The organism is Streptomyces sp. SAI-127, from assembly GCF_029894425.1.
GTDB lineage: Bacteria > Actinomycetota > Actinomycetes > Streptomycetales > Streptomycetaceae > Streptomyces.
The window spans coordinates 5,256,744-5,314,414 of sequence record NZ_JARXYJ010000001.1 but is presented as its reverse complement, the minus strand read 5'-3'; the positions used below and the strand labels follow the sequence as shown (position 1 = coordinate 5,314,414).

The window sequence follows — 57,671 nt, the reverse complement described above, 5'->3', positions numbered from 1 at the left end:
GCGCAGCCAGTAGTCCTGGAGGGCGTCCACGTCGGAGACGAGCCGTGAGAGCAGATCACCCCGGCGGACCGTGCGCAGACCGGCAGGCGCCAGTCGCTCCAGGCGCCGGTACACGGCGACCCGGGTGTCGGCGAGCATCCGCAACACGGCGTCGTGCGACACCAGGCGCTCCGCGTACCGGAACACGGCCCGGCCGATCCCGAAGGCCCTGGTCGCCGTCACGGCCACCATCAGATACAGCACGGGCGGCTGCTGCGAGGCCCGCGAGATCAGCCACCCGGAGGTGGCCATCAGCCCCACGGCACTGCCGAGCGCGAGGCTTCCGAGCAGCAGCGCGAGCGCGAGTCGGCCTCGTCGGGGGCCGGACATGGCGCGGATTCGGGAGAGAACGCTGCGTCCCTCTGCCGGCGGCTCGATCGTCCCGGGCTCGGCCGAAGCAGGGCTGCCGTCCTCGACCGTACGTGCCGCGGACGGCCTGGCCATGGCCTCCACCGGAGCCTGTGCCGCCGGCTCCGCCAGCCGCACCACCCGGTCCGCCACCCCCAGCAGCGCCGGCCGGTGCACCACCAGCAGCACCGTGCGCCCGGCCGCGAGTCGCCGTACCGCCGCCACGACCTCCGCCTCGGTGGCTCCGTCGAGCGCCGCCGTCGGCTCGTCGAGGAGCAGTACCGGCCGATCCGCGAGGAACGCCCGGGCCAGCGCGAGCCGTTGCCGCTGCCCGGCGGACAGTCCGGCCCCGTCCTCACCGAGCACGGTGTCAGCACCCAGGGGCAGCGCGTCGATGAACTCCAGCGCCCCCGCGTCCCCCAACGCCCTTCGTACGGCGGCCTCGTCGGCGTCGGACCGGGCCAGCCGTACGTTCTCGGCGATCGTCCCGGCGAACAACTGCGGCCGCTGAGGCACCCACGCGATGCGCGACCGCCACTCCTCCAGGTCGACCTCGGCGAGATCGGCTCCCCCGATCCGCACGCGCCCCTCGGCCGGCCGCACGAACCCCAGCAGGACGTTCAGCAGCGTCGACTTGCCCGCGCCGCTGGGCCCGACCAACGCGACCGTCTCCCCGGGCGCGACCTCGAAGGACACGTCCGCGACGGCGTCATCCGAACGCCCTGGATACGTGACCGTGACCTGCTCGAAGGCCAGCGCACCGGCGGGAACCGCAGCGGTACCCGACCTCGGCACCGGCGTCTCCAGCACCGAGAAGATCTCCTCGGCTGCGGCCACCCCCTCCGCCGCCGCGTGATACTGCGCGCCGACCTGCCGAAGGGGCAGATATGCCTCGGGGGCCAGGATGAGGATGACCAAGCCGTCGTACAGGTGCATCTCGCCGTGGACGAGCCGCATCCCGATCGTCACGGCGACCAGCGCCACCGAGAGCGTCGACAGCAGTTCCAGGGCGAAGGAGGAGATGAAGGCGATCCGCAGCGTCCGCATGGTCGCCTGCCGGTATTCGCCGGTGATGCGTCGAATCGACTCGGCCTGTGCCTTCGCCCGGCCGAACACCTTCAGCGTGGGAAGGCCCGCGACGACGTCCAGGAAGTGCCCCGACAACCGGGACAACAGCTGCCACTGACGGTCCATCCGGGACTGAGTGGCCCAGCCGATCAGGACCATGAAGACGGGGATGAGGGGCAGGGTCCCGACGATGATGGCCGCCGAGACCCAGTCCTCGGTAACGATCCGCGCCAGCACCGCCACCGGCACGACCACCGCCAGTCCCAGTTGCGGGAGGTAGCGCGAGAAGTAGTCGTCGAGGGCGTCGACTCCCCTGGTGGCGAGGGCGACCAGCGACCCGGTCCGCTGCCCGCTCAGCCACCCGGGCCCGAGCGTCGTGGCCCGCTCCAGCAGCCGCCCCCGCAGTTCCGACTTCACTGCGGCACTCGCGCGGTGCGCCGCGAGTTCGGTGAGCCAGGAGACGAGCCCGCGACCGACAGCGACGGCCGCCAACAGCAGCAGGGGAGTGCGGAGTTCTGCGACCGCCAGACCATGCTGGAAGGCGCCGACCACGACTTCGGCGACGAGCATCGCCTGGGCGATGACCAGCAGGGCACCGAGGCCACCCAGGCCGACCACGGCCACCAGGAAGAGGCGGGTGGCCCGGGCGTATCGGAGTAGACGCGGGTCGATCGGTTTCACGTGAAACACACCCTCTTCTCAAGGGGCATGTTTCACGTGAAACATGCCCACCTCGGGCTCAGTGCGCGGCTTCGGCGATGTGCTGCGTGCCGATCCGCTTGCGGAACACCCAGTACGTCCAGCCCTGGTAGAGCATCACCATCGGCGTGGCGATGCCCGCGCACCAGGTCATGATCTTCAGGGTGTACGGGCTCGACGAGGCGTTGGTGACCGTCAGACTCCAGTCCGCGTTGAGCGACGACGGCATGACGTTCGGGAAGAGCGTCAGGAAGAGCATGGCCACGGCGGCCACGATGGTGACGCCCGACAGGGCGAACGACCAGCCCTCACGCCCGGCCTGGTTGGCCACCAGTGCGGCAACCAGGGCGGCCACGGCGACCACCAGCGCGACCAGGCTCTTGGCGTCGCCGCTGTCGACCTGCGTCCAGAGCAGGAAGATCAGCGCCAGCGCGGCCGAGACGAGGCCGACCCTGGTCGCCAGCTTCCGCGCCCGTTCCCGGATCTCCCCGACGGTCTTCAGGGCCGTGAAGACCGTTCCGTGGAAGGTGAACAGCGTCAGCGTCACCAGTCCGCCAAGTAGGGCATACGGGTTGAACAGGTCCCAGAGGGTGCCGACGTACTCGAAGTGCTGGTCGATCTTCACCCCGTGCACGATGTTGCCGAAGGCCACGCCCCACAGGAACGCCGGGATGAGCGAGGTCCAGAAGATCGCGGTCTCCCAGTTGCGCTGCCACTTCTCCTCGGGCCGCTTGGCCCGGTACTCGAAGGCGACCCCGCGGACGATCAGGCAGACCAGGATGACCAGCAGCGGCAGATAGAAGCCGGAGAAAAGCGTGGCGTACCAGTCGGGGAAGGCGGCGAAGGTCGCACCACCCGCCGTCAGCAGCCACACCTCGTTGCCGTCCCAGACGGGACCGATGGTGTTGATCAGGACACGCTTCTCGGCCCGGTCGCGGGCGAGCAGCTTGGTGAGGACACCGACCCCGAAGTCGAAGCCCTCCAGGAAGAAGTAGCCGGTCCACAGGACGGCGATGAGCACGAACCAGACGTCGTGAAGTTCCATGACTCGATCTCCCTCGGCCTAGTACGAGAAGGCCATCGGCTTGTCGGCGTCACGAGTGTCGCCGCCGATCTTCGTGGGCGGGTTGAGGTCGGCCTCGGTGAGTTCGGGCGGCCCGGCCTTCACGTACTTCACGAGCAGCTTGACCTCGACGACGGCGAGGATCGCGTACAGGGTCGTGAAGACGAGCATCGAGATGAGCACCTCGGCCTGGGAGACGCTGGGCGAGACCGCGTGCCGGGTCTGCAGGACGCCGTAGACGACCCACGGCTGGCGGCCCATTTCGGTGAAGATCCAGCCCCAGGAGTTGGCGATCAGCGGGAAGCCAAGGGTCCAGATCGCCACGAGCCAGTAGAGCCTGCCGAGCTTGGGGCTGAGGGCCTTGTTCTTGAAGAGGACCAGATGCGGAACCTCGTCCTCGCCGACGCGCAGGTGCTGCGGGAGCATGAACTTCTTGCGGGTCAGCCAGAGTCCGGCGAGGCCGATGGCGAAGGACGTCATGCCGAAGCCGATCATCCAGCGGAACGCCCAGAAGGTGACCGGGATGTTGGGCCGGTAGTCGCCCGGTCCGTACTTCTGCTGCTCGGCCTTGTTGACGTCGTTGATGCCGGGGACGAACGAGGTGAAGTCGTCGTCGGCGAGGAAGGACAGCAGGCCGGGGATCTCGATGGCCACGGTGTTGTGGCCCTTCTCCACGTCGCCGTAGGCGAAGATCGAGAAGGGTGCCGAGTCCTGGCCGTCCCACAGGGCCTCGGCGGCCGCCATCTTCATCGGTTGCTGCTTGAACATGACCTTGCCGAGGGTGTCACCGCTGATCGCGGTGAGCATGCCGGCGATGACCACGGTGACCAGGCCGAGGCGCAGCGAGGTCTTCATCACGGCGATGTGCTTCTTGCGGAACAGATGGAAGGCCGCGATGCCCACCATGAAGGCGCCGCCGGTCAGGAAGGTGGCCGACATCGTGTGGAAGACCTGGGTGAGCGCGGTGTTCTGGGTCAGCACCGCCCAGAAGTCGGTGAGTTCGGCGCGGCCCTTCTCCTTGTTGATCCGGTAGCCGACGGGGTGCTGCATCCACGAGTTGGCCGCGAGGATGAAGTACGCCGACAGGATCGTGCCGATCGAGACCATCCAGATGCAGGCCAGGTGGATCTTCTTGGGCAGTTTGTCCCAGCCGAAGATCCACAGGCCGATGAAGGTGGACTCGAAGAAGAAGGCGATCAGGGCCTCGAAGGCGAGCGGGGCGCCGAAGACATCGCCGACGAAGCGCGAGTAGTCGGACCAGTTCATGCCGAACTGGAACTCCTGCACGATGCCGGTGACCACACCCATCGCGATGTTGATCAGGAAGAGCTTGCCCCAGAACTTGGTGGCCCTGAGGTACTTCTCATTCTCCGTACGCACCCAAGCGGTCTGGAGGCCGGCCGTGAGGGCGGCCAGGGAGATCGTCAGGGGGACGAACAGGAAGTGGTAGACGGTGGTGATGCCGAACTGCCAGCGCGCCAGGGTCTCCGGCGCCAGAGCCAGGTCCACGTCGCCGCTCCTTACCTCACAGGCTTGTGGAACATATGCGTGCAAAATGAGCGCTTGTGAAAGCGTTCACATTCACAAGCAAGTATGACGCATGGCAGTTCGACACGGGACGGGCGGGGGGTCCCTGGGAGGGTCCGATAGGTCACATCTGGGAGGGACCGGTCGGCCCTGGCACACGGGGCGTCGGGGTTTCACGTGAAACCCCGACGCCCCGTAGACACGCACCGTCCCGTCACAGCTCCTTGCGGAAGCCCTCCGCCACCTTCAGGAAGATGTCGTTCGCCTCGGTCTCCCCGACCGTCACCCGCACGCCCTCTCCCGGGAACGGCCGTACGACCACGCCGTGCTGCTCGCACGCCGCCGCGAAGTCGGCCGTGCGCTCCCCCAGCCGCAGCCACACGAAGTTGGCCTGGGTCTCGGGCACCGTCCAGCCCTGGGCTCGCAGTCCCTCCACCACGCGGTTGCGCTCACAGACCAGCGAGCCGACCCGGCCCAGGAGTTCGTCCTCGGCCCGCAGCGAGGCGATCGCCGCCTCCTGTGCGACCTGGCTCACCCCGAAGGGCACCGCGGTCTTGCGCAGCGCCGCGGCCACCGGCTCGTGGGCGATCGCGAAGCCGACCCTGAGGCCCGCGAGGCCGTACGCCTTGGAGAAGGTACGCAGCACACAGACGTTCGGCCGCGTGCGGTACAGCTCCACGCCGTCCGGCACCTCGGGGTCACGGATGAACTCGCGGTAGGCCTCGTCGAGCACCACCAGCACGTCACTCGGCACCCGGTCGAGGAACCGTTCCAGCTCGGCCCGCTTCACGACCGTGCCCGTCGGGTTGTTCGGGTTGCAGACGAAGATCAGCCGGGTCCGCTCGGTGATCGCTTCGGCCATCGCGTCCAGGTCGTGCACGTCGCCCGCCGTCAGCGGCACCTGCACCGAGGTGGCACCGCTGATCTGCGTGATGATCGGGTACGCCTCGAAGGACCGCCAGGCGTAGATCACCTCATCGCCCGGTCCCGAGGTCGCCTGGATGAGCTGCTGGGCGACGCCGACGGAGCCGGTGCCGGTGGCCAGATGGGAGAGCGGGACGCCGAAACGCTCGGACAGCTCGTTCATCAGACCTGTGCAGGCCATGTCCGGGTAGCGGTTGAAGGAGGAGACGGCGGCCGTCACGGTCTCCAGCACGCCCGGCAGCGGCGGATAGGGGTTCTCGTTGGAGGACAGTTTGTAGGCCACCGGACCGCCGGCAGCGGCGGGCTTGCCCGGCTTGTACGTGGGAATACCCTCCAGCTCGGCGCGCAGCTTGGGGCTCGTCTCGCTCACCGCAGTCCTCCTCATGACCACCGCCTCATGGCGTCCGACTCCGGCAGTCGGCATCCAATACTGCTCACCCTATGAGGATTGGGCGCCGCTGCGTACAGGTCAGAGCGAACCTCATCAGCCCCACAGGCATCAGGGGCATCACCGTACGAAGGCAGACGAATCAGGGGGCGCGGTCACATATATCTATGCGCCGGTGGCTCGCGCCGTGGCGCGCGTCACCCGTGAAGGTGAGTTGAGACCTCTTCGAAACATCGGGGACTTGGCAGGCCCATGCGTGCCGACAAGTTACGTAGTGCCATTGGATCGTTTAACTGGCTCTGTTTCAAAGGTAGTTGACGCCAGATGACCTTGCAGAAACGTGCCTGTCAACGCGTGCATATGCGTCCGCCCTACCCCACCGCATGAGCCCTACTATCGGCTCGCCATGACAGCAGCAGGGAAGCACCAGGTGAGCCGCGCGGAAACCTCCCGTCGAGGCAGCCGGCCGGGCCGGGCGGGCATCAGAGACGTGGCCGCCGCCGCCGGAGTCTCCATCACGACCGTCTCCGACGCCCTGAACGGCAAGGGCAGGCTCCCGGACGCCACCCGCCGCCATGTCAGGGAGGTCGCAGACCGGCTGGGCTACCGGCCCTCAGCCGCGGCCAGAACCCTCCGTACGGGCAAGTCGGGACTCATCGGCCTGACCGTGACTACGTACGGGGATGAACCTTTCACCTTCACCGAGTTCGCGTACTTCGCCGAGATGGCGCGGGCGGCCACCTCCGCCGCGCTCGCCCGCGGCTACGCCCTCGTCATCCTGCCCGCGACCTCGCGCCACGACGTGTGGTCGAACGTCGCCCTGGACGGCACCGTGGTCATCGACCCGTCCGACCAGGACCCGGTCGTCAGCGAGTTGGTCCGGCAGGGGCTACCGGTGGTCTCCGACGGCCGCCCGGCCGGCACGCTCCCGGTCACCGCCTGGGTCGACAACGACCACGAGGCCGCCGTCCTCGGCATCCTCGACCATCTGGCCGACGCCGGCGCCCGCCGCATCGGGCTGCTGACGGGGACGACGACGGACACGTACACCCATCTGTCGACCACCGCGTATCTGCGTTGGTGCGAGCGGGTCGGGCAGGACCCGGTGTACGAGGCCTATCCCGCGCACGATCCGTGTGCGGGCGCCGTCGCAGCCGACCGGCTGCTCGCCCGCCCGGACCGGCCGGACGCCGTCTACGGCCTGTTCGACCCGAACGGCACCGACCTGCTGGCCGCCGCCCGCCGCTACGGTCTGCGCGTCCCCGACGATCTGCTGATCGTCTGCTGCAGCGAGTCCACCGTGTACGCCAGCACCGAGCCGCCCGTCACCACGCTCTCCCTCAAGCCGCGCCGCATCGGCACAGCCGTGGTCCAGCTCCTCATCGACGCCATCGAGGGGGTCGAATCGGACCAACCGGTCGAGCAGGTGATACCGACCGAACTGATCGTGCGTACCTCCTCCCAGCGGCGTGCCCCGCGCACGACGGTCAGCTCGCCGCGGTCGCCCGAGGAGAAGTAGCAGGAAGCGGCCGGGCGAGGGTCCAAGCCCGGCCCAATCGGGGCGAATGCCGCGGTGAACAGGAGTCTTGCTCCGATTCACTACCCCTGGGTCATCACATGGCGCGATCCGCATTCCTATGATGGGCCCACGACACCGCGGGCCGCTGCGACCAGGCAGTCCGAAGCGGTGCAGATGCGGCGCGATGGTGGAGGGGTCTGATGACTCAGGGGGCCGGTCAGGGACCCGAGGTGGAGCGCACGGCGGTGCTGCGCGACTTCCGGGTGCCCGCGTACGTCAACGAGACCGGTCCGTACGGCCACAGCACGCACCCCGGTGACGTCGTCCCGGCCGACGAGGAGGCCTACCCGGAGGGGTACACCCCCACCGAGCAGGACCTGCCCGTCATCAGCCACGGTGACGAGCTCCAGGCGGCCACCGACCCCGCGGCACAGGCGGTGGACGGTCCCGGTCCGCTGTTCGTCGTCGGCGACGTCCATGGCTACCTCGACGAACTGATGTCCGCGCTCCAGGAGAAGGGCCTCGTCGACACGGCGGGCAACTGGTGCGCGGGCACCGCCCGGCTGTGGTTCCTCGGCGACTTCACCGACCGTGGGCCCGACGGCATCGGCGTCATCGATCTCGTGATGCGGCTGTCCGCGGAGGCCGCCGCGGCCGGCGGCTACTGCAAGGCCCTCATGGGCAACCACGAACTGCTGCTGCTCGGCGCCAAGCGGTTCGGCGACACGCCCGTCAACTCCGGCGCCGGCACCGCCACCTTCCAGGCGGCCTGGCTACTCAACGGCGGACAGAAGACCGACATGGACCGCCTCCAGGACCACCATCTGCAGTGGATGGCACGGCTGGACGCCGTCGAGGAGGTCGACGGACATCTGCTCGTCCACTCCGACACCACCGCCTATCTCGACTACGGCGACTCGATCGAGGCGGTCAACGACACCATCCGCGAGACCCTCACGCGCAACGACGCGGACGAGGTGTGGGATCTGTTCCGCAAGTTGACCAAGCGCTTCTCCTTCCGCGACGAGGGCGGCGCCGGCCATGTGCGCTCGCTGCTCGATACGTACGGCGGCACCCGCATCGTTCACGGCCACAGCCCGATCCCCTATCTGCTCGGCGAAGTGGGTTCCGAGGACGATGAGGACGAATCCGGTCCGGTGGTCGAGGGACCGCACGTCTACGCCGACGGACTGGCCATCGCGATGGACGGCGGGGTGACCATGGCCGGAAAACTGCTGGTCCAGCAACTGCCCCTGGATATCTGAACGTTCGCGGGGCAGTAGTTCCCGCAGGACGGACTGACCGTCGACCGCGCAGGCCAGAGGCCAATTTCTGGAAACCCCCTGTCACCCTGTGCCGTGACAGCTCTACCATCTGCTTATCCGTAGCAGGCTCCCCTCCGTTTCTGCCCGACGGCTCGTTGGCATGCGAGCCCCAAGCCCTACGGAGCATCGGGGGATGCACATGAACAGCGTTCCGCAGCACCTGCACAGCGAGGACCGCCAGGAGTACGAGCGGATCCTCGATGAGGCGCTGCGCTCCGCACCACACCGTCCCGAACTGGCCGCTGTCGGACAGCGGTTGAATCCCGAACAGCTGCGCACCATGGCGCTCAACGCCACCGCACTCGTCACGGCGGCCGCGGCGACCGAGTACCAGCACTACGTGAAGGTCCGCGAGGAACAGCGCCGCCCGGCGGCGCCGTCCACCCTGTCGTCCGTGCACGAACCCGGCCCCGCCGAGTCGGGCACGGGTGCGATGGGGCTCGCCACCACCATGGGAGAGGTCGCCGAGACCGCCGGTGCGGGCGCCGTCGCCGTCGCCGCGGTCCTGACGCCCGTCCTCGCCGGAATCGCCGCGGCGATCTTCCTGCTCGTGGGTTACATCCTGCAGATGCTCGACCCCGAGCCGGCGTTCGCCCACACCATGATCACCATCGGATGGGTGTTCGGCGCCATGACCGCGGCCGCGATCCTGGTCGCCGCCGTCGGGCTGCTGCTCACCGCCCTGCGCAACCGGCCCTCGCCGGACGCGGGGTACGGCGAGCTGAGCGAGGAGGTGGCACGGGCCAGGGACGCCTGGCGCGAGGCCCTGCTGGAACGCGGCATCCTCCCCTTCCTCAGGGAGGCTCTGGCCGACCCCGGCACCGCCGCACTGCACCACACGGCTCCGCCCGCACCGACCAGCCGGATGCCCAGCCTCGGCTACGGCCGCCCGGGCTTCAGCAGCCCGGACGACGGAGCGTCCGGTGCCCGCCCGAGCTTCACCAGCCCGGACTACACCAGCCCGGACTTCGGGGGGCCGGAACACCAGCCGGAGTAGCACCCGGCACAGCCCCTCGGCTTGCGCCCCCACCACGGGGAGCGCAAGCCGAAGATCCGGCCGCGGGCCGGCCTCTCCGTCGGCGCGCAACAACGGCCTCGGGGTCCGGTCCGGGTGTTCGTGGGGGACATCCCGGATGGCACCACGGGGCAACGTCGGCAGCATGACGGACCATGACTTCTCTCTCCCGACGTTCCCTGATGGGTGGTTGTGCGGCCGGTGCCATGCTGGCTGTCACCGGAAGCGCCAGTGCCGGCGCGTCAGCCAAGACCACCGCGGACACCAGTGCCCTGCAAGCTGCGATCAGCGATCTGTCCCATCCGCCGGCCACCTCCGCGCAACTGCGCGTCGAGGGCCGGGGAACCCACTGGTACGGCACCGCAGGAGTGTCAGACATAAGGAGCGGCCGTGCCCTGTACGGGGACGACCGGTTCCGAGCAGGCAGCGTCACCAAGGCATTCGTGGCGGCTGTCGTGCTGCAGCTGTGGGCGCGACACCGGGTGGACCTCGATGCCCCCATCGGCAGGTACCTTCGGGGCCTTCTTCCCTCCTCCTTCGCACGCATCACCGTGACGCAGTTGCTGAACCACACGAGCGGACTGCCCGACCATCGAGGACTGCCGGACCTCAGTACCCCGGAAGCCGTCCTACGGCACCGAGGAGACCGATGGACACCCCGGGAAATGGTGCGGACCGTGACCCACAGCCCGCTCAAGTTCCCTCCCGGCACCAAACAGGAGTACCGCGGCATCAACTATGTGCTGCTCGCCCTGCTCATCGAGGAGCTGACCGGCCGGCACTACGGCGAGGCGATCAAGTCCCGCATCCTGCGTCCCCTGAACCTGACGCGGACCCTGTTGCCTGGTGACGACCCGCACCTGCACGGCCCGCATGTGCACGGCTACCTCCGCATGACCGACAAGTCGCTCCAGGACATCACGACGTACGAACAGTCGAGCTCCTGGGGCGAGGGAGAACTGGTCTCATCCGCCGACGACCTCTTCCGCTTCCAGGAAGCCCTGTTCTCCGGCGTGTTACTGCCGCCCGAGGCCATGAGCCACCTCTTCGCTCTGCCGCCGCAGTCCGTTCACATGGTGGACGGCAGTCCGGCCCGCTACAGCATGGGGCTGCAGACGGCCACAGTGAACGGCGTGACGTTCTGGGGCAAGACAGGTGACACGTACGGGTACCGCACCCGTATGTTCGCCACCCGGGATCTGCGGCTCCGCTTCGTGTTGTCGTACACACCGACGCCTCTGGCCGCGAGTGAGGACATGATCAACCGGGTCGTCACCTTGCTCACCGCCTGAGCGTCTTCGGCTGTCGACGGACTCATGGGTCCGCGCCACCGCCCGGACTCGGGTGGTTCGGCGGCGCGGGCCCATTCACCTGTCGGGCTCAGTCCGCGAGCGGCAGATACACCCGGTTCCCGCTCGCCGCGAACTCCTTCGACTTCTGGGCCATGCCCTCCTCGATCTCCGTCTGGCTGTCGCCGTGGCGACGGCGGATGTCCTGGGAGATCTTCATCGAGCAGAACTTCGGCCCGCACATGGAGCAGAAGTGAGCCGTCTTGGCCGGTTCGGCCGGGAGGGTCTCGTCGTGGAACTCCCGGGCCGTGTCGGGGTCGAGGGCCAGGTTGAACTGGTCCTCCCAGCGGAACTCGAAGCGGGCGTCGGAGAGGGCGTCGTCCCAGTCCTGGGCGCCGGGGTGTCCCTTGGCGAGGTCGGCCGCATGGGCGGCGATCTTGTAGGTGATGACACCGGTCTTGACGTCGTCCCGGTTGGGCAGGCCCAGGTGCTCCTTGGGCGTGACGTAGCAGAGCATCGCGGTGCCCCACCAGGCGATCATCGCGGCGCCGATGCCGGAGGTGATGTGGTCGTAGGCCGGCGCGACGTCGGTGGTCAGCGGGCCGAGCGTATAGAACGGAGCTTCATCGCAGATCTCCTGCTGAAGGTCGATGTTCTCCTTGATCTTGTGCATCGGAACGTGCCCCGGGCCCTCGATCATGGTCTGTACGTTGAAACGCTTCGCGATCCGGTTGAGTTCCCCGAGCGTGCGCAACTCCGCGAACTGCGCCTCGTCGTTGGCGTCCGCGATCGAACCGGGCCTGAGGCCGTCGCCCAGCGAGTACGTGACGTCGTAGGCGGCGAGGATCTCGCACAGTTCCTCGAAGTTCTCGTACAGGAACGACTCCTTGTGGTGCGCGAGGCACCAGGCCGCCATGATCGAGCCGCCTCGCGAGACGATGCCGGTCTTGCGGTTGGCCGTCAGGGGTACGTACGGCAGGCGCACGCCCGCGTGGACCGTCATGTAGTCCACGCCCTGCTCGGCCTGTTCGATGACGGTGTCCTTGTAGATCTCCCAGGTCAGCTCCTCGGCGCGGCCGTCGACCTTCTCCAGCGCCTGGTAGAGCGGCACCGTGCCGATGGGAACGGGGGAGTTGCGCAGCACCCACTCGCGCGTGGTGTGGATGTTGCGGCCGGTGGACAGGTCCATGACCGTGTCGGCGCCCCAGCGGGTCGCCCAGGTCATTTTCTCCACCTCCTCCTCGATGGAGGACGTCACCGCGGAGTTGCCGATGTTGGCGTTGACCTTCACCAGGAACCGCTTGCCGATGATCATCGGCTCGATCTCCGGGTGGTTGACGTTCGCCGGCAGCACCGCGCGCCCCGCCGCGATCTCCTCGCGGACGACCTCGGGGTCGACGTTCTCCCGGATGGCCACGTACTCCATCTCCGGTGTGATCTCACCGCGACGGGCGTAGGCGAGCTGCGTGACCGCCCCGCCGTCACGGCTACGGCGCGGCTGGCGCGGCCGCCCCGGGAAGACCGCGTCGAGGTTACGGAGGCCACCCCGCGGTGAGGTGTGCTTGATCCCGTCGTCCTCGGGGCGCACGGGACGTCCCGCGTACTCCTCGGTGTCCCCGCGGGCGATGATCCAGTTGTCCCGCAGAGGCGCAAGGCCCCGTCGGACATCCGTCTCGGTGAGCGGATCGGTGTACGGGCCGGACGTGTCGTACAGCGTGACGGACTGTCCGTTGGTGAGGTGCACCTGACGGACCGGCACCCGCAGATCGGGGCGCGAGCCCTCGATGTACGCCTTGTGCCAGCCGATGGACTTCCCGGCCTCCCCGTCAAGCTGATCGGAGGCAGGCGTGCGCGCGTCCTTGATGGTCATGAGACCTACTCCCTACGCCGGCATTACCCGGTAACAGGTTCGGCGGTCGACGCAGCGATTTCCGTCTGCCGACGTTTCGTGGGGAACGTCACTCGATGGAGATGACGTTCCACGTGAAACATCGCTGGGACGGAGGTCAGCGCCCTCTCAGCCCGGTGCTCCGAGCTCCCGCGTGTACAAAGGTGGCTCCACGCTAGCGTCAATCCGGGCGCGGTGAACAGAGGGCCCCTGTCGTTCTTGCGATGATCGGTCGGTGACCACGATGCATCAGCCCCCATACCCGCCTCCCGAGCCTCCGCGCCGACCGGGCTCCGGAAACGGTCCCGGGCTCGGCCCCGGCAATGGCTCCCGCGGGCAGTTCGGAAACGGCGGGGCCGACGGCTGGCACGAGCATGAGCACGGTGGGCAGGGCGGGCACAGTGGGCAGGGCTACGGGTACGGGCCCGGAGCCGGTGGTGGAGGCCAGGTCGGTGGCACTGACCTGGGCGGCGGCCATGGTGATGGTGGCCGGGGTGGCGGTCAGGGCGGCGGGGGCTGGGGTGGTGGTGACGGCCATGGGCACGGGCACGAACCCGGCGACGGACACGGGCACGGGCACGAACCCGGCGACGGACACGGGCACGGGCACGAACCCGGCGACGGACACGGGCAGGGGGGCGGCTCCGGCAGCGGTGGTGGGCACGGCCACAGTCACAGCCACGGACCGGCAACTCCCGTCTCCAAGCACCTGCGCAAGGTCATCGCGGCGATCCTCATCCCGTTCGGCGTAGCGGTGGTGGTGGGCCTGGCAGTGCTGTGGCCCGGTGGCGCCCCGGCGCACGAACGTACCGGGGTCGGCTTCGACCGGCAGACCCAACAGGCAACGGTCACCAAGGTCGTGAGCGTCAGCTGCAAGTCGGTGAACGCCTCGGGGGAGACCCCGACCGGGGACACCTCCACCGCCGAGGGCTCCTCCGCCGAGCAGCAGGCGAACGGCACCTGCAAGAAGGCGACGATCCGGGTCGACACCGGCGACGACAAGGGCCGCACCTTCACGGAGATCGTCCAGCCGGACCAGTCCCGGCAGTTGCACGAGGGCCAGAAGGTCGTGGTCGCGTACGAGCCTTCGGCGCCCAGGGATCTGCAGTACTCGGTCGCCGACGTGAACCGCAGGCTCCCCATGGGGCTGCTCGCCGGAATCTTCGCGCTCGCCGTCGTGATCGTCGGGCGACTGCGCGGTGTCATGGCGCTGGTCGCCCTGACCATCAGCTTCCTGCTGCTGAACTTCTTCGTCCTGCCCGCGATCCTGCAGGGCTCGAACCCGCTCCTCGTGGCGGTGGTCGGGTCGAGCGCCATCATGCTGATCGCCCTCTACATGTGCCACGGTCTGTCGGCCAGAACCTCCGTGGCGGTGCTCGGCACGCTGATCTCCCTGGTGCTGATCGGCCTCCTCGGCTCGCAGTTCATCGGTTGGGCCGCGCTCACGGGCAACACGGACGACAACACCGGGCTCATCCATGGGCTGTATCCGTCGATCGACATGAGCGGCCTGCTGCTCGCCGGCGTCATCATCGGCTCGCTCGGTGTCCTCGACGACGTGACGGTCACGCAGACCTCGGCCGTGTGGGAGCTGCACGACGCCAACCCGACGATGGGCTGGCGCGGGCTCTACCGCGCGGGTATCCGGATCGGGCGCGACCACATCGCCTCCGTCGTCAACACGCTCGTCCTCGCCTACGCGGGTGCCGCGCTGCCGCTGCTGCTGCTCTTCTCCATCGCACAGTCCAGCGTGGGGACCGTCGCCAACAGTGAGCTGGTGGCGGAGGAGATCGTGCGCACGCTGGTCGGCTCGATCGGCCTCGTCGCATCGGTGCCGGTCACCACGGTCCTCGCGGCCCTGGTGGTCTCGGCGGACCGGCCGGGGGCGGAGGCGGTGGGTGCGGGGGCTCCGGCACCCGTACCGGCGACAAGCGTGAGCGCGGGCACGGCCGACAGCCGGCCGGCAGCGGCACGCGGTGGCAAGGGGCGACGGCGCAGGCGCTGAGAGGGGATCAGGGGCGCTGCCCACCTCCACCAGCGCAAGGGCGACTTCAAGCTTCGCCAGAAGCACCCTAGGGCTCCCGGCTTCCGGCTCCGACGATGAGACGAGGGTGGCCAGATCCAGCCTGCCCCGAGGTCAACCGGCCCGCCTTCCCGACAGCGCGCCACCCTCACCCTGAGCCCCGCATCGGCAGAAGCGTTCCTGCGCCCTCCCACCTCACGATTGAAGCGTTCCGTCGTCTCACCGCCATAAGGGGTCAGCCTGCGCTCTGTTCCTCCGCCAGGATCCGGTCCAGCGCCTCGTCGAGATGGGTGTCGAAATCGGCCAGCGCGGTCTCCTGCCCCAGCGGCACCACCTTGTCGGTGCGGTCGAGGAACGCGATGATCGGCGCCGTCGACGAGCGGAACAGTGCCTGATCACCGCCGACCTGAAGCCTGATCAGGACGTCGCCCAGCAGGTCGGAACCGGCGGGCGAGACCCGCACGTCGCCCTCCCCACATGGCCGGCCCACCCCGTCGATCAACAGCTCACGGCCGAAAGCCCAGGTCACCGGGTCGTCGCCCGGGAGATGGAAGGTCAGCCGGACTGCGTAGGGATCGCAGGCCTCGTAGCGCAGCTCCACCGGAATGCGGAAAGAGAGCTCCTCCGAGACGAGAAAGCTCATCATGACCTCTGCCTGTACGGTCTCGCGCATTGCCTACCCCGTCATCTGCCTTCGTTGGCCGGGAATGATCCCTCTGACACTGGTGGCATCTTGCTGAACGTGCACAACAGATCACAAGGAGTGAGTTTTCAGATACTGATAGAGATCGCCAGCGAGCCGGTCAGCCGCCCGATTTCCTCTTGCAGTTGCTGGGTTGCGGCCAGCAACCGGTCGGCCTGATGGGCAGGCAGGGAGATGGCCATCGTTGCCGCAGCGTTACCCAATGTGATCGGAATGGCCGCGCACACCGTCCCCAGCGCGTACTCCTGACGCTCTATCACCGGCTCCATCCGCGCGGTCCGTTCGAGACGCCGGAGCAGGCTGTGCCCGTCGCGCACGGTGTACGGGGTGATGGACTGCACGGGGTACCGGTCGAGATGGTCGCGCCGAGCCTCGTCGTCGAGCTGGGCGAGGAGGCACTGTCCGATGGCGTGCGCGTGCCCGGTCTCGCGGAAGTCGGCCCACTCCTCGACCGCCGGGTTGCCGGGGCTGTCGGAGACACAGAGGACCTCGATCTCGCCGTTCCGGTACTGCGCGTAGTACACCGGCACGCCGATCAGGTCGCGCCAGTGCGCGAGCGCCTCGACGACGGTGCTGCGACGTTTCTGCTCGGCTCCGCTGCTGCTCAGCCGCTCGGCCGCCTCGCCGAGGAAGAACAGACCCTTGTCGCGACGCAGATAGCCCTCGTGCACGAGGGTGCGCAGCAGGTGGTACGCCGTGGGGAGCGCCAGCCCGGTCTCGCGGGCGAGTTGTTTGGCGGGGGCTCCGTGCTCGTGCTCCGCGACGGACTCGAGCAGGCGCATGGCACGCTGGACGGACCCGATGAGCGTCGCGGAGTGGGGCTGTTCGGACGCTTCGGAGGAGGGCGCCGCGCGGCGCTGGAGGGGGGCTGACGGCCGTACGGGACCGGATGTCTGTACCGGAGCAGACGGCTGTACGGGAGCTGACGGCTGCGGCGGAGCTGTCGGCTGTGTGGGAGCCGTCGTCGAACGGGTGTCGATCTGGGCGGGTGCGGTGTCAACCGTGGCCAAGGGTCACTCCCGGAGCGCGAGGGGGCAGCCCGTGCGGGGAACACGGGAGGGGGTGTACGCCGCTCGCGGGGTCGTCCCCGCGTCGAGTTCCGGACTTTAACGGTCCGCCACCGCACATATACGGCCCGTCCGGGAAACTTCCCTCCCCCGAGGGAACAGGGGATTCCTGTTACCGGTCGCCCCGCCCCCTCCGGACGCTCACCAGTCGCTGCGCGACGAGGAGCTCGACATGAACTTCCGTACGACGTAGACGAGTCCGCCGACCAGGGCCACGAAGACCAGCAGCTTGAAGAGCAGGCCGATGACGAAGCCGACGACCGTGGCTATCAGCCCGCCGAACACGACCAGGGCAATGACCGGCACAGCGATCCACTTCACCCACCACGGCAGCCCCGCGAAGATCTCTCCCATCGCACTTAACCTCTCTGAAGTCCTGCACCGTCCGGCCCGTCTGGTACCGGATCCATCAATGTCCTGCACTCGATGCTAGGGCCGACAGGTGCCTCTGCGGGGGCCTCGCACCCCTTGTCCTCCCCTGACTGATCCCCTAGGGAACCCCGAGACCGCAGGTCAGCTCTCCGGGGGAGAGAACACCACCATGACCCTGAGGTCCTCGCTGATGTGGTGGAACTTGTGGGCGACACCGGCCGGTACGTACACCACGCTGCCGCGCGACACCTGGGTGGTCTCCATGCCCACGGTGATCGCCGCGCGCCCGCTGACCACGAAGTAGACCTCGTCCTGGCGGTGCGGCTGCTGCGGGTCCTGGGCGCCCGCGTCGAGTGCGTACAGACCGACGGACATGTTCCGCTCACGCAGGAACTGCAGGTAGGCACCGTCGTTGGCGGCGCGCTCCGCCTCCAGTTCATCCAACCGGAATGCCTTCATCGACTTAGTCCGCCCTCGTCAGTGCCCGTAACCGATCTCTTCTGTCACGATCAGACACATGAAGAATTTCGTAGTCAAGACGATCGCCAACGCGGGTGCCCTGGCGGTCGCGGTGTGGCTGCTCGACAAGATCACCCTGACCGGTGACAGCACCGGCAAGAAGGTCTGGACGCTGATCCTCGTCGCCCTGGTCTTCGGCCTGGTGAACTTCCTGGTCAAGCCGGTCGTGAAGGTGCTGACCTTCCCGCTGTTCATCCTGACGCTCGGCCTGTTCACGCTGGTCGTCAACGCGCTGATGCTGCTCCTCACCTCGTGGCTCGCCGACAAGATCGACCTGAGCTTCCACGTCGAGGGGTTCTGGACCGCCGTCCTGGGCGGCCTGATCATCTCCATAGTGGCCTGGGCCCTGCACGTCGTCCTGCCCGACGAGGACTGAGGAGGTATGACCTACCGCGTCTGTTTCGTCTGCACCGGCAACATCTGCCGTTCCCCGATGGCGGAGTCGGTCTTCCGCGCCCGCGTGGCGGAGGCCGGCCTTGACGGTCTGGTCGAGGTCGACAGCGCCGGAACCGGCGGCTGGCACGAGGGTGACGGCGCCGACCCGCGCACCGTGTCCGTCCTGGAGGAGCACGGTTACGACGGCGGCCACACGGCCCGGCAGTTCCAGCCGTCCTGGTTCTCCCGCCTCGACCTCGTCATCGCCCTCGACACCGGCCACCTCAAGGCCCTGCGACGCCTCGCACCCACCCCGCAGGATGCCGCGAAAGTACGGCTGCTGCGTTCGTACGACCCCGCCGCGGGCGACGAGCTCGACGTTCCGGACCCGTACTACGGGGGCCTGGACGGCTTCGAGGAGTGCCTTGAGATGGTGGAGGCGGCAAGCGAGGGTCTGCTCGCCGAGGTGCGCGAGCAGACGGAAGGACGGGTGGCATGAGCGACAGGGCTGCGGACAGGGGAGAGGGCACCCGCGCGGTACGGGCCGGACTGCCCGAGGCGGTCAAGAACGAACCGACCCTGCCCGGTCCGGCCTTCGCCGCCCACTTCCATCTGCCCGGGGAGGTCGACGGTCCGTACACCTACGGCCGCGACACGAACCCGACCTGGAACCTGCTGGAAAGCGCCATCGGCGAACTGGAGGCGCCGGGGCAGGACGGCGTGGAGACGCTGGTCTTCGCCTCGGGCATGGCGGCCATCTCCGCTGTGCTCTTCTCCCAACTGCGCGCGGGCGACACCGTGGTCCTGCCCGACGACTGCTACCAGGCCATGCCCCTGGTGCAGGCACAGCTGAAGGCGTACGGCATCGAGGTGCGCACCGCTCCCACCGCCGGTGACGCACAGCTCGACATCCTGGACGGCGCACGGCTGTTGTGGATCGAGACGCCCTCGAACCCCGGCCTCGACGTGTGCGACATCCGGCGGCTCGTCGAGGCGGCACACGCGCGTGGGGCGCTCGTAGCCGTCGACAACACGCTCGCCACTCCGCTCGGACAGCGCCCGCTGGAGCTCGGCGCGGACTTCTCCGTGGCCAGCGGCACCAAGCAGCTCACGGGGCACGGAGACGTCCTCCTGGGGTACGTCGCCGGCCGCGAGGGCGAGGCCATGGACGCCGTACGCCGTTGGCGGAAGATCGTCGGTGCGATCGCGGGACCGATGGAGGCCTGGCTCGCGCATCGCTCGATCGCCACGCTCCAGATGCGGGTCGACCGGCAGAACGCGACCGCGCTCGTGCTCGCCCAGGCCTTGCGCGAGCGGCCGGAGGTGACCGGGCTGCGCTATCCGGGACTGGCCGACGACCCCTCACACAAGATCGCATCGCAGCAGATGCGACGCTATGGATGCGTGGTCTCTTTCACGCTGCCCACGCGCGCGCGTGCCGACCGTTTCCTCGACGCCCTGCGGCTCGTGGACGACGCGACGAGCTTCGGCGGGGTGCGCTCCACGGCCGAGCGGCGTCGGCGCTGGGGCGGGGACGACGTGCCGGAGGGCTTCATCCGCTTCTCGGTCGGGGCGGAGGATCCCGAGGACCTGGTGGCGGATGTGCTGCGTGCGCTGGACGAGTCGACGGACTGACCGGTTCCGCAGGGCTTCACAGGTGTCCGGCTACGTACAACGGACGGTCCGAGCCTCCCCCCTCGTGGCTCGGACCGCCCCGGTTCTGCGCGCGAAGAACCGCGCGAACAAGGCTAGTTGACTCTCTGTCAGTGTCCAATCACAGTAGCGACAGAGACCTATCGACATATTTATAGTTGGGCCCTGCCTCAAGGCCGGGAGAAGGGCAGGGAAGGGGGGCATCGCCATGGATCTCGCTTTGCTGCGCACCTTTGTGACGGTGCACCGGGCCGGTTCCTTCACCCGTGCCGCCGCGCTGCTGGGCCTCTCGCAGCCGGCCGTCACCTCGCAGATCCGCACCCTGGAGCGGCAGCTGGGACGCCCCCTCTTCCTGCGACAGGCCCGCGGAGTGACCCCGACGACCATCGGCGACGAACTCGCCCACAAGGCCGCCCCCCATCTCGACGCCCTGGTGGAGATCACCGAGACCGGCCCCGACGACGAGTCGTCCCTGAGGACGCTGCATCTCGCGGGACCACCCGAGTTCACCGCCGAGCGGGCGCTGCCCGCGCTCACCGAGCTGACCGGCGAGGACGGCCAGGGCTACGCTCTGCGGGCGTCCTTCGGGAACGCCGAGGAAACACTGGAGGGTCTGGCTGCCGGGCATCACGATCTGGCCATCAGCACGGCTCGCCCACGGGGTGCGCTGCTCACGGCGAGCACGCTCTGCGACGAGGAGCACGTCCTGGTCGCCGCCCCGAGCTGGGCCGGTCAGATCGGCTCAGGGGAGGCGCTCAAGACTGTTCGCGAGGTCAAACGAGCCCCCGCGTTCGAGAACGTCCCCGTGATCGAGGTGCACGAGTCACTCCCCTTCGTCTCGCGCTACTGGGCCTCCGTCTTCGACTCCCGCCCGGCCGCCCCGGGCACCGTGGTCGTCCCGGATCTGCGTGCGGTGCTCGCCTGCGCCATCGCGGGCGCCGGGCTCGCGGTGCTGCCGCGATATCTGTGCGTGGCAGCCCTGGAGCGTGGTGACGTCGTCGCCCTCCACGAGCCGACCGTGCCACCGCTTCGAACGTACTTCCTGGTGGTGCGCACCGGAACGCTCGCCATGCCGCACATCGCACGGGCGCACGAGTGGTTACTGCGGGCGGCTGCCGACTGGTGTTGAGCAGGTATTTCGCGGTCTTCACGCAGCGATCCCAGCCGGTGACCACATGCGATGTTTCACGTGGAACCATCCGGGCCACATTCCCCCCATGACCGTCCGACCCGTGGTCAAGCGCACCGCCCGTGCCGTCCTGCTGGATGGTGACGACCTGATCCTGATCAAGCGCACCAAGCCCGGCATGGATCCTTACTGGCTGACTCCCGGCGGTGGAGTCGAGCCGACGGACACGACCGTCGTCGACGCCCTGCACCGCGAGGTGTACGAGGAGCTAGGCGCCAAGGTCACCGACGTGGTGCCCTGCTTCGTGGACACCGTCGAGCACATCGGCGACGACGGCGGCGCGACCGGAGTGAAGGTCCAGCACTTCTTCGTGTGCCACCTGGAGTCGATGGACCCGTCCCTGCGGCACGGGCCCGAAGTGGACGAGCCCGTCGGAGAGTACGAGATCGTCCGGGTGCCGTTCACCCGCGTCGGGATCGCCTCCGTCCACCTCGTACCGCTGTCCCTGCGGCACTATCTGGACGGCAACATCGAAGGCGTACGGGCCATGCACGCCCCGGATCTGGGCTGACCTCTCGCCGGGTCACTGCGCCAGGACGATTTCCTCCACGGAGTCGTGGCGTATGCGTTCCGACGGGATCCCGATGGACCTGAGCGTGTCCACACCACTGCGGATCATGCCGGGCGGGCCCGAGAGATAGGCGTCGTACTCGTGCCAGGGGCCGTACTCGCGTACGGCGTCCGGGAGCTGAAGATGGGCCTGCTGGTCGACGATGGCGCGGACGGACAGCCAGGGGTGGGACTGCTGGAGCCTGAGCATCGTGTCGATGTCGTACAGGTCGTTGTCGGTGCGGGCTCCGTAGAACACCTCGACCGACCGTCGTGCGCCGTGTTCGGCCACGTCCTCGACCAGCGCCTTGATCGGCGCAATGCCGGTGCCGCCGCCCAGACAGAGCAGTCCGCTGTCGGTGGTGTGATCCACGGTCATGGACCCGGTCGGCGGACCGAGCCGGATGATGTCGCCGGGGTGGGCCCGATGCACCAGGGCGTTGGAGACCCAGCCCGCGGGGACGGCCTTCACGTGGAACGACAGCAGTCCGTCTGAGCGTGGCGCCGAGGCGAAGGAGTAGTGCCGCCATATGCGCGGCCACCACGGCGTCTCCAGGCTTGTGTACTGGCCGGCGAGGAACGGGTAGGGCTGGTCGGGCCGGACAGTGACGACGGCGACGTCCGGGGTCCTCAGGTCGTGTGACACGACCTCCGCGTACCACCAGGCGGGGGCACGCAGCTCGTCCGCGGCCGCCGCGTCGATCATCACCTGCGAGATCGTCGTGTACGCCCGGACCCAGGCCGCTTCCGTCTCCGTGTCCCAGATGCCGGAGGCGTACTTGCTCAGCGCGCCGATGAGGCACTCCCCGACCGCCGGATAGTGCTCGGCACGGGTGCCGTACTTGCGATGGCCCCGGCCCAGGTTCTTCAGGTAGTCGACCAGGACCGGGGTGTTGTCCATGTGCTCGGCCGCCGTCAGCAGTGCCCTGAGCAGGCGGTCCCGCTGGGCGTCCATGGCGGCGGGGAACAGCGGGCGCAGATCGGGGTGGCGCACGAAGAGCAGCGCGTAGAAGTACGACGTGACCTTCTCGGCGACAGGGGCGACCTCGGCCATGGTCCGGCGGATGCGGACGGCGTCCGGGGAGGGCGGTTGGTCTCTCGGGGACAGGCCCGGGAACTGCGGCGGGTTGGTGCCGAGCGTGGTGGTGGCGCCTCGGGGCGAGGAGGAGCGCTGGTCGGGCACTCGGAGGCCCGCGGAGGGGGTGTTCGCCGGCACTTCAGGGGGCTGAGCGGGGGTGGAACTCGGAGTCTGCGAGGTCTGCTCCGAGGGGTGTATCTCCTGCGGCCGTGCCGCGAGCTGTATCTCGTCGGCCGGGGCTGCCACCTCCTCGGCCGGTGTCACTTCCTCGCGGTCGCTCTGCGTGCCGGGCGGCTCTGCGGCTTGGTCCGACGGGTCCGGTTCGGTGGCTGTCGAGGGCCCTGGCGAGTTACCCGTCCTCGGCCTGCCGACCGGGCGCAGCGCGGCCAGCCTGCTTCCCTCCGCCGTCTCCTGCTCGGCGCCGGGCGCCGCCGCCGGCTGATTGCGTGAAGTGAACCAGCCGCCCCCGCCCCCGGATGTGCCGTTGTCGGCCGACATGGTGGTCGGAGCGTCCATGGTGTGCCTCGCCTCGAACATCTTTCGGTCGGTCTGCGCACTTCCTCGGTCGGAAGATGCCTGCTTTCCCCCGCAGACGGCTTGCTTTCCCCGCTCGGCGTCACGGCCAACGCGGCACATTCAACCCGTATTCGCCGTCCGTACGGACAAGTAGGCGAGAGTGTGACATTGGCCGCATCACCCTCACCGCAGCGTCCCACCGCGTACGGATGCTCCGGCCGTATAACCACAAATGCGGGTCTTCGATCTCTCCGTCCCGTTAGGCTGCATTGCCCCGCTCTCGGCCGCACACGGGTGGTCGCACCCCCGTACGGACAGGAACCGGAGTCGACCCTACCGGTCACCGCTCCGCACACAAGTCCCCCCTCCTCCTCCACGAATTGCTCGCGGGGCGTTCGCGGGGCGAACCGTGAATTGACTCAATTACCGGGCGTGACGCACCAATTCATAGGCTTCCCACAGATCCATGCCGTTGTAGGAGTGGGTCGAGACATCGGACAGGTGATGGTCCGCATTGACCGCCACGGAGATCGGCACCGCGGCGAACAGATCCTTGTCGGAGGACGAGTCTCCATAGGCAATGCAGTCCGCCCGCGTCACTCCGAATTGCTCACACAGCCGGTCCGCGATCAGGACCTTGGCGGCGGCGCTGAGCACTCCGGAAGGATCCACGGGCTCGGTGAAGGGAACGGCCGGAAAGCGGGACCCGTATGCGGCATGAGCTCCCCAAGTGGTGAGCCGTTCCACGAAGAAGGACGGCGAGAGCGACACCACCGCGCAGTAGTCGCCCTGCCCCCTGATCTCCGCCCAGACCTCGCGAATGCGGGCCAGCCACGGGGCACCTTCGAAGGCCGCGACGACATGTGCCTCGGTCAGGGACGCCCACAGCGCGTACACCTGCTGTGCATATTCGGGCGGTCCTATCAGTCCGGCTCCGACCGCCTGGTCGAGTGCCACGGTCTCGGCCTCGAGCCCGAGCTGCCGGGAAATCTGCACGGGCGCGCTGGTCCCATGCAGCAAAGTGCCATCGAGGTCGAAGAGATGAAGTCTCGCCATGCTCGTGAGGCTAGTGGTCCAGCGACCCGGTGAGGCGTCAGGGGCGCTTCCGGTCGATCGCCGGACGGTCGCCGTTCTCCGATGTTTCACGTGAAACACCCGGCATCTGATCGCCTGTTGTGCGCTTGGCTACGACATGGCCAAAAGCTCGTACGCACCCCGGGAAACAGGTGGACGCCGAGGGCACCCATCGGACAGCCTGACCTGCGTGCCGACTCCTTCCCTTGCCGCTCTTCCCATCCGTCGTCTGACGCTGCGCGATCTCACCGCCTGCGCGGACTTGTCCGAGGACCGGGGGTGGCCGCGCGAGGAGCACAAGTGGGGCCTCCTGCTCGCGGCCGGAAAGGGCTACGGCATCGACGACCCTCACGGAGGGCTCGTCACCGCCTGCGTGGTCACGGAGTACGGCCCCTACAGCGAGCCCGACCTGGGAGCGATCGGGATGGTGCTGGTCGCCGAACGGCACGCCCGACAGGGCATCGGCCGTCGGCTCATGCGGCACGTTCTCTCCGCGATGGGCACGACCCCTCTGACTCTTCACGCGACGCCCTACGGCCGTCCGCTCTACGAGGAGCTGGGCTTCAAACTGACCGGCCGGGCGGAGATGCTCCAGGGGCACTTCACTCCAGGCGGCCCGGCGCCGACCGTGAGCACGCGTGCGGCCACCGCTGAGGACCTCGCCACGATCCTCCGGCTCGACGAGGAGGTGCTGGGAACTGATCGCACGCACCTCATCACCCGGCTTCCCGCCTTCGCCGACCAGTTGCGCGTAGCCGAGCAGAGCGGCCGGATCATCGGATACGCGGCCGCCTGGCCCAACATGAACACCCATGTCGTCGGCCCACTGATCGCCCGTGACACCGAGTCGGCACAGGCACTCCTCACATCGCTCGCCGCAGGCACCGACCGTCCGCTGCGCACCGACATCGACGTACGACACGAAGAGCTGCGGGCGTGGGCCAGAGAACGCGGTCTGGCGCCGGTCGGCCTCAACTCGGTCATGACGTACGGAATCTCGGAGCTGCCGGGCGACTGGAGCCGGCGGTTCGCTCCGCTGACCGTGGCCGCGATCTGAGGCACGTGTGTACGACGACGTCGGTTCCCGGGACTTCGGGAAAACCGGCGATGTCGTCGCAGTGCCTGACTGCCGGTCAGGTCGGCTCAGTGGTGCACTGCGGTCTTCTGTCCGGCGGGCGTCGGCCCTGCGACCACGGCGCTGGGAGTGCTGTCCCGACGCTCCAGCGCAGCCGAGAGGAACGCGAGAAGGAGAGCCCCTGCTGCCAGGGCGGCGCCCACCCAGTTGGGGGCGGTGTAGCCGAAGCCGGCCGAGATGACCAGGCCGCCGAGCCAGGCCGAGAGGGCGTTGCCGAGGTTGAAGGCACCGATGTTCACGGCTGAGGCGAGCGTGGGGGCGTTGTGCGCCTGGTCGAGGACCCTCTTCTGGAGCGGCGGCACCGCGGCGAAGCCCAGAGCACCGATGAGAGCGATCGTGACGCCGGCCAGGACCTTGTTGTGCGCGGTGAGCGTGAAGAGCGCGAGCACGACGGCCAGGGCGCCCAGGGAGACGTACAGCATGGGCATCAGAGCGCGGTCGGCGTACTTGCCGCCCACGAGGTTGCCGCCGACCATGCCGAGCCCGAAGAGGACCAGCAGCCAGGTCACCGAACTGTCGGCGAAGCCCGTTACGTGGGTCATCATCGGCGCGACGTAGGTGATGGCGGCGAAGACACCGCCGAAGCCGAGGACAGTCATCGCCATGGCAAGCAGCACCTGGGCGTTCTTGAAGGCGGCCAGCTCGTGGCGCAGACGCACGCCCTCCGGCCGGGGCATCTCGGGGACGAGCCTGGCGACGCCGATCAGACCGACGACACCGAGGGCCGCGACGATGGTGAAAGTCAGACGCCAGCCGGCGGTCTGGCCGATCAGCGTGCCGAGCGGGACGCCGACGACATTGGCGACGGTCAGGCCGGTGAACATCATCGCGATGGCTCCGGCCTTCTTGTCCGGGGCCACGAGGTCGGCGGCGACGACCGAGCCGATGCCGAAGAAGGCTCCGTGGGCGAGGGAGGCGACCACGCGGCCGATCAGCATGACGGTGAAGGCCGGGGCGAGGGCGGAGAGCAGATTGCCTGCGATGAACAGCCCCATCAGAAGCATCAGCATCCGCTTGCGCGAGATCTTGGTGCCGAGGGCGGTCATCAGAGGAGCGCCGAACATGACGCCGAGCGCGTAGCCGGTGACCAGGAAGCCGGCGGTGGGGATGGAGACACCGAAGTCGTCCGCGACCTCGGGCAGCAGCCCCATGATCACAAACTCGGTCGTTCCGATACCGAAGGCCCCGATCGCGAGAGCCAGAAGCGCGAGCGGCATGGGATGGCACCTTCCAGATGATTGCAGGAGCGTGTAGCGCACAGCCACAATAATTGCAGACGCTCTATATATGCAAACGGTGGTACACGCCCGCCCCACTCCCTCGATGCCTTCGCACACCTGCGCTGCCCGCACACGAGCACCCCGCATAGGGTGTGCTGCCATGGGAGATCTTGAAATTCGGCCCGCCGCGCTGGACGACCTCTCCGCGATCGTCGGCATGCTCGCCGACGACCCTCTGGGCGCCCAGCGCGAGTCCCCGGACGACCTGGCGCCCTATGCGAGCGCGCTGGAGCGCCTCTCCTCCGACCCGAACCAGCATCTGGTCGTCGCCACGCGGGAGGGTCGTGTGGTCGGCACGCTTCAGCTCACGGTCATTCCGGGCCTGTCCCGGCGCGGTGCCACCAGATCGATCATCGAAGGGGTACGCATCCACGCCGACGAGCGTGGCAGTGGACTGGGGACCCGCCTCATCGAGTGGGCGATCGAGGAATCCCGGCGTCAGAACTGCCAGTTGGTGCAGCTGACGTCCGACAACACACGCATCGACGCCCACCGCTTCTACGAACGGCTCGGTTTCACGGCCTCGCACGTGGGCTTCAAGCTGGCCCTGTGATCCTCCCCCACGACCTCTCGTTCGCGGCACGCCATGGCGCCCCTGTTTCACGTGAAACAGGGGCGCCATGGCGTGCCGACCGGGCAGAGGCATCTAGCCGATGCCGCGCCACCCCTCCGGATCGACTCCACCCGGCACGGATGACCCCTCGTCGTACGGCTGCCGAGTGAACACGAACGAGCCGAGGTCGAGGTGGTCCACGGACCCGTCAGGCCGCCGTACGGCCTTCAGGAGCTCCCCGTGGAAGTAGCCCTCCAGCCCGGTCCAGGTGCCGTCACCGTTGGTCCGGAAGCGCGAGCGCCGACCTGTGCCCGACAAAGGCTCCAGCGAGGCAAGTCCGTCCGCAGTCAGCCGTAGGGCGAATCCGTTCGTTCCCCAGTACCACTGACCCGCCAACTCCAGCGAGGGCGAGTCGGCTTCGCGCATCGGGCGCCAGGGCTCGGGGATTCTGGGTTCGGCGTCCGCGACGATCCGCACGAGATCGGCCCCTACGACGGACAGCAGCGGGCCGGAGGTGCAGTTGGCCAGCACCACTGCGGCCACGTCGTCCGCCACACCGATCGTGAGATTCGCCAGAAATCCCGGCAGCGAGCCCGAATGGCCCACGAGCAGTCGCCCGTCGCGGTGCTGGACCTGCAAGCCGAGCCCGTAAGAGGCACCGTCGGCGAGATCCCCCATCCCGGCCGGAGCCGTCGGCATGCGCATCTCCCTCACAGTCTCCGCGCTCAGTACGCGATCGTCGCCGTTGACCAGGAAGACCGCGAATCGGGCCAAGTCACCAGTGGTGGACCAGAGTTGACCCGCGGGAGCCATCCGTCCGAGGTCCTCGGAGGGTTCGGGCAGCATCACATCGGCCCACGGATGCACTGCCCAGCCGCCCGCATGGGGTGCTTCCGGGCGGACGCTTGTGCAGTTGAGGCTCAGAGGTACGAGCACTTCACGTCGGAGCACCTCCTCCCACGGAGCCCCGCGCAGCTTCTCGACGAGTTCGCCCAGCAGGGTGTAGCCGGGGTTCGAGTAGTGGAAGCGGCGTCCGACGGGGTGCAGGAAGGGCTGCTCGCCCAGTACGTCGGCGATTTCCGGACGCAGTCCCCCGGAGGTGCGCTCCCACCAGGGCGCGGGAGACTCGGCCGCCAATCCACTGGTGTGGGCGAGGAGTTCGGCCACCGTGGCCTCCCCCACTCCCGTGCCGGACACGTGCTTCTCCAGCGGGTCACCGAGGTCGAGCAGTCCCTCGTCCCGCAGTCGCATGACGAGAACGGCGGTGAAGGTCTTGGTGATCGACCCGATGCGGTACTGCACGTTCTCGTCCGGGCCGTGCCCTTCCACCGAGGTACGCGCGCCGTGCCACACCGTCCGTCCGCCCCGCACGACCGCCGCTACCAGCGACGGTGCCCGCCCCTCGGCCTGGGCCACGGCGATCCGGTGCAGCAACGCCCTGCGTGTACCGGGAAGCAACTCTCCCTGAGATGTCGTCATGCCCCCAGTCCATCCCGCCGGGGACGTGGACGTCGACTTCTTTAGCCCCGTGGGCCTTGCAGGAGGTCGACCGCCGGCACCCGTCTCACGAACAGGTCATCTCCGCGTCGAACGCTCGGCGGACTTGGGCGGCGATGACCGGTGGATCGGTCGGACGCGTGGTGTCCGCCGTGATGAGGGCCGTACCCGAGTGGCCTGTCGTACTGGGCCAGGACCTCAGGCGAGAGTTCGCGGACCACATGAACCGGATGGGTCGTGGCCGCCCGCTCGGCACAGCGGCGGGCGGCCTCCGCCGCGGGACACGCGCAGTGGACCTCGACCACTGTCACGGCCAGGGAATCGAGGCGGGGCCGGTATCGGAATGGTCACCGGCAACCCGATCGCCGAGATCACCCGGCTCAAGGCTGAGGACGGCGGCCCGATGAACATCGGCGACGCAACGCTCGCCGGGGCGGCCATGCGCGCCGGACTGATCGACGAGTACGCGATCTTCACCCATCCGGTCCTGGTGGGCGGCGGCACGCCGTTCTTCACCGCGCTGGCCAGCTGGGTGAACCTCAACCTGGTGGAGACGCGGACGTTTCCCGGCGGCGTGGTCCTGACCAGGTACGAGGCGCTGGGCAGCAGCACCCACGCGCTGGTGTCACGGTGATGCCGTATACGACATCGGTACGACACGGCCCGTGAGATTGCGACATCAGGTCTGCGCCATGTCCACGAAGCGCGAGTAGTGGCCCTGGAAGGCGACAGTGATCGTCGCCGTCGGGCCGTTTCGGTGCTTGCCCACGATGATGTCGGCCTCGCCGGCTCGCGGTGACTCCTTCTCGTAAGCGTCCTCGCGGTGCAGCAGAATCACCATGTCGGCGTCCTGCTCGATGGAGCCGGACTCACGCAGGTCGGACACCATCGGCTTCTTGTCCGTCCGCTGCTCGGGACCACGGTTGAGCTGCGAGAGCGCGATCACCGGGACCTCCAGCTCCTTGGCCAGGAGCTTGAGGTTGCGGGACATGTCCGAGACCTCCTGCTGACGGCTCTCGGAACGCTTGGAACCACCGGCCTGCATGAGCTGCAGATAGTCGATGATCACGAGCTTGATGTCGTTGCGCTGCTTCAGCCGCCGGCACTTGGCCCGGATCTCCATCATCGACAGGTTCGGGGAGTCGTCGATGTAGAGAGGCGCGGAGGACACCTCGGGCATTCGGCGCGCCAGCCGGGTCCAGTCCTCGTCCGTCATGGTGCCCGAACGCATGTGGTGCAGGGCCACACGCGCTTCCGCCGACAGGAGACGCATCGCGATCTCGTTGCGCCCCATTTCGAGGGAGAAGATGACACTGGCCAGGTTGTGCTTGATGGAAGCCGCGCGGGCAAAGTCCAGTGCGAGGGTGGACTTGCCCATGGCGGGGCGGGCGGCGATGACGATCATCTGGCCCGGGTGCAGGCCGTTGGTGAGAGAGTCGAGGTCCGTGAAACCGGTGGGCACACCGGTCATCTCGCCGCTGCGCGAGCCGATCGCCTCGATCTCGTCGAGCGCGCCCTCCATGATGTCGCCGAGCGGCAGATAGTCCTCGCTGGTGCGCTGCTCGGTGACCGCGTAGATCTCGGCCTGGGCACGGTTGACGATCTCGTCGACGTCGTCGTCGGCCGCGTATCCCATCTGGGTGATGCGCGTCCCCGCCTCGACCAGGCGCCGCAGGACGGCGCGCTCGTGGACGATCTCCGCGTAGTACTCGGCGTTCGCCGCCGTCGGCACGGTCTGGACGAGGGTGTGCAGATACGATGCGCCGCCGACCTTGTTGATCTCACCGCGCTTGGTGAGCTCGGCGGCGATCGTGATGGGGTCGGCCGGCTCGCCCTTGGCATAGACGTCCAGGATCGCCTGGAAGATCGTCTCGTGGGCGGGCTTGTAGAAGTCGTGGCCCTTGATGACCTCGACGACGTCCGCGATGGCGTCCTTGGACAGGAGCATGCCGCCGAGGACGGACTGCTCGGCATCCAGGTCCTGGGGAGGGACCCTCTCGAAGGCCGTGCCTCCGCCGTCCCATTCGCCGGTGTCCCTGCCGCGGTCGTGCTGTTCGTCTCGGCCTCGGCCTCCGTCGCCGCGGCGACGCGAGGAAGGCAGACGATCACTGGGACCGCTGTCGGCCCAGGGGTCGTCCAAGGGCTCGGAAATACTCACCGAGCCACCTCCTCCCGTCCGCCGAGCGGACCTCGCCGTGCTTCTCAGTTCTACGGCACGGCACTGACAAATGAGACGCCCAACTCCGGTTCTAGCGCGTCGGTTTTGTGATGGTTTCCAAGCCGACGAACGGAGCGGGCGCCGGACCACGGTAGGCCCGCGGGCACCGTCAGCCAATCTGGTTATCCACAGGCCATGTGGACGACGGCCCGGATGCTGTGGAGAACTCCGCAAAACCTGTGCACGACTCGGTGGACAGGCCTGTGAACAAGCTGCACCTCATCCTCAAAGAGGTGACTTGACCTGCACCTTCGCCGTCCACCGGCTGTGCAGAAGAAAAACTTTCCCGGTCGGCGCAAGATCAGTTCGAACTGTACACAGCGGCGCACACCTCCCGAACACAGGTAAGGGTCTAATCTCCATTGCATCTCTTACCTGTGGACGATTAGATTGGTGCACATGACACAGGCGTCCGCGACCTCCAAGGTCACCCGGCGACAGCACGACCGCGAGATCGTCGCACTCGCCGTTCCGGCCTTCGGCGCGCTCGTCGCCGAGCCTCTCTTCGTCATGGCCGACAGCGCGATCGTCGGCCATCTGGGCACCGCCCAACTCGCCGGTCTCGGCATCGCCTCGGCCCTTCTCACGACGGCCGTCAGCGTCTTCGTCTTCCTCGCCTACGCCACCACCGCCGCCGTCGCCCGCCGCGTGGGAGCCGGAGACCTCCAGGCCGCCATCCGTCAGGGCATGGACGGCATCTGGCTGGCGCTGCTGCTCGGTGCCGCCGTCATCGCCGTCGTCCTGCCTGCCGCTCCGTCAATCGTGGAGCTCTTCGGCGCCTCCGACACAGCGGCCCCCTACGCGACCACCTACCTGCGGATCTCGGCCCTCGGCATCCCGGCCATGCTGGTCGTGCTCGCTTCCACCGGGGTACTCCGCGGACTGCAAGACACCAAGACCCCGCTCTACGTGGCCATCGCCGGCTTCATAGCCAACGCCGTTCTCAACGTGGGCCTCGTCTACGGCGCGGACCTCGGCATCGCCGGCTCCGCCTGGGGCACGGTCATCGCTCAGTGCGGCATGGCCGCCGCCTATCTCGTCGTCGTCGTGCGCGGTGCCCGCAGGCACGGTGCCTCCCTGCGCCCCGACGCTTTGGGGATCAGAGCCTCCGCCCAAGCCGGCGCGCCTCTGCTGGTCCGCACGCTCTCCCTGAGAGCGATCCTGATGATTGCCACGGCCGTCGCAGCTCGCCTGGGTGACTCCGACATCGCCGCCCACCAGATCATCCTGTCCCTGTGGAGTCTGCTCGCCTTCGCACTCGACGCCATCGCCATCGCCGGGCAGGCCATCATCGGGCGCTATCTGGGCGCCGATGACACCGACGGGGCTCGCCAGGCATGCCGTCGGATGGTGGAATGGGGGATCGCGGTCGGAGTCGCTCTCGGCGTACTGGTCGTACTCTCCCGACCGCTGTTCCTTCCCTTGTTCACCAGTGACTCCACGGTCAAGGACGCCGCGCTACCCGCTCTGGTGATCGTGGCACTCTCACAGCCGATCTGCGGTGTCGTCTTCGTCCTGGACGGTGTACTCATGGGTGCTGGAGACGGCCCCTACCTGGCCAAGGCGATGATCCTGACTCTGGCGGTCTTCGCCCCGGTCGCCCTGCTCGTCCCCACGCTGGGCGGTGGACTGACCGCTCTCTGGGCCGCCATGACCCTGATGATGACGGTACGCATGCTGACGCTGTGGCTGCGGTCCCGGTCGGGCCGCTGGTTGGTGACGGGTGCTACACGCTGACCGTTTCACGTGAAACACCCCCAGGCGGCCGCACTGACCGTTTCACGTGAAACATGGCCGCGCCCCGGTCGCCGGCAGGCAGAAGGGGCCGCACCCAGTGGGTGCGGCCCCTTCTCAGCTGATCAGCCGAAGCTGCTCAAGCCAGACGCAGCGATCAGGCCGCGACGACCTCGATGTTGACCTTGGCGGCAACCTCGGGGTGCAGACGCACGGACGTCTCGTGGGCGCCCAGGGTCTTGATCGGCGAGCCCAGCTCGATGCGGCGCTTGTCGACCTCGGGGCCACCGGAAGCCTTGATCGCGGAAGCGATGTCGGCCGGGGTGACGGAACCGAAGAGTCGACCGGCGTCGCCGGAGCGGACGGCCAGACGAACCTTGACACCCTCGAGCTGGGCCTTCACCTGGTTGGCCTGCTCGATGGTCTGGATCTCGTGGATCTTGCGAGCGCGACGGATCTGCTCGACGTCCTTCTCGCCACCCTTGGTCCAGCGGATCGCAAAGTTCCGCGGGATCAGGTAGTTGCGAGCGTAACCGTCCTTGACGTCGACGACGTCGCCCGCGGCACCGAGGCCGGAGACCTCGTGGGTCAGGATGATCTTCATTAGTCGGTCACCCTTCCCTTATCGCGCGGTGGAGGTGTAGGGCAGCAGCGCCATCTCACGGCTGTTCTTGACGGCCGTGGCGACGTCACGCTGGTGCTGCGTGCAGTTGCCGGTCACGCGGCGGGCACGGATCTTGCCGCGGTCGGAAATGAACTTCCGCAGCATGTTCGTGTCCTTGTAGTCCACGTACGTGACCTTGTCCTTGCAAAAAGCGCAGACCTTCTTCTTAGGCTTGCGCACAGGCGGCTTCGCCATGGTGTTTCTCCTGTGTGATCAAGAAGTGTGGGTACGACCCACCCTCCGGCCCGAGGCCTAGAAGGGGGGTTCGTCCGAGTAGCCGCCGCCCTGCTGGCCGCCGCCGGAGTTTCCACCCCAGCCGCCACCACCGCCGCCGCCCTGGCTGCCACCGGCGGGAGCGCCGGTCGCCCACGGGTCGTCCGCGGGAGCACCGCCGCCCTGCTGGCCGCCGCCGGAGTTTCCACCCCAGCCGCCGCCACCCTGGCCGCCACCGCCGCCGCTGAAACCACCCTGGCCACCACGCCCGGCACCGCCGGCCGTCTTGGTGACCTTGGCCGTGGCACTGCGCAGGCTGGCGCCGACTTCCTCGACGTCCAGCTCGTAGACCGTGCGCTTGACGCCCTCACGGTCCTCGTAGGACCGCTGCTTCAGCCGGCCCTGCACGATGACGCGCATGCCTCGCTGGAGCGACTCGGCGACGTTCTCCGCCGCTTGACGCCAGACCGAGCAGGTCAGGAACAGGCTTTCGCCGTCCTTCCACTCGTTCGTCTGGCGGTCGAAGGTGCGGGGGGTGGACGCGACACGGAACTTCGCGACCGCCGCACCGGAAGGGGTGAAGCGCAGCTCGGGGTCATCGACAAGATTGCCGACGACCGTGATGACGGTCTCGCCTGCCATGGGGAACCTCTCGGCGGGTTTGCTGCTCTGGCTGCTTGGTTGCTGCTACTCGAATCCCGAGATCAGCTGAGCGGAAGCTCAGTGGGTCTCGGGGCGGAGGACCTTGGTCCGGAGGACCGACTCGTTCAGGTTCAGCTGGCGGTCGAGCTCCTTGACGACCGCAGGCTCGGCCTGCAGGTCGATGACCGAGTAGATGCCCTCGGGCTTCTTCTTGATCTCGTACGAGAGCCGACGACGGCCCCAGGTGTCGACCTTCTCAACCTTGCCGTTGCCCTCACGGACGACGGAGAGGAAGTTCTCGATCAGGGGGGCGACAGCGCGCTCCTCCAGATCGGGGTCGAGGATGACCATCACCTCGTAGTGACGCATGTGGAACCCACCTCCTTTGGACTCAACGGCCACGGTCGTTCCGTGGCAGGAGGGTTGTGATGCGTACGCAACGGTATCGGCCGCCACTGACAATCGGGGCTTCCTTGCGGTAGTCCCGGTCGTGACATGGGCAGACACCGTGCAGACGGTACAGACTACCCGCACACCGGCTTCCGGTTGAAATCCGGCCCCGGAGGCGGTCACTCTGTACACATCGGGTGTGTATGGCGCTACCGTGCGCCGTCTTCCGCAGGAGGTGCCCTATGGCACAGGCAATGCGACCCAACACCGCCGGAGGCCTTTTCGCCACGGACGGAAAGCCCCACCCCCTCCAGGACACGCTGCTCGCGGTGACCTTGGTGCTGGGCGTCACGGCGTTCGTCACGGCGATGTTCCACAACCTGCACCTGCTCAGCTCCTGGACCGGCCTGGTGGGCATCCTCACCGGCGCGTACGGCCAGTGGATCTCGGAGACGACCCGCGAGCGCTTCGGACTGATCCTGGGTCTCGGCGCGTCCGCGATCGGCTTCTTCCTCGGCATGGCGCACGGCGGCCTTTTCGGTGGACTCTTTTAGCTGACGCCACGGGCACCACCCCCTGACACCACCCAAAGCACCGCGTTACGCCTCGGCGGCCCATGAGCCGGGGCGCAGGTTCCGTACGCCCAGTCGGGGCGCTCGCAAGGCGCAGTAGGCTTCGGCGCGAGAGCCGGAGCCCCTGTACCCATGGGGACACACCAGCCCGAGGAGCGCCCCACAATGAGCCTGACCCTGAGGACGATCAGTCGCGAGCAGCATCTGGCATACATCCAGAGCCTGCCGTCGGCGAGCCACATGCAGGTTCCTGCCTGGGCAGACGTCAAAGCGGAATGGCGCTCCGAGAGCCTCGGCTGGTTCCACAAGACCGGCGAACTGGTCGGCGCGGGTCTCGTCCTCTACCGGCAGCTGCCCAAGATCAAGCGCTACCTCGCGTATCTGCCCGAGGGCCCGGTCATCAACTGGTTCGCGCCGAATCTGACCGAGTGGCTGGAACCGATGCTCGCGCACCTCAAGCACCAGGGCGCCTTCTCGGTGAAGATGGGTCCGCCGGTGATCATCCGGCGCTGGGAGGCCACCTCGATCAAGGCGGGCATCCAGAACCCGGACGTGAAGCGCCTTCGCGACATCGAAGCCGACTTCATCGAACCGCGCGCCTTCGAGGTCGCCGACAAGCTGCGTCGCATGGGCTGGCAGCAGGGCGAGGACGGGGGAGCCGGCTTCGGTGACGTGCAGCCCCGCTACGTCTACCAGGTGCCACTCGCCAACCGCTCCCTGGAAGAAGTGCACAAGAACTTCAACCAGCTGTGGCGCCGCAACATCAAGAAGGCTGAGAAGGCCGGCGTCGAGGTCGTCCAGGGCGGTTACCAGGACCTCGAGGAATGGCAGCGGCTCTACGAGATCACCGCGGTGCGCGACCACTTCCGGCCCCGCCCGCTGTCGTACTTCCAGCGTATGTGGACGGCCCTCAACACCGAGGACCCCAACCGGATGCGGCTGTACTTCGCCCGGCACGAGGGCGTGAACCTCTCGGCGGCGACCATGCTGATCGTCGGCGGGCACGTCTGGTACTCCTACGGCGCCTCCGACAACATCGGCCGTGAGGTCCGGCCCTCGAACGCGATGCAGTGGCGGATGCTGCGTGACGCCTACGCGCTCGGGGCGACCGTCTACGACCTGCGGGGCATCTCCGACTCGCTGGACGAGACCGATCACCTCTTCGGCCTGATCCAGTTCAAGGTGGGCACGGGCGGCCAGGCCGCCGAGTACCTCGGCGAGTGGGACTTCCCGCTCAACAAGCTGCTCCACAAGGCGCTCGACATCTACATGTCGCGCCGCTGACGTCGCGATCTTCGCTTCAATAGCTCCCATACCTCTGATACACCGCAGCCACTAGAAAGGTTCCGGGTCCGGCCATGGCGCTCACGCTCTACGTCGACACCGCGCGCTGGCGGGCGCACCACAAGCACGTGCAGGAGCGGTTCCCGGGGCTCGTCCCGGTCTGCAAGGGCAACGGCTATGGCTTCGGGCACGAGCGGCTGGCGGAGGAGGCCACCCGGCTGGGCTCGGACGTCCTCGCCGTCGGCACGACCTACGAGGCCGCGCGGATCAAGGACTGGTTCGGCGGTGACCTGCTGGTGCTGACGCCGTATCGACGAGGCGAGGAGCCCGTACCGCTGCCCGACCGGGTGATCCGCTCGGTGTCGTCGATCGACGGGGTCTACGGCCTCGTGGGCGCCCGCGTGGTCATCGAGGTGATGTCCTCGATGAAACGGCACGGCATCAGCGAGCAGGATCTGCCGCAGCTGCACTCCGCCATAGAGAATGTCCGCCTCGAGGGCTTCGCGATCCACCTGCCGCTGGACCGCACCGACGGTTCGGACGCCGTCGAGGAGGTCATCGGCTGGATGGACCGGCTGCGCGCGGCCCGGCTGCCGCTGCACACCATGTTCGTCAGCCATCTCAAGGCCGAAGACCTCGCCCGGCTGCAGCAGCAGTTCCCGCAGACCCGCTTCCGCGCCCGCATCGGGACCCGGTTGTGGCTCGGGGACCACGACTCCACCGAGTACCGCGGCGCCGTGCTGGACGTCACCCGCGTCTCCAAGGGGGACCGTTTCGGCTACCGGCAGCAGAAGGCGGCCTCCGACGGCTTCCTGGTCGTCGTGGCCGGCGGTACGTCGCACGGCGTGGGCCTGGAGGCTCCGAAGGCCCTGCACGGCGTCATGCCGCGCGCCAAGGGGGTCGCCCGCGCCGGCCTGGCCACGGTCAACCGGAACCTTTCTCCGTTCGTCTGGGGCGGCAAGCAGCGCTGGTTCGCCGAACCGCCGCACATGCAGGTGTCCATCCTGTTCGTGCCCTCGGACGCCCCGGAGCCGAAGGTCGGCGAGGAGTTGGTGGCCCATCTGCGGCACACCACCACGCAGTTCGACCGGATCGTCGACCGCTGAGCGACGCAAGACGACCGCTGAGCGCCGTGAGAGCGGGTCGCTGAGCGACGTGGACCGGACGAAGGGCCGTACACGGGAGCTTCCGTGTACGGCCCTTCGCGTGGGTGACCCAATCGGCGTAACGCCACGCAGGCTCTGTTCGCTCAGAGCGAACGGTCGGCGGCCCTGCGGTCGTTGCCCCACTCCACCTGCGGTCCGTCGAAGTGGGCCGCATGCCGTGGTGGATGGGCGGCAGGGCCGAACACGAAGACGTCCTCCGCTCCGTCGAGCACACCGCCCGAGGGGTCGTCGTCGCCGGCCCGCCGTACCACGTCCCGTTCCGGCATGAGTATGTCGCGCAGGACCATCGCGCACAGGTAGGCCGTGCCCAGGAGATGCAGTCCGATGGCCCAGTGATAGCCGTCGGTCGGCAGGCCCTTGTGGGCGTTGCCGCTGGTCGTGTACGCGAGGTACAGCCAGATCCCCAGGAAGTACGCCACCTCGCACGCCTGCCAGATGAGGAAGTCCCGCCACTTCGGCCGCGCCAGCACGGCCAGCGGCACCAACCACAGGACGTACTGCGGCGAGTAGACCTTGTTGGTGAGGATGAACGCGGCGACGATCAGGAACGCGAGCTGGGCGAAACGCGGCCGGCGCGGAGCGGTCAGGGTGAGCGCCGCGATACCGGCGCAGGACAGCAGCATCAGCAGCGTGGCAAGCGTGTTGACGGTGTCGGTGCTCAACGGGTCGGACGAGTTCTGGGCCAGGATCAGCCAGAAGGAGCCGAAGTCCACGCCCCGCTCCTGGCTGAACGTGTAGAACTTCGACCAGCCGTCGAAGGCGAAGAACATCACCGGCAGGTTCACCACGAGCCAGGAGACCGCCGCACCGCCCAGGGCCTTGCCGAAATCCCGCCACTTGCCCGCCCGCCAGCACAGCACGAACAGCGGCCCGAGCAGGAAGATCGGGTAGAGCTTGGCGGCCGTGGCGAGCCCCAGGAGGACGCCGAAAGCGAGCGAGCGTCCCCGCGCCCACATCAGCATCGCAGAGGCCGTCAGAGCGACCGCCAGCAGGTCCCAGTTGATGGTGGCCGTCAACGCGAAGGCAGGCGCCAGAGCGACCAGCAGACCGTCCCAGGGCCGGCGGGCGTGCGTACGGCTCACGCAGACGACGATGATGGCCGCGCACACCATCAGCATCCCGGCGTTGACCATCCAGTACCACTGCTCCTGGTGCTGGATGCTGCCGCTGCCGGGCGTCAGCCAGGCGGCGACCTCCATGAACACACCCGTCAGCACCGGGTATTCGAGGTACTGCATGTCACCGGGGAGCTTGTCGAAGTACGGGACGAGTCCGTCGGCGAAGCCGCGTCCCTGATAGAGGTGCGGGATGTCCGAGTAGCACGCGTGGGTGTACTGGGAGCTGGCACCGAAGAACCAGCCACCGTTGTAGCAGGGCGCCTTCTGGACCAGGCCCAGCGCGAACACGCCGATGGCCACGAGCGCGATGATCCGGACGGGGGTCCACCAGGACGTCCCCAGCAGGGCACGTCGCCCTAGAGGGCCGCCGATGAACTCGCTGCCGCTCCTGGAGACCTCGTCGTCCTTGGTCGGATGCACTGGGTCCGACTCGTGCACGCTCGTTGGCGTCGATTCAGCACTGGGCATGCGGCCCATCCTGCCGTACGAGGCTAGGAGTACGCCGAGGGCCGCCGCACCTGGTGGGTGCGACGGCCCATGTTTCACGTGAAACACCCTCGACAGGGCATATGGCGGCTAACCGCTTGAGCCGCCGAAGAGGCCCCCATTGCCATTGCCGTTGGTGTTGCCGCCGTTCGTATCCGTCGACGTGGCTGTAGGCGTCGAAGTCACCCCTCCGTCGGTGCCACCGTTGTCCGTACCGCCCGAGTCGGAGCACTGCCACTCGAACCGGCAGGACTCGGACGCAGTGGGCGTCGGTGTGATGAGCGACTGGCTGGGCGTCGGAGTCGGAGTCGGGGTGGCCGACTCGGTCTCACTGGGCGTCGGAGTGGGCGTCGGGCTGGGCTCGTCGTTGAGGATCTCGCCAATGGGCTCCGGCGTCGGGAAGTCGATGGACTTCTCGCCCTTGAGTGCCTGCTCCATGTAGTCGTGCCAGATCTCGGACGGGAACGACGCACCGTGGATCTTCTCCTGGCCACCCGTTCCGTACATCTCCAGGAAGGTGCGGTTCTTCTTGGTCTCGTCGTCGTCCAGCCGGAACATCGTGATCGACGTGGACAGCTGCGGGGTGTACCCGACGAACCAGGCCGACTTGTTGCCGTCGGTGGTACCGGTCTTGCCCGCCACGTCACGGCCGGTCAGCTGGGCGTTGGTACCCGTACCGTCCTCGACCACCGTCTTGAGGACGTCGGTGACGTTGTCGGCGACCTTCTTCTCGAAGGCCTGCTTGGGCTTCGCCTCGTGCGTGAAGACGTCGCCGTCCTTGCTCGTGACCTTCTCGACGGAGTACGGCTCGTTCTGCTTGCCGCTGGCCGCGAAGGTGGCGTATGCGCCCGCCATCCGGATCGCGCTGGGGTCGGAGATACCGATGGAGAACGACGGGAAGTTGGTGCCGGCCAGGCTGTTCTTCTTGAGACCCGCGTCCATGGCCGACTCCTTCACCTTGTCCAGGCCGACGTCCATGCCGAGCTGCACGAAGGCGGAGTTCACCGACTCACGCATGGCCTCACGAAGGTCGATCTGGTACTTGGGCGGAGAACCGTAGGACTGCTTGCCGTCGTTCTCCTGGAGCCACTCCTTGCCCTCCTCGTTCTTCCAGATCGAACCGTCGTAGTTCTTGATCTTGAGGTCGTTCTTGCCGCTGAACAGGCTCTTCGCGTTGACGACCGTACGCTCGTCCTGCGCTTGGCTCTCGCCGAGATCCGGATTGCGTACGCCCCACTTCATCGCCGCGGCGAGCACGAACGTCTTGAACGTCGAACCGACCTGGGCACCGGTCGAGTCGCAGTTGTTGGTGAAGTGGGTGGTCGCGTCCTCGCCTCCGTAGCAGGCCCGGATCGCCCCGGTGGACGGCTCCACGGACGCCCCGCCGAACTGGACGTAGGTGTCCTTCGTCGGGCGCTTCTTCGGATCGATGTTCTCCTTGCGGACCTTGGTGACCGCTGCCTCGAGTTCCTTGACCTTCTTCTTGTCGAAGGTCGTGTAGATCGAGTAGCCGCCCTGCTGGAGCTTGTCGGCACTGACGATCTTGTTGTTGATCAGGTAGGCCTTGGCGAGGTCGACCAGGTAGCCGGTCTGGCCCTTGAGCTGGGTGTTGGACCGGGGGTTCTGCCACTCGGGAAGCGCGGTGTACTTGGCGCGCTCCGTCGCGCTGAGGTGGCCGTACTCGACCATCTTGTCGAGGGTGTCCTGCATTTGCCGCAGAGCACGCTTGGCGTTGGCGTCCGGCGTGGCGGCCTGGTCGATGGAGATCGAGCCCGCGGGGTCGTAGTACGTGGCGCCCTTCAGCATGGCGGCCAGGAAGGCGCACTCGCCCGGGTCGAGGTTCTTGGCGTCCTTGTTGAAGTACGCGCGCGCGGCCGCCTGGATGCCGTAGGCGTTGCGACCGTAGTACGCGGAGTTCAGGTAGCCGGCCATGATCTCGTCCTTGTTGACCGTGGCACCCACCTTGATGGAGATGAAGATCTCCTTGAACTTACGGGTGACGGTCTGGGACTGGTCGTCCAGGCGCGCGTTCTTGACGTACTGCTGGGTGATGGTGGAGCCACCCTGCGTGTTGCCGCCCCGGGCCATGTTGAACACGGCACGGGCGATGCCCTTGGGGTCGATGCCGCTGTCGGTGTAGAAGGTCTTGTTCTCCTGCGAGACGACGGCGTATTGCATCGCCTTCGGAATCTGCGCGAGGTTGACGATCTGGCGGTTCGTCTCACCGCCGGTGGAGACCATCTCGGTCTTGTCGGACCAGTAGTAGACGTTGTTCTGCGACGTCGCGGTCTCGGCGACGTTAGGAACGCTCACGAGCGCGTAACCGACGCCGGCGATCGCGACCAGGCCTCCGATGAAGCCGATGAACAGACCGGTCACCAGCTTCCAGGACGGCACCCAGCGCGCCGCGCCGTACTTACCCGCGCGCGGGTAGTCGATGAACCGCTTCCTGCCGGGATCGGACGCACGGCCCCGGCCGGTCGGCGTCCCGCGCCGACCTCCGCGTCCCGGCTCCGGCACTCTGCGGCGACCGCCGCCAGTGCTTCTCTGGGCCGCACGTCGGGCCTCGGCACGGCCGCCGTACGGACGCTCTTCGCCTCCCGGACCGTAAGAATCCGACTCTTGGGAGTTCGTCCCATAGGAGTCGGCAAGAGACCCGGTGGCGCCTCGCGGAGCCGCGCGGCGGCCGGAGGACGGTCCGGACTGGCCGCGTCGGGCCGCGGCACGTCCGCCTCCCTGCGGCTGCGGCGGTTTGCGACGGTGCTCGCTCATCGAACGACTACTCCTCGGGCAGGCGCACCTTTGCGCGCCTGGAAACGGCGGCTGGTTTCCGGTCCCCCCGAAGTACGGATGTGGTCGGTCCCGCATTCATCCGTACTGCACCGGGACAGCGACGCCCCCCAGGCGTCACTCGGTTCCCGGTGGTGTGCATGCCGCACAGACTACGCACCGTCAAAACCAGCCGAGCCCCGAAGTTCACCCCAAATCAGGCAACTTGGTTCACATGAATCATTGATGTGATCCCGTTCACCATCCCCCCACTTGTCGCTTCCGGAAGGGCGTTCTATCGTCTTGATGTATCGAGTCGATACATCGGTGCGAGACAGAGACGAGGAGGCGACGATGAGCCGGCGTTCCGGGATCCTCGAATTCGCCGTACTCGGCCTGCTCCGTGAGTCCCCGATGCACGGCTATGAGCTGCGCAAACGCCTCAACACCTCACTGGGCGTGTTCCGTGCGTTCAGCTACGGCACGCTCTACCCCTGCCTCAAGACGCTGGTCGCCAACGGCTGGTTGATAGAGGAACCGGGGCACACCACCGAGGACGCCCTCGCCGCACCACTCGCAGGGCGTCGCGCCAAGATCGTCTACCGGTTGACGGCGGAAGGTAAGGAGCATTTCGAGGAGCTGCTCTCGCAGACGGGTCCCGACGCATACGAGGACGAGCACTTCGCGGCTCGTTTCGCCTTCTTCGGGCAGACCTCGCGCGACGTCCGCATGCGAGTCCTCGAAGGCCGCCGCAGCCGGCTCGAGGAGCGCCTGGAGAAGATGAGTGCCTCGCTGGCACGCACCCGGGAGCGCCTCGACGACTACACGCTTGAGCTCCAGCGCCACGGGATGGAGTCCGTGGAGCGCGAAGTGCGCTGGTTGAACGAGCTCATCGAAAGCGAGCGGGCCGGCCGGGACCTGAAGGGCCCCGGCCATGGAGAACCCACTCGCGACACCACAGAGGGAGCGCCGGGCGTCCTGCCCCGGCCCGGGGACACCCCCGGTCCGGATACGCCCGGCGACACCGCCACGTGAGGTCCCTGCCAGGGCCTCACTCGTACACACAGGGAGCAACCGGAATGGGTTCGGTTCGCGTAGCCGTCGTCGGCGTGGGCAACTGCGCTGCGTCGCTGGTTCAGGGAGTCGAGTACTACAAGGACGCCGATCCGGCGGCCAAGGTCCCCGGGCTGATGCACGTCCAGTTCGGCGAGTACCACGTGCGTGACGTCGAGTTCGTCGCCGCGTTCGACGTGGACGCCAAGAAGGTCGGCCTCGATCTCGCAGACGCCATCGGCGCGTCCGAGAACAACACCATCAAGATCTGCGACGTGCCCAGCACCGGTGTCACCGTCCAGCGCGGCCACACCCTCGACGGCCTCGGCAAGTACTACCGCGAGACGATCGAGGAGTCCGCAGAGGCCCCGGTCGACGTCGTCCAGGTCCTCAAGGACAAGCAGGTCGACGTCCTCGTCTGCTACCTGCCCGTCGGCTCCGAGGACGCGGCGAAGTTCTACGCCCAGTGCGCCATCGACGCCAAGGTCGCCTTCGTCAACGCCCTCCCGGTCTTCATCGCCGGCACCAAGGAGTGGGCGGACAAGTTCACCGAGGCGGGCGTCCCGATCGTCGGCGACGACATCAAGTCGCAGGTCGGCGCCACCATCACGCACCGCGTCATGGCGAAGCTGTTCGAGGACCGCGGCGTCGTCCTGGACCGCACGATGCAGCTCAACGTCGGCGGCAACATGGACTTCAAGAACATGCTCGAGCGTGAGCGCCTGGAGTCCAAGAAGATCTCCAAGACGCAGGCCGTCACCTCCCAGATCCCCGACCGGGACATGGGCGCGAAGAACGTCCACATCGGCCCGTCCGACTACGTCGCGTGGCTCGACGACCGCAAGTGGGCCTACGTCCGCCTTGAGGGCCGTGCCTTCGGCGACGTCCCGCTGAACCTCGAGTACAAGCTCGAGGTCTGGGACTCCCCGAACTCCGCGGGTGTCATCATCGATGCCGTTCGCGCCGCGAAGATCGCCAAGGACCGCGGTATCGGCGGCCCGATCCTGTCGGCCTCCAGCTACTTCATGAAGTCCCCGCCGGTCCAGTACTTCGACGACGAGGCCCGCGAGAACGTCGAGAAGTTCATCAAGGGTGAAGTCGAGCGCTAAGGCTCACTCAAAACGCTCCTGCCAGGGCTACAGAGGGTCTCCGGGTGTACCGCCCGGGGACCCTCGCCGTATGTGAGGCTGTGCCCCATGTCCGTCGTGCGTGATCTACGGGTCCTGCTGCGCTTCCGGGACTTCCGGCGTCTGCTCTCCGTGCGCCTGCTCTCCCAGGGCGCGGACGGTGTCTACCAGATCGCACTCGCCGCCTACGTCGTCTTCTCCCCGGAGAAGCAGACCTCGGCTACGGCGATCGCCTCCGCGATGGCGGTCCTGCTGCTCCCTTACTCCTTGGTGGGCCCTTTCGCCGGCGTCCTCCTGGACCGCTGGCGCCGCCGGGAGGTCTTCCTCTACGGCAACCTCCTGCGCGCTCTGCTGGCTTCGGCGACGGCCGTCCTGATGCTCAGCCACGTCCCGGACTGGCTCTTCTACGTCTCCGCCCTGTGCGTCACGGCCGTCAATCGCTTCGTCCTGTCCGGCCTGTCCGCCGCGCTGCCCCGTGTCGTGGACGAGGAACGGCTGGTGATCGCCAACTCCCTCTCCCCGACGGCCGGAACTCTCGCCGCGACCGCGGGCGGCGGCCTCGCTTTCGTCGTACGACTCCTGGTCGCCGACTCCGACGCGGTCGTGGTCCTGCTGGGAGCAGGGCTGTACCTGTGCGGTGCGCTCGCCGCCCTGCGCATGCCACCGGAACTGCTGGGTCCCGACCGTGAGTTGATCCAGCCCCACCTCGGTACGGCTCTCGCCGGGACAGCCCGCGACCTGATTGCCGGTATTCGGCACCTGGCCGCACCCTCACGTCGGTCGGCCGCCCGGGCGCTCGGCGCGATGTCACTCATGCGGTTCTGCTACGGCGCTCTGCTCGTCATGGTCCTGATGCTCTGCCGGTACGCCCTGACGTCCGATCCGGACGACGGTCTCGCCCTGCTGGGGCTGGCGCTGGGAATCTCCGGTGCCGGCTTCTTCGTCGCCGCAGTCATCACCCCTTGGTCTGCGGGAAAACTCGGACCGGAGCGCTGGATCGCCGTGTGTGCGGCAGCCGCCGCAGTGCTGGAGCCCGCACTCGGACTCCCCTTCACCACCGCCCCGATACTCGTCGCAGCATTCGTCCTGGGCCTGATCACCCAGGGAGCGAAGATCGCCACAGACACGATCGTGCAGTCCTCCGTCGACGACGGATTCCGGGGCCGGGTCTTCTCCGTCTACGACGTCCTGTTCAACATCGCCTTCGTGGGCGCCGCAGCCATAGCCGCCCTGATCCTTCCGCCGGATGGCCGCTCGGTGACCCTGGTGGTCATGGTCGCCGTCCTCTACGCGGCGGTCGCCGTGGCGATGACGAAGGAACGACGGATGGCGACGGAACGATGAGGGGCGATGTTTCACGTGAAACATCGCCCCTCAGTCCGCTCGGGTCATGTTTCACGTGAAACATGACCCGTTTCGCGACCTCAGTCCTGCGCGGCCCACCACTCCTTGAGCGCGGCCACCGCTTCGCCATGCCCCATCGGGCCGTTCTCCAGACGAAGCTCCAGCATGTGCTTGTACGCGCGGCCCACGGCAGGGCCTGGCCCCACCCCGAGGATCTCCATGATCTGGTTGCCGTCGAGGTCGGGCCTGATCGAGTCCAGCTCCTCCTGCTCCTGAAGCTGAGAGATCCGTTCCTCCAGACCGTCGTACGCACGGGACAGCGCAGCGGCTTTGCGCTTGTTCCGTGTGGTGCAGTCAGATCGGGTCAGCTTGTGGAGCCGGTCGAGCAGTGGACCCGAGTCCCTCACATAGCGGCGAACCGCCGAGTCCGTCCACTCCCCGGTGCCGTACCCGTGGAAACGCAGATGGAGTTCGACGAGCCTCGAGACGTCCTTCACCAGCTCGTTGGAGTACTTGAGCGCCGTCATCCGCTTCTTGGTCATCTTCGCCCCGACCACTTCATGGTGGTGGAACGAGACCCGGCCGTCCTTCTCGAAGCGGCGGGTGCGGGGCTTGCCGATGTCGTGGAGGAGTGCGGCCAGGCGCAGGGTCAGGTCGGGCCCTTCCTTCTCCAGCGCGATGGCCTGCTCCAGGACGATCAGCGTGTGCTCGTAGACATCCTTGTGCCGGTGATGCTCGTCGCTCTCCAGGCGCAGCGCCGGAAGCTCGGGCAGCACGTGCTCGGCGAGCCCCGTGTCGACCAGCAGCGTCAGACCCTTGCGCGGATGGGCGGACAGGACGAGCTTGTTCAGCTCGTCCCTGACCCGTTCGGCGGAGACGATCTCCAGACGCCCGGACATCTCCGTCATCGCGGTGACCACCTCGGGCGCCACCTCGAAGTCGAGCTGAGCCGCGAAGCGCGCGGCCCGCATCATCCGCAGCGGGTCGTCCGAGAAGGACGCCTCCGGGGTACCGGGCGTCCGCAGCACACGCGCCCCGAGGTCATCGAGGCCACCGTGGGGGTCGATGAACTTCTTCTCCGGGAGAGCGACGGCCATCGCGTTCACGGTGAAGTCACGCCGGACGAGATCCTCCTCGATGGAGTCGCCGTACGACACCTCGGGCTTGCGCGAGGTCCGGTCGTACGCCTCGGACCGGTAGGTGGTCACCTCGATCTGGTAGCCATCCTTCTGCGCCCCCACGGTGCCGAAGGCGATCCCGACCTCCCACACGGCGTCCGCCCAAGGCCGAACAATCTTCAGAACGTCCTGAGGGCGGGCGTCGGTCGTGAAGTCCAGGTCGTTGCCGAGTCGGCCGAGCAGTGCGTCCCGGACCGAACCGCCGACCAGGGCGAGAGAGAACCCGGCCTCCTGGAAGCGGCGGGCGAGCTCGTCGGCGACAGGTGCGACCTCGAGCAGTTCGTTCACCGCGCGGTCCTGCACCTGGCTCGGGGCACTGAGGTTGTCTTTGTTGGCGTTCGGCACAACAGAAGAGGGTACGTGGCCCGGGCCTGCCCGAGCGCCTCCATTAAACGTGCACAGACTCGCCATCCGGACCTGCACAAGGTCTGCTCCGGAGACTCACGGGCAGGGCCCCCTTCATACGTGCACATTCAGGACAGTGCGGCAGTGTCCCCCGATCTTGTGGAGCGGTCCGCGGCACTTCCCCTCAGCGCGCATCGTTACCATGCGTGGACGCACATTCCGACGACCACTGACGACGACGAGGGACGGGCGAGCGCGTGGCCGAGGCGGCAGACTTCCAGGGGACGAGTCCCTCTCCTGCCCGCCGCTGGCTGCGGCGTACCGGGGCCCTGCTCGCAGGAGCTCCTCTGCTGGCCGGACTGTGCCAGCTGACCACCGCAGCGCCCGCTCAGGCTGCCGACGATTCCGGTTCGGTGTCCGTCGCGGTCGACACACTCAGCCCCAGCGTGCCTACGGACGGTGACACGCTCACCGTGTCGGGGACGGTGACCAACAACGGCAAGCAGGCCGTCACGGCCGCCCATGTGGGACTGCAGGTGGGCCCCGAGCTGAACACCCGCTCGTCGATCGACACCGTCGCCGACGACAAGGACTCCCTTCAGGGCGCCACGGGATCCGAAGTCGGCGGCAAGTATGTGGCGAAGTTCGCGAAGCTGACCCCCGGGGTGGCCGAGCCCTTCTCCATCTCCGTGCCGGTCGACGAGTTGGACCTCGGCGACGCCGGCGTCTACCAGTTCGCCGTCTCCCTCTCGGGCAAGACCTCCGCGCAGCCGTGGGACCGGACGCTCGGCATCCAGCGGACCTTCCTGCCCTGGCAGTCCGACGAAGTGGACACGAAGACGAAGACCACCTTCCTGTGGCCACTGATCTCCACTGTGCACATGACGGCGGAGACCGGCTCGAACGCGCAGCAGACGCCGGTCTTCCTCAACGACGACCTCGCCGAAGAGATCTCGGCGGGGGGGCCGGCTGGACCAGATGCTGTCGCTCGGCGAGAACCTGGACGTCACATGGGTGATCGACCCGGACCTGCTGGCGTCCGTCGACGCGATGACCCGCAGCTACCGGATCCAGGGCGACGGCGACACCACCGTCGCGGGCACCCACCAGGCACTCGCCAAGCAGTGGCTGGCCAGGCTGCAGAAGGCGGTGGAGGACAAGGAGGTAGTCGCGCTGCCCTTCGCCGATCCCGACCTCGCCTCGCTGGCCCACAACGGCACGAGCGTCACCGGCTCGCTCAGCCACCTCGACGAGGCCACCGACGTCGCGGCCACCACGGTGAGGACCGTGCTGCATGTGACGCCGAGCACCGACTTCGCCTGGCCCGTGAACGGGGCGGTGGACCCGTCGATCGTCAAGGTCGCCACCTCCGCCGGCGCCGACAAGGTGATCTCCCGCAGTGACAGCCTCCAGGAGACCGCCGGACTGTCGTACACGCCGTCCGCGGCCCGCCCCATCGGCGGCGGCACCACAGCGGTCGTCGCGGACGCACGGCTGTCGACGGCGTTCCAGGGTGATCTCACGAGGGCCTCCTCCGCCACACTCGCCGTCCAGCGGTTCCTCGCCCAGAGCCTCGCTCTCGACCTCCAGACGGACAAGCAGCGGAGCATCGTAGTCGCGCCGCAGCGCACGCCCACGGCGAGCCAGGCCGGCGCCATGGCCGAGGCGATCACCGCTCTGCAGGGCGGGAACTGGTCCCAGACGCAGAAGCTCACCGCGGCGTCCGCGGCCAAGCCCGACCCCGAGGCCACCACCAAGGTGCCCTCGGCGTCCGCCTACCCCTCCTCGCTCCGCAAGCAGGAGTTGCCGAAGTCGGCCTTCCAGCAGATCGCCAGCACACAGAACAAGCTCAACAACTTCAAGGTGATCCTCTCCGACCAGTCCCGCGTCGTGACCCCCTTCGGACGGGCCGTGAACCGCGAGATGTCCACGTCGTGGCGGGGCCGCGCCACCGAGGCGATCGGCTTCCGCAACGACGTCGAGGCCTACCTCGACGAACTGATCTCCCAGGTCAGCCTGATCGACAAGTCGGAGACCAAGCTCTCCGGCCGCAGCGCCACGATTCCCGTGACGGTCCAGAACAACCTGGTTCAGGGTGTGGAGCATCTGAGGCTGCGGCTGACCTCGCTGAGCCCCAACCGGCTCGAGATCGGTGGCTCCTCCTACTACGAGCAGCCGGTAGAGGTCTCGGGCGGCCACAGCCAGACGGTGAAGTTCACCACTACGGCCAACGCCAACGGCAAGGCCGCGGTGGTCGCCCAGCTGTACACGGAGGACGGCCAGCCGTACGGCGACGCCGTCAAGTTCGACGTGAAGGTCACCGAGTTCACGGCCACGGTGATGCTGGTCATCGGCGGCGGTGTCCTGCTGCTGGTTCTGGCAGGCTTCCGGATGTACACCCAGCGCAAGCGCGCGGCCGCCCGTGCGGCCGAACAGAACGGCCCCGACGACGAGGCGGCCGAAGCCGTGGACGGTCCGGAGAACCCCGGGGACCCTGAGGACCGTCTCAAGGAGGAGTCCGGCACCGGCACCGGGGCAGGCGACCCGGAGCAGCCGAGTGACCTGACAACGGACACCGCAACGGAAAGCGCCGACCCGTCCGGCACGGGTGAGAGAGTGGACCGTTGAGGATGTCGTGGCCGGTGGGCCCGGGACGATGAGGTGGGGTAACCATGAACGCGCCGTACGACGGTGATCGCGGTCAGGGCGCGGACAACTCGGGTAGCCCCGAGGGGCCGCCGCCCGAGCATGGCCAGGTGCCGCCGCAGGCTCCCGCGGACATGTATCTCCAGGACGCGTACGACCAGGACCCCTACCGTGCGCAGGACCTCTACGCCCAGGACCCGGTCGCCGAGGCCCTCTACGACCGTGCCGCGCATCCCCCGCCGCCGCCCGGCACCCATCAGCCGCAGCAGCCGCTGTACTCCCAGCCGCCCCAGTCCCCTTACGCCCCCGACCCGCACGTGTGGGCACAGACCCCGGCCCCCGAGCCGGAGGGTCCGACGCAATATCTGCCGTACGGCGACAACCCTCGCACCACTCAGTTCGTGGGGGTCGACGACCTGATGAGCCAGGCCGGCGACGAACGCCACGAGCCGGACGCCTTCGCCCATCTCTTCCGCGACCAGCAGCAGGGTGGCGGCCGTCCGACGGATCCCCCGTCGGTGCCGGGGCCGGCACCGGCCCCGGGCGGGCCGTCGCCGGCGTCGCAGTTCCAGGCACCCGCGGCCCCGGCTCCCTCGGCCGACGAGACCATGAACCTCGGGACCGCGCCTGCTGCCGCGGCGCACGCCTCCCCTGCTCCCGGGAAGAAGGACGGGAAGGCCGGAGGCCTGCTGAAGTCGAGCGCCGTGATGGCGGCCGGCACCATGGTCTCGCGTCTCACCGGCTTCATTCGCTCGGCGTTGATCGTGTCGGCGCTGGGTGTCGGTCTGCTCGGTGACACCTTCCAGGTCGCCTATCAGCTGCCGACGATGATCTACATCCTGACCGTCGGCGGCGGCCTCAACTCCGTTTTCGTGCCGCAGCTCGTGCGTGCCATGAAGGAGGACGAGGACGGCGGCGAGGCGTACGCCAACCGGCTGTTGACCCTGGTGATGGTGGCGCTCGGCGTACTCACCGGGCTCGCGGTCCTCGGCGCCCCGTTCCTGATCCGGCTGCTGTCCGACTCGGTGGCCAGTGACCCGGCGGCCAACGAGGTCGGCATCACCTTCGTCCGCTACTTCCTGCCCTCGATCTTCTTCATGGGAATCCACGTGGTGATGGGGCAGATCCTCAACGCGCGCGGGAAGTTCGGCGCGATGATGTGGACCCCGGTCCTGAACAACATCGTCATCATCGTGACGCTCGGCATGTTCATGTGGGTCTACGGCACCGCGGCCGACTCCGGTATGAAGGTCACGAACATTCCGCCGGAGGGGCAGCGACTCCTGGGCATCGGCGTCCTGCTCGGCCTCATGGTCCAGGCGCTGGCGATGATCCCGTACCTCCGGGAGACCGGCTTCCGGATGAGGCTGCGCTTCGACTGGCGGGGCCACGGCCTCGGCAAGGCCGTGACACTCGCCAAGTGGACCGTCCTGTTCGTCCTGGCCAACCAGGCCGGCGCGATCGTCGTCTCGCAGCTGTCCACCGCGGCGGGCAAGGACTCGCCGGTCGACGGCACCGGCTTCTCCGCCTACGCCAACGCCCAACTCATCTGGGGCCTGCCGCAGGCCATCATCACCGTCTCCCTGATGGCGGCTCTGCTGCCGCGCCTGGCCCGCTCGGCGGCCGAGGAGGACGGCGGCGCAGTCCGTGACGACATCTCCCAGGGCCTGCGCACCACTGCCGTCGCAATCGTGCCGATCGCCTTCGGGTTCGTCGCCCTCGGCATCCCGATGTGCACGTTGATCTTCGGCTCATCCGGTATCAGCGAAGCCACGAACATGGGCTTCATGCTGATGGCCTTCGCCCTTGGCCTGATCCCCTACTCCGTGCAGTACGTCGTCCTGCGCGCCTTCTACGCCTACGAGGACACCCGCACCCCCTTCTACAACACGGTCATCGTGGCGGCGGTCAACGCGGGCGCCTCGGCGCTGTGTTACATGGTGCTGCCCGCGCGCTGGGCCGTGGCGGGCATGGCTGCCTCGTACGGTCTCGCCTACGCGATCGGCGTCGGCGTCGCCTGGAACCGGCTGCGCAAGCGCCTCGGCGGCGACCTGGACGGCAACCGTGTCCTGCGGACCTACGCCCGGCTCTGCATCGCCTCGGTACCGGCGGCGTTGCTGAGTGGTGCGGCCTGCTACGGCATCGGTCACTCGCTCGGCCAGGGAGTTGTCGGTTCGTTCGCCGCTCTGATCGCGGGTGGAGCGGTTCTGCTCGGGATCTTCTTCCTCGCCGCTCGCAAGATGCGGATCGAGGAGCTGAACTCCCTGGTCGGCATGGTCCGGGGGCGTCTGGGGCGCTGAGGCAGGGGTACGCGCACAACCATCGTCCGCCACTGTGTGTCGTGCATAGCGTCGGACTGTGGGCACAATTGGATTCTGCGTCGCACGGCGCGCAACGTATGGGGAGGCAGGGAACGACGGTGGCGGAACGGAGCACGGCTGCCGTCGACGTGGCAGACAACAGCGGTGACGAACCGCTGACCGCCCAGGCGGACCAGTCCACGGCCGACGGCGTGGCCAAGAACCGGGAGCGGGACACGGAAGACGTCGAGGCACAGGGGAGTGGCGGGACCGAGAGTCCTGGCAAGGCGTCAGCGCCGGAGTTGCACAGCGGCCACAAACTCGCCAGACGCTACCGTCTCGAGGAGTGCGTCACCCGTCTGGACGGGTTCAGCAGCTGGCGTGCCGTCGACGAGAAACTCCGTCGGGCCGTCGGCGTGCACATCCTGCCCGCCGACCATGCGCGGGCGCGTTCCGTCCTGGCCGCGGCCCGTTCGTCCGCGTTGCTGGGCGACCCGCGCTTCGTCCAGGTCCTCGACGCCGTCGAGGAGAACGACCTCGTCTACGTCGTCCACGAGTGGCTGCCCGACGCGACCGAGCTCACCACGCTCCTCGCTCCGGGTCCGCTGGAGGTGTATGACGCCTACCAGATGGTCAGTCAGGTGGCGTCCGCCATGGCCGCGGCCCACCGCGAGGGGCTGGCGCATCTGCGGCTGAACCCGAACGCGGTCCTGCGTACGTCGAGCGGGCAGTGGCGCATCCGTGGCCTGGCCGTGAATGCCGCGCTGCGGGGCGCGAGTTCGGAGACTCCGCAGCGCACCGACACGGAAGCGATCGGCGCGCTCCTGTACGCGGCGCTCACCCAGCGGTGGCCGTACGAGAACGACGCCTACGGCCTGGCCGGTCTGCCCAAGGACGTCGGTCTCATCGCGCCCGACCAGGTACGGGCGGGTGTCCACCGTGGGCTGTCCGAGCTGTCCATGCGGGCGCTCGCCAACGACGGTGCCACCGCCTCGCGGCACGAGTCGGCGTGCACCACGCCCGAGGAACTGGTCAAGGCGATCGGTGAGATGCCCCGCATCCGCCCGCCGGAGCCGACGTTCACGGCCCCGCCCGAGTACCAGCGCACGACCTACCAACAGGGCACGTACGGTCGCCCGGCACCGCGCCCCGGCGTCACTCAGCCGGTCCCGGCCCCGCCTCCGCCCCTCCAGAGCCGCACCGGCCGAGCCCTGAAGTGGGCGGTCTCGGCCCTCCTCATCGCCGCGCTGGGCCTGGGCAGTTGGCAGTTGGCGGACGCGTTGATGGACCAGGGCGGCAAGGCGGACGAGAACCAGACCCAGACGACCGACGACGGCGACAAGAGCCCGACGAAGTCGGCCAGCGTTCCGATCCCCATCGTCAAGGGATACGACTTCGACCCGTTCGGAGACGGATCCGAGAAGCCGAACACCATAAAGAAGGCCTACGACGACGACACCTCGTCGTACTGGCAGACGGACTTCTACGAGGGCGCCAACTTCGGAAACCTCAAGCCTGGCCTCGGGATAATCCTCGACCTCGGCAAGGTCCAGGACATCGGGAAGGTCACCGTCACGTTCATGGGCGACACGTCTGTGGAACTGCGCGCCGCCGCGAGCGACGCGAGCTCCAGGCCCACGACGTTCGACGCCTACACGAAGGTCGCGGAGGGCTCCGGTACCGGAGTTCCGCTCAAGCCGGACAAGGCTGTGAAGTCCCGCTACCTTCTGATCTGGCTGACCAAGCTGCCGCTGACGGAAGAAGGCAACTACCGCGGTCGGGTGGCAGACATCAAGATCGCCAGTTAACGCGGAGAGGAGGGGGTCCGATGGCAGATGACACCGCGTACGGCGACACCAGCGATCAGGACCTCCTGGCCCTTCATGTAGACGGCGACCCCGACGCCTTCGGCGAACTCGTGCGGCGGCACCGGGATCGGCTCTGGGCCGTCGCCCTCCGCACGCTCGGAGACCGCGAGGAAGCCGCTGACGCCGTTCAGGACGCCCTGGTGTCCGCCTACCGGGCCGCGCACACGTTCCGGGGCCAGTCCGCGGTCACGACGTGGCTGCACCGGATCACGGTCAACGCCTGCCTGGACCGGGCCAGAAAGGTGGCCTCCCGCAAGACGTCTCCCGTGGACGACACCGAGCGCCTGGAGCAGCTCCTGGAGCCGCACGAGTCCGCCTCGGCGCCCGCAGAGCGCAACGACCTCCACCGCCAGCTCCTGGAGGCCCTCGGCACGCTCCCGCCCGACCAGCGGGCCGCCCTCGTCCTGGTGGACATGCAGGGCTACCCGGTCGCCGAAGCCGCCCGCATGCTCGACGTGCCGACGGGGACGGTGAAGAGCCGCTGTGCCCGGGGCAGAGCCAGACTGCTCCCCCTTCTCACTCATCTGCGGCCGGAAAGAGCCGGAGACGGCAGAGAAGCGGGCGCTGGGCGGAACCGGACGCAGGGGACATCCGTCCCACCCGCAGCGGGACCTCCGTCAGAAGGCCCGCCGGATTCGGGATCAAGCGATTCAGCTGCAGTGAAGGGCGGAGGTGGGCGAGCGTGACTTCCACGACAGACACAGCCGGGCACCCGGACGTCGCGGAGATCTCCGACCTCACCGAAGGCCTCCTCCCCGCCTCCCGGACCGCAGATGTACGTCGGCATCTGGACGAGTGCGAACTCTGCGCGGACGTGTTCGCGTCGCTGGAGGAGATCCGCGGACTGCTCGGCACACTGCCGGGTCCACCACAGATGCCCGCCGACGTGGCCGGCAGGATCGACGCCGCCCTCGCCGCGGAAGCTCTCCTGCAGGCGACTGCTCCCGAGGTGGTGAACGCACCGGCGCCGGTCGAGACGGCGCATGTTTCACGTGAAACATCGCCCACCGCCGCCCGCCCCACCGGACATGCCCGTACTGGCACTACTGGGCCCGGCCGCAAGGACCGCAAGAGGAGCGGACGCCGCAAGGTTGCCGTCCTCGGCGCCGTCTTCACGGTCGCCGCACTGGGATTCGGTTCCGTTCTGCTGTCGGCGTTGGACGATGGCAAGCCGACCGACGCGGCACACGGAAAGGCGACCACCTCCACCGACACCTTCTCCGCGAACGGGCTTGAGAAGCAGGTCTCGGATCTGCTCACCGAGAAGAAGAGTGCGAGCAGCGGTGGTTCTCAGGCTCCGCACACCAGCATGGGCGCGAATAACGTCCCGGGCTCCGGGGATCCCCGCATCCTCGTGACACCTGAGGTTCCCCAGTGCATCCAGAACGGCATCCACACCAGTGACTCGCCGCTCGCGACCGAGAACGGCGTCTACAAGGGCACAGACGCGCTTCTCGTCGTGCTGCGTGACCCCTCTGACAGCACCCGGGTCACCGCCTACATCATGGATGCGTCGTGCGTGAAGAACGCACCGACGGGCACCGCGAAGGTTCTGCTGAAGCAGTCCTACGCACGCTCCTGAGCCCTCACGCTTCGTCTCCGTCCTTCGTGGTAATGCGTACGGTGTGACCTCTCCGTGTGCCCGGACACACCGGGAATGCGCGCCCCTTAGGATCCGTTGGGTGGGGTGAGAGTTCTGAGTGGGCTCCACCGGTCCGACGACGCAGTCCAGAGACGAGGAACCAAGCCGTGAGCGACGTCCGTAACGTGATCATCATCGGCTCCGGGCCCGCCGGCTACACGGCGGCGCTCTACACCGCGCGCGCGTCGCTGAAGCCGCTGGTGTTCGAGGGCGCCGTCACCGCCGGTGGCGCGCTGATGAACACCACCGAGGTGGAGAACTTCCCCGGCTTCCAGGACGGCATCATGGGCCCTGAGCTCATGGACAACATGCGCGCCCAGGCCGAGCGCTTCGGTGCCGAGCTCGTACCGGACGACATCGTGAGCGTCGACCTGACCGGCGAGATCAAGACCGTCACCGACACCTCGGGCACTGTGCACCAGGCGAAGGCCGTGATCGTCACCACCGGCTCGCAGCACCGCAAGCTCGGCCTCCCGAACGAGGACGCTCTCTCCGGGCGTGGTGTCTCGTGGTGCGCCACCTGTGACGGCTTCTTCTTCAAGGACCAGGACATCGCCGTGATCGGCGGTGGTGACACCGCGATGGAGGAGGCGACCTTCCTCTCCCGCTTCGCCAAGTCCGTGACGATCGTCCACCGTCGTGACACCCTGCGCGCCTCCAAGGCGATGCAGGAGCGCGCCTTCGCCGACCCGAAGATCAAGTTCGTGTGGGACAGCGAGGTCGCCGAGATCCAGGGCGACCCGAAGCTCTCGGGACTGAAGCTGCGCAACCTCAAGACCGGCGAACTCTCGGACCTGGCGGTCACCGGCCTGTTCATCGCGATCGGCCACGACCCGCGCACCGAGCTGTTCAAGGGCCAGCTCGAGCTGGACGGTGAGGGCTACCTGAGGGTGGAAGCGCCTTCGACCCGCACCAACCTGACCGGTGTGTTCGGCGCCGGTGATGTGGTCGACCACACCTACCGCCAGGCGATCACCGCGGCCGGCACCGGCTGCTCCGCCGCTCTCGACGCCGAGCGCTTCCTCGCCGCCCTCGCGGACGAGGAGAAGGCCGAGCCCGAGAAGACCGCTGTCTGACCCCCGTACCGCCCCACCGCACCAACCCAGTTAAGGAGCCCGCCGTGGCCGGCACCCTGAAGAATGTGACCGACGATTCCTTCGAGCAGGACGTTCTGAAGAACGACAAGCCCGTTCTGGTGGACTTCTGGGCCGCCTGGTGCGGTCCGTGCCGTCAGATCGCGCCGTCCCTCGAGGCGATCGCCGCCGAGTACGGCGACAAGATCGAGATCGTCAAGCTGAACATCGACGAGAACCCGGGTACGGCCGCCAAGTACGGCGTCATGTCCATCCCGACGCTGAACGTGTACCAGGGTGGCGAGGTCGCCAAGACCATCGTCGGTGCCAAGCCGAAGGCCGCGATCGTCCGCGACCTTGAGGACTTCATCGCCGAGTGATGTTTCACGTGAAACACGATGGGGCCGGCCCGAGAGGGCCGGCCCCATCGCATTACAGGGGGCGCAGCGCTGGTTCCTTCTGTACCGCCCCCAGAAGCCGGTCCAGTGCCATCTCCACGTCTTCCTTCCACGAGAGCGTGGTGCGCAGCTCCAGCCTCAGCCTCGGGTACGCGGGGTGGTGTCTGACCGTCTTGAAGCCCACGGCGAGGAGATGGTCCGCGGGAAGCAGGCAGGCGGGCTCTTTCCAGCGAGCGTCACCGAAGGCCTCGATGGCCTTGAAGCCCCGCCGCAACAGGTCCTTGGCGACCGTCTGCACCATCACCCGGCCCAGGCCCTGCCCCTGGTAGCCCGGCATGATGAACGACGTCATCAACTGGACAGCGTCCGGAGAGACAGGGCTCGTGGGAAACGCCGTCGAGCGAGGAACGTACGCGGGAGGGGCGTAGAGGACGAAGCCGACCGGTACGTCGTCGACGTAGACGACTCGACCGCACGATCCCCAGTCGAGGAGGACGGCGGAGATCCAGGCTTCCTTCTCCAGAGTGGGTGTTCCCGCTTTTACCGCGGCTTCTCCGCTGACGGGGTCCAACTCCCAGAAGACACACGAGCGGCAACGCCGGGGGAGGTCCGGAAGGTTGTCCAGCGTGAGCGGTACGAGCCGACGCCCCATGAAGGCTGATCCTCGCTTCCTTCGCCCGCCGCGTCGCGGGCGGCCGTCAGAGCGTTCCGTTCCCGGAGCAGGCTGCCGACGAATCCGCCGACCGCCCCCAGCCCCAGGCCCGCG

47 protein-coding genes, 2 pseudogenes and 1 riboswitch (1 of these 50 only partly in view) are annotated in these 57,671 nt (G+C 67.9%); of the genes and pseudogenes, 27 read left to right on the top strand and 22 right to left on the bottom strand.

Annotated features, from left to right (window positions below; all coding sequences use genetic code 11):
* The 4 genes from cydD to hisC all read right to left on the bottom strand — a co-directional run.
* A protein-coding gene (gene cydD / locus M2157_RS24310; RefSeq protein ID WP_280866197.1) for a thiol reductant ABC exporter subunit CydD crosses the window boundary here: on the bottom strand, positions 1-2,136 show its 5' portion. Its footprint begins 1,353 nt before the window's first position; 2,136 of the gene's 3,489 nt are visible here — the first part of the coding sequence; the start codon lies at positions 2,134-2,136; its stop codon lies off the left edge, out of view.
* Positions 2,137-2,194: 58 nt separating this feature from the next.
* Positions 2,195-3,199, bottom strand: a complete 1,005-nt coding sequence (gene cydB / locus M2157_RS24305) for a cytochrome d ubiquinol oxidase subunit II (protein ID WP_280858822.1) — start codon at positions 3,197-3,199, stop codon at positions 2,195-2,197.
* An 18-nt stretch (positions 3,200-3,217) separates the two neighbouring features.
* Positions 3,218-4,726, bottom strand: coding sequence for a cytochrome ubiquinol oxidase subunit I (locus tag M2157_RS24300; RefSeq protein WP_280858823.1), 1,509 nt, complete (start codon positions 4,724-4,726; stop codon positions 3,218-3,220).
* 232 nt (positions 4,727-4,958) lie between these two features.
* Positions 4,959-6,038 (bottom strand): histidinol-phosphate transaminase, encoded by a 1,080-nt coding sequence (gene hisC, locus M2157_RS24295; RefSeq protein ID WP_280866196.1) that lies wholly within the window; start codon positions 6,036-6,038, stop codon positions 4,959-4,961.
* A 424-nt stretch (positions 6,039-6,462) separates the two neighbouring features.
* Between hisC and M2157_RS24290 the strand changes: the two genes are divergently transcribed.
* The 4 genes from M2157_RS24290 to M2157_RS24275 all read left to right on the top strand — a co-directional run bounded on the left by M2157_RS24290 (position 6,463) and on the right by M2157_RS24275 (position 11,207).
* Positions 6,463-7,575 (top strand): LacI family DNA-binding transcriptional regulator, encoded by a 1,113-nt coding sequence (locus M2157_RS24290; RefSeq protein WP_266516850.1) that lies wholly within the window; start codon positions 6,463-6,465, stop codon positions 7,573-7,575.
* A gap of 200 nt (positions 7,576-7,775) precedes the next feature.
* Positions 7,776-8,840 carry a metallophosphoesterase gene (locus M2157_RS24285; RefSeq protein ID WP_280866195.1) on the top strand — a complete coding sequence of 355 codons (1,065 nt, stop codon included), beginning with the start codon at positions 7,776-7,778 and terminating at the stop codon, positions 8,838-8,840.
* A 193-nt stretch (positions 8,841-9,033) separates the two neighbouring features.
* On the top strand, positions 9,034-9,897 hold the full coding sequence (locus tag M2157_RS24280) for a hypothetical protein (RefSeq protein WP_280858826.1): 864 nt from the start codon (positions 9,034-9,036) through the stop codon (positions 9,895-9,897).
* A 173-nt stretch (positions 9,898-10,070) separates the two neighbouring features.
* Positions 10,071-11,207 (top strand): serine hydrolase domain-containing protein, encoded by a 1,137-nt coding sequence (locus M2157_RS24275; RefSeq protein ID WP_280866194.1) that lies wholly within the window; start codon positions 10,071-10,073, stop codon positions 11,205-11,207.
* Positions 11,208-11,295: 88 nt separating this feature from the next.
* Here M2157_RS24275 and thiC read toward each other — a convergent pair whose 3' ends face one another.
* The gene (thiC, locus tag M2157_RS24270) at positions 11,296-13,074 is read right to left on the bottom strand and encodes a phosphomethylpyrimidine synthase ThiC (RefSeq protein WP_280858828.1); all 1,779 of its coding nucleotides are present in this window, start codon (positions 13,072-13,074) and stop codon (positions 11,296-11,298) included.
* Positions 13,067-13,256, bottom strand: a riboswitch (TPP riboswitch). It overlaps the preceding gene by 8 nt.
* Before the next feature lie 71 nt (positions 13,257-13,327).
* Here thiC and M2157_RS24265 point away from each other — a divergent pair.
* Positions 13,328-15,097, top strand: coding sequence for a YibE/F family protein (locus M2157_RS24265; protein WP_280866193.1), 1,770 nt, complete (start codon positions 13,328-13,330; stop codon positions 15,095-15,097).
* Between the two features lie 253 nt (positions 15,098-15,350).
* Here the strand turns inward: M2157_RS24265 and M2157_RS24260 are convergent, their stop codons facing one another.
* The 4 genes from M2157_RS24260 to M2157_RS24245 form a co-directional block, all read right to left on the bottom strand.
* Positions 15,351-15,788 (bottom strand): SsgA family sporulation/cell division regulator, encoded by a 438-nt coding sequence (locus tag M2157_RS24260; RefSeq protein WP_280858829.1) that lies wholly within the window; start codon positions 15,786-15,788, stop codon positions 15,351-15,353.
* A 98-nt stretch (positions 15,789-15,886) separates the two neighbouring features.
* The gene (locus M2157_RS24255; protein WP_280859075.1) at positions 15,887-16,621 is read right to left on the bottom strand and encodes a helix-turn-helix domain-containing protein; all 735 of its coding nucleotides are present in this window, start codon (positions 16,619-16,621) and stop codon (positions 15,887-15,889) included.
* Between the two features lie 405 nt (positions 16,622-17,026).
* Positions 17,027-17,239: a DUF5326 family protein gene (locus M2157_RS24250; RefSeq protein ID WP_037711649.1), complete on the bottom strand. Its 213-nt coding sequence runs from the start codon at positions 17,237-17,239 to the stop codon at positions 17,027-17,029.
* A 159-nt stretch (positions 17,240-17,398) separates the two neighbouring features.
* On the bottom strand, positions 17,399-17,716 hold the full coding sequence (locus tag M2157_RS24245; RefSeq protein ID WP_031039972.1) for a cupin domain-containing protein: 318 nt from the start codon (positions 17,714-17,716) through the stop codon (positions 17,399-17,401).
* Between the two features lie 58 nt (positions 17,717-17,774).
* Between M2157_RS24245 and M2157_RS24240 the strand changes: the two genes are divergently transcribed.
* The 5 genes from M2157_RS24240 to M2157_RS24220 all read left to right on the top strand — a co-directional run bounded on the left by M2157_RS24240 (position 17,775) and on the right by M2157_RS24220 (position 21,504).
* Positions 17,775-18,152, top strand: coding sequence for a phage holin family protein (locus M2157_RS24240; RefSeq protein ID WP_280858830.1), 378 nt, complete (start codon positions 17,775-17,777; stop codon positions 18,150-18,152).
* Positions 18,153-18,158: 6 nt separating this feature from the next.
* Positions 18,159-18,650: a low molecular weight protein-tyrosine-phosphatase gene (locus tag M2157_RS24235; protein WP_280866192.1), complete on the top strand. Its 492-nt coding sequence runs from the start codon at positions 18,159-18,161 to the stop codon at positions 18,648-18,650.
* Positions 18,647-19,786, top strand: coding sequence for a cystathionine gamma-lyase (locus tag M2157_RS24230; RefSeq protein ID WP_280858832.1), 1,140 nt, complete (start codon positions 18,647-18,649; stop codon positions 19,784-19,786). The genes M2157_RS24235 and M2157_RS24230 overlap by 4 nt, the downstream gene beginning before the upstream one ends.
* A 226-nt stretch (positions 19,787-20,012) precedes the next feature.
* Positions 20,013-20,933 (top strand): LysR family transcriptional regulator, encoded by a 921-nt coding sequence (locus M2157_RS24225; protein WP_280866191.1) that lies wholly within the window; start codon positions 20,013-20,015, stop codon positions 20,931-20,933.
* An 88-nt stretch (positions 20,934-21,021) separates the two neighbouring features.
* Positions 21,022-21,504 (top strand): NUDIX hydrolase, encoded by a 483-nt coding sequence (locus M2157_RS24220; RefSeq protein WP_266516824.1) that lies wholly within the window; start codon positions 21,022-21,024, stop codon positions 21,502-21,504.
* A gap of 12 nt (positions 21,505-21,516) precedes the next feature.
* On the opposite strand, the gene M2157_RS24215 is transcribed toward M2157_RS24220, so the two are convergent.
* Positions 21,517-23,136, bottom strand: coding sequence for a globin domain-containing protein (locus M2157_RS24215; RefSeq protein ID WP_280866190.1), 1,620 nt, complete (start codon positions 23,134-23,136; stop codon positions 21,517-21,519).
* Between the two features lie 423 nt (positions 23,137-23,559).
* Entirely contained in the window at positions 23,560-24,192 is a 633-nt protein-coding gene (locus M2157_RS24210; RefSeq protein WP_280858835.1) for an HAD-IB family phosphatase, read from the bottom strand.
* Between the two features lie 208 nt (positions 24,193-24,400).
* On the opposite strand from M2157_RS24210, the gene M2157_RS24205 reads away from it, so the two are divergent.
* On the top strand, positions 24,401-25,267 hold the full coding sequence (locus M2157_RS24205) for a GNAT family N-acetyltransferase (RefSeq protein WP_280866189.1): 867 nt from the start codon (positions 24,401-24,403) through the stop codon (positions 25,265-25,267).
* 86 nt (positions 25,268-25,353) lie between these two features.
* Here M2157_RS24205 and M2157_RS24200 read toward each other — a convergent pair whose 3' ends face one another.
* Positions 25,354-26,562 (bottom strand): MFS transporter, encoded by a 1,209-nt coding sequence (locus tag M2157_RS24200; protein WP_280866188.1) that lies wholly within the window; start codon positions 26,560-26,562, stop codon positions 25,354-25,356.
* Positions 26,563-26,725: 163 nt separating this feature from the next.
* On the opposite strand from M2157_RS24200, the gene M2157_RS24195 reads away from it, so the two are divergent.
* On the top strand, positions 26,726-27,178 hold the full coding sequence (locus tag M2157_RS24195; protein WP_280866187.1) for a GNAT family N-acetyltransferase: 453 nt from the start codon (positions 26,726-26,728) through the stop codon (positions 27,176-27,178).
* Between the two features lie 93 nt (positions 27,179-27,271).
* Here M2157_RS24195 and M2157_RS24190 read toward each other — a convergent pair whose 3' ends face one another.
* On the bottom strand, positions 27,272-28,657 hold the full coding sequence (locus tag M2157_RS24190; protein WP_280866186.1) for a serine hydrolase domain-containing protein: 1,386 nt from the start codon (positions 28,655-28,657) through the stop codon (positions 27,272-27,274).
* 361 nt (positions 28,658-29,018) lie between these two features.
* On the opposite strand from M2157_RS24190, the pseudogene M2157_RS24185 reads away from it, so the two are divergent.
* Positions 29,019-29,309: pseudogene (locus tag M2157_RS24185) on the top strand (dihydrofolate reductase family protein); the annotation flags it as partial.
* 45 nt (positions 29,310-29,354) lie between these two features.
* Here the strand turns inward: M2157_RS24185 and dnaB are convergent.
* Complete coding sequence (gene dnaB / locus M2157_RS24180; RefSeq protein ID WP_037707244.1) at positions 29,355-30,833, bottom strand: replicative DNA helicase; 1,479 nt, start codon at positions 30,831-30,833, stop codon at positions 29,355-29,357.
* A gap of 459 nt (positions 30,834-31,292) precedes the next feature.
* Between dnaB and M2157_RS24175 the strand changes: the two genes are divergently transcribed.
* The gene (locus M2157_RS24175) at positions 31,293-32,630 is read left to right on the top strand and encodes an MATE family efflux transporter (RefSeq protein WP_280858840.1); all 1,338 of its coding nucleotides are present in this window, start codon (positions 31,293-31,295) and stop codon (positions 32,628-32,630) included.
* A gap of 154 nt (positions 32,631-32,784) precedes the next feature.
* Here M2157_RS24175 and rplI read toward each other — a convergent pair whose 3' ends face one another.
* The 4 genes from rplI to rpsF all read right to left on the bottom strand — a co-directional run bounded on the left by rplI (position 32,785) and on the right by rpsF (position 34,515).
* Positions 32,785-33,231: a 50S ribosomal protein L9 gene (rplI, locus tag M2157_RS24170; RefSeq protein WP_020134131.1), complete on the bottom strand. Its 447-nt coding sequence runs from the start codon at positions 33,229-33,231 to the stop codon at positions 32,785-32,787.
* Between the two features lie 18 nt (positions 33,232-33,249).
* Positions 33,250-33,486, bottom strand: coding sequence for a 30S ribosomal protein S18 (gene rpsR, locus M2157_RS24165; RefSeq protein WP_003949403.1), 237 nt, complete (start codon positions 33,484-33,486; stop codon positions 33,250-33,252).
* A gap of 57 nt (positions 33,487-33,543) precedes the next feature.
* Positions 33,544-34,146 (bottom strand): single-stranded DNA-binding protein, encoded by a 603-nt coding sequence (locus tag M2157_RS24160; RefSeq protein ID WP_280858841.1) that lies wholly within the window; start codon positions 34,144-34,146, stop codon positions 33,544-33,546.
* A 78-nt stretch (positions 34,147-34,224) separates the two neighbouring features.
* Positions 34,225-34,515 (bottom strand): 30S ribosomal protein S6, encoded by a 291-nt coding sequence (rpsF, locus tag M2157_RS24155; RefSeq protein ID WP_007383258.1) that lies wholly within the window; start codon positions 34,513-34,515, stop codon positions 34,225-34,227.
* Positions 34,516-34,778: 263 nt separating this feature from the next.
* Between rpsF and M2157_RS24150 the strand changes: the two genes are divergently transcribed.
* The 3 genes from M2157_RS24150 to M2157_RS24140 all read left to right on the top strand — a co-directional run bounded on the left by M2157_RS24150 (position 34,779) and on the right by M2157_RS24140 (position 37,498).
* Positions 34,779-35,090 (top strand): hypothetical protein, encoded by a 312-nt coding sequence (locus M2157_RS24150; protein WP_280858842.1) that lies wholly within the window; start codon positions 34,779-34,781, stop codon positions 35,088-35,090.
* 183 nt (positions 35,091-35,273) lie between these two features.
* Entirely contained in the window at positions 35,274-36,392 is a 1,119-nt protein-coding gene (femX, locus tag M2157_RS24145) for a peptidoglycan bridge formation glycyltransferase FemX (protein ID WP_280866185.1), read from the top strand.
* A gap of 74 nt (positions 36,393-36,466) precedes the next feature.
* Positions 36,467-37,498 carry an alanine racemase gene (locus tag M2157_RS24140; RefSeq protein WP_280858843.1) on the top strand — a complete coding sequence of 344 codons (1,032 nt, stop codon included), beginning with the start codon at positions 36,467-36,469 and terminating at the stop codon, positions 37,496-37,498.
* A 143-nt stretch (positions 37,499-37,641) separates the two neighbouring features.
* Here M2157_RS24140 and M2157_RS24135 read toward each other — a convergent pair whose 3' ends face one another.
* The gene (locus tag M2157_RS24135; protein ID WP_280866184.1) at positions 37,642-39,144 is read right to left on the bottom strand and encodes a glycosyltransferase 87 family protein; all 1,503 of its coding nucleotides are present in this window, start codon (positions 39,142-39,144) and stop codon (positions 37,642-37,644) included.
* Between the two features lie 108 nt (positions 39,145-39,252).
* On the bottom strand, positions 39,253-41,934 hold the full coding sequence (locus M2157_RS24130) for a transglycosylase domain-containing protein (RefSeq protein ID WP_280866183.1): 2,682 nt from the start codon (positions 41,932-41,934) through the stop codon (positions 39,253-39,255).
* Positions 41,935-42,285: 351 nt separating this feature from the next.
* Here M2157_RS24130 and M2157_RS24125 point away from each other — a divergent pair, with 351 nt between their 5' ends.
* The 3 genes from M2157_RS24125 (at position 42,286) to M2157_RS24115 (ending at position 45,455) form a co-directional block, all read left to right on the top strand.
* Positions 42,286-42,966: a PadR family transcriptional regulator gene (locus M2157_RS24125; RefSeq protein ID WP_020119509.1), complete on the top strand. Its 681-nt coding sequence runs from the start codon at positions 42,286-42,288 to the stop codon at positions 42,964-42,966.
* 44 nt (positions 42,967-43,010) lie between these two features.
* Positions 43,011-44,093: an inositol-3-phosphate synthase gene (locus M2157_RS24120; protein ID WP_280866182.1), complete on the top strand. Its 1,083-nt coding sequence runs from the start codon at positions 43,011-43,013 to the stop codon at positions 44,091-44,093.
* An 87-nt stretch (positions 44,094-44,180) separates the two neighbouring features.
* Complete coding sequence (locus M2157_RS24115; protein ID WP_280866181.1) at positions 44,181-45,455, top strand: MFS transporter; 1,275 nt, start codon at positions 44,181-44,183, stop codon at positions 45,453-45,455.
* 80 nt (positions 45,456-45,535) lie between these two features.
* On the opposite strand, the gene M2157_RS24110 is transcribed toward M2157_RS24115, so the two are convergent.
* A complete protein-coding gene (locus M2157_RS24110; protein ID WP_280866180.1) occupies positions 45,536-46,978 on the bottom strand; it encodes a CCA tRNA nucleotidyltransferase in 1,443 nt (480 codons plus the stop codon).
* A 257-nt stretch (positions 46,979-47,235) separates the two neighbouring features.
* Here M2157_RS24110 and M2157_RS24105 point away from each other — a divergent pair.
* From M2157_RS24105 to trxA, 7 genes and pseudogenes are all read left to right on the top strand, one after another.
* Positions 47,236-49,606 (top strand): annotated as a pseudogene (locus tag M2157_RS24105) (DUF6049 family protein).
* Between the two features lie 44 nt (positions 49,607-49,650).
* Entirely contained in the window at positions 49,651-51,924 is a 2,274-nt protein-coding gene (gene murJ / locus M2157_RS24100) for a murein biosynthesis integral membrane protein MurJ (protein WP_280858851.1), read from the top strand.
* 119 nt (positions 51,925-52,043) lie between these two features.
* Entirely contained in the window at positions 52,044-53,732 is a 1,689-nt protein-coding gene (locus tag M2157_RS24095; RefSeq protein ID WP_280858853.1) for a protein kinase family protein, read from the top strand.
* Positions 53,733-53,752: 20 nt separating this feature from the next.
* Complete coding sequence (gene sigM / locus M2157_RS24090; protein WP_266562426.1) at positions 53,753-54,478, top strand: RNA polymerase sigma factor SigM; 726 nt, start codon at positions 53,753-53,755, stop codon at positions 54,476-54,478.
* Positions 54,475-55,374 carry a hypothetical protein gene (locus M2157_RS24085; RefSeq protein ID WP_280858855.1) on the top strand — a complete coding sequence of 300 codons (900 nt, stop codon included), beginning with the start codon at positions 54,475-54,477 and terminating at the stop codon, positions 55,372-55,374. The genes sigM and M2157_RS24085 overlap by 4 nt, the downstream gene beginning before the upstream one ends.
* A 167-nt stretch (positions 55,375-55,541) precedes the next feature.
* Complete coding sequence (gene trxB, locus M2157_RS24080; protein ID WP_280858856.1) at positions 55,542-56,510, top strand: thioredoxin-disulfide reductase; 969 nt, start codon at positions 55,542-55,544, stop codon at positions 56,508-56,510.
* Positions 56,511-56,554: 44 nt separating this feature from the next.
* Positions 56,555-56,887, top strand: coding sequence for a thioredoxin (gene trxA, locus M2157_RS24075; protein ID WP_081218330.1), 333 nt, complete (start codon positions 56,555-56,557; stop codon positions 56,885-56,887).
* Positions 56,888-56,939: 52 nt separating this feature from the next.
* Here trxA and M2157_RS24070 read toward each other — a convergent pair whose 3' ends face one another.
* Positions 56,940-57,557, bottom strand: a complete 618-nt coding sequence (locus M2157_RS24070; RefSeq protein WP_280858857.1) for a GNAT family N-acetyltransferase — start codon at positions 57,555-57,557, stop codon at positions 56,940-56,942.
* Between the last annotated feature and the right edge of the window lie 114 nt (positions 57,558-57,671).

Coding starts and splice junctions, on each gene's coding strand:
- cydB (WP_280858822.1), bottom strand. CDS start 3,199: ATGGAACTTCACGACGTCTGGTTCGTGCTCATCGCCGTCCTGTGGACC.
- M2157_RS24290 (WP_266516850.1), top strand. CDS start 6,463: ATGACAGCAGCAGGGAAGCACCAGGTGAGCCGCGCGGAAACCTCCCGT.
- M2157_RS24285 (WP_280866195.1), top strand. CDS start 7,776: ATGACTCAGGGGGCCGGTCAGGGACCCGAGGTGGAGCGCACGGCGGTG.
- M2157_RS24280 (WP_280858826.1), top strand. CDS start 9,034: ATGCACATGAACAGCGTTCCGCAGCACCTGCACAGCGAGGACCGCCAG.
- M2157_RS24275 (WP_280866194.1), top strand. CDS start 10,071: ATGACTTCTCTCTCCCGACGTTCCCTGATGGGTGGTTGTGCGGCCGGT.
- thiC (WP_280858828.1), bottom strand. CDS start 13,074: ATGACCATCAAGGACGCGCGCACGCCTGCCTCCGATCAGCTTGACGGG.
- M2157_RS24260 (WP_280858829.1), bottom strand. CDS start 15,788: ATGCGCGAGACCGTACAGGCAGAGGTCATGATGAGCTTTCTCGTCTCG.
- M2157_RS24250 (WP_037711649.1), bottom strand. CDS start 17,239: ATGGGAGAGATCTTCGCGGGGCTGCCGTGGTGGGTGAAGTGGATCGCT.
- M2157_RS24245 (WP_031039972.1), bottom strand. CDS start 17,716: ATGAAGGCATTCCGGTTGGATGAACTGGAGGCGGAGCGCGCCGCCAAC.
- M2157_RS24240 (WP_280858830.1), top strand. CDS start 17,775: ATGAAGAATTTCGTAGTCAAGACGATCGCCAACGCGGGTGCCCTGGCG.
- M2157_RS24235 (WP_280866192.1), top strand. CDS start 18,159: ATGACCTACCGCGTCTGTTTCGTCTGCACCGGCAACATCTGCCGTTCC.
- M2157_RS24230 (WP_280858832.1), top strand. CDS start 18,647: ATGAGCGACAGGGCTGCGGACAGGGGAGAGGGCACCCGCGCGGTACGG.
- M2157_RS24225 (WP_280866191.1), top strand. CDS start 20,013: ATGGATCTCGCTTTGCTGCGCACCTTTGTGACGGTGCACCGGGCCGGT.
- M2157_RS24220 (WP_266516824.1), top strand. CDS start 21,022: ATGACCGTCCGACCCGTGGTCAAGCGCACCGCCCGTGCCGTCCTGCTG.
- M2157_RS24215 (WP_280866190.1), bottom strand. CDS start 23,136: ATGGACGCTCCGACCACCATGTCGGCCGACAACGGCACATCCGGGGGC.
- M2157_RS24210 (WP_280858835.1), bottom strand. CDS start 24,192: ATGGCGAGACTTCATCTCTTCGACCTCGATGGCACTTTGCTGCATGGG.
- M2157_RS24200 (WP_280866188.1), bottom strand. CDS start 26,562: ATGCCGCTCGCGCTTCTGGCTCTCGCGATCGGGGCCTTCGGTATCGGA.
- M2157_RS24195 (WP_280866187.1), top strand. CDS start 26,726: ATGGGAGATCTTGAAATTCGGCCCGCCGCGCTGGACGACCTCTCCGCG.
- M2157_RS24190 (WP_280866186.1), bottom strand. CDS start 28,657: ATGACGACATCTCAGGGAGAGTTGCTTCCCGGTACACGCAGGGCGTTG.
- M2157_RS24175 (WP_280858840.1), top strand. CDS start 31,293: ATGACACAGGCGTCCGCGACCTCCAAGGTCACCCGGCGACAGCACGAC.
- rplI (WP_020134131.1), bottom strand. CDS start 33,231: ATGAAGATCATCCTGACCCACGAGGTCTCCGGCCTCGGTGCCGCGGGC.
- rpsR (WP_003949403.1), bottom strand. CDS start 33,486: ATGGCGAAGCCGCCTGTGCGCAAGCCTAAGAAGAAGGTCTGCGCTTTT.
- M2157_RS24160 (WP_280858841.1), bottom strand. CDS start 34,146: ATGGCAGGCGAGACCGTCATCACGGTCGTCGGCAATCTTGTCGATGAC.
- rpsF (WP_007383258.1), bottom strand. CDS start 34,515: ATGCGTCACTACGAGGTGATGGTCATCCTCGACCCCGATCTGGAGGAG.
- M2157_RS24150 (WP_280858842.1), top strand. CDS start 34,779: ATGGCACAGGCAATGCGACCCAACACCGCCGGAGGCCTTTTCGCCACG.
- femX (WP_280866185.1), top strand. CDS start 35,274: ATGAGCCTGACCCTGAGGACGATCAGTCGCGAGCAGCATCTGGCATAC.
- M2157_RS24140 (WP_280858843.1), top strand. CDS start 36,467: ATGGCGCTCACGCTCTACGTCGACACCGCGCGCTGGCGGGCGCACCAC.
- M2157_RS24135 (WP_280866184.1), bottom strand. CDS start 39,144: ATGCCCAGTGCTGAATCGACGCCAACGAGCGTGCACGAGTCGGACCCA.
- M2157_RS24130 (WP_280866183.1), bottom strand. CDS start 41,934: ATGAGCGAGCACCGTCGCAAACCGCCGCAGCCGCAGGGAGGCGGACGT.
- M2157_RS24125 (WP_020119509.1), top strand. CDS start 42,286: ATGAGCCGGCGTTCCGGGATCCTCGAATTCGCCGTACTCGGCCTGCTC.
- M2157_RS24120 (WP_280866182.1), top strand. CDS start 43,011: ATGGGTTCGGTTCGCGTAGCCGTCGTCGGCGTGGGCAACTGCGCTGCG.
- M2157_RS24115 (WP_280866181.1), top strand. CDS start 44,181: ATGTCCGTCGTGCGTGATCTACGGGTCCTGCTGCGCTTCCGGGACTTC.
- murJ (WP_280858851.1), top strand. CDS start 49,651: ATGAACGCGCCGTACGACGGTGATCGCGGTCAGGGCGCGGACAACTCG.
- sigM (WP_266562426.1), top strand. CDS start 53,753: ATGGCAGATGACACCGCGTACGGCGACACCAGCGATCAGGACCTCCTG.
- M2157_RS24070 (WP_280858857.1), bottom strand. CDS start 57,557: ATGGGGCGTCGGCTCGTACCGCTCACGCTGGACAACCTTCCGGACCTC.